Genomic DNA, 57,671 nt, shown 5'->3' on the forward strand with positions numbered 1-57,671 from the left:
CACGAAGTCACGAGCGAGGCGCCGCTTTTTTGCGGAGGAGCGAAGCGGGGGAGCAAAAAAGCGGCGCCTCGCGAGCCGGCGACGAAGTCGCCCAAAAAGCAGCACCCCGGACCGATCCCGGCCCGGGGCACTTCACACCGCCGAAGCGGCAGGCAACACGTCGAGTCGAGGATCAGCCCTCGTTCGTCACCCAGCTCATCATCTTGCGGAGCTCCTTGCCGGTGGTCTCCAGCTTGTGCTCGGAGTCCGCCTTCACGTACTCCTTGTACTTCGGCAGACCCGCCTCGTACTCCGCCATCCACGCGGTCGCGAACGAACCGTCCTGGATCTCGGCGAGCACCTTCTTCATCTCGGCCTTGGTGTCGGCCGTGATGATCCGGGGGCCGGTGATGTAGTCGCCCCACTCGGCGGTCTCCGAGATGGACCAGCGCATCTTCTCCAGGCCGCCCTCGTACATGAGGTCGACGATGAGCTTCAGCTCGTGCATGCACTCGAAGTAGGCGATCTCCGGCTGGTAGCCGGCCTCGACCAGGGTCTCGAAGCCCGCCTTGACCAGCGCCGAGGCGCCGCCGCAGAGCACCGCCTGCTCACCGAACAGGTCGGTCTCGGTCTCCTCGGTGAAGGTGGTCTTGATGACGCCGGCACGGGTGCCGCCGATGCCCTTCGCGTAGGAGAGGGCGAGCGCCAGGCCCTGGCCCGACGCGTCCTGCTCGACCGCGACGATGCACGGCACGCCGCGACCCTCTTCGTACTGCCGACGGACCAGGTGGCCGGGGCCCTTGGGGGCGACCATGCACACGTCGACGTTGGCCGGCGGCTTGATGAAGCCGAACCGGATGTTGAAGCCGTGCCCGAAGAACAGCGCGTCGCCGTCCTGCAGGTTGGGCTCCACGGCTTCGGCGTAGACCTTCGCCTGGACCGGGTCCGGGGTCAGGATCATGATGACGCTCGCCTCGGCGGCGGCCTCGGCGGGAGTGACGACCCGCAGGCCCGCCTCCTCGGCCTTGGCGCGGCTCTTCGAGCCCTCCAGCAGACCGACCCGCACGTCGACACCGGAGTCCCGCAGCGACAGCGCGTGGGCGTGACCCTGGCTGCCGTAGCCGAGCACCGCGACCTTGCGGTTCTGAATGATGGACAGGTCGGCGTCGTCGTCGTAGAACAGCTCGGCCACTTCGGGGTTCTCCTTCAAGACTGGGTTTTCGGGGCCACGCCCCGCTCGTCATCTTCGCAAATCACGAACGAACCGCGTGCCGCCGGTTTGAAATGTGGACCATGACGGTCCGTCAGAACCGAGGTCCGGACATATCCGTCAGGCCGAGCGCTCCACCGACCGCAGCGAACGGTCGGTGATCGAGCGGCCGCCGCGGCCGATCGCCACGACGCCGGACTGGACGAGTTCCTTGATGCCGAACGGCTCCAGCATGCGCAACATCGCGGCCAGCTTGTCGGGGCCGCCGGTGGCCTCGACGGTGACCGCCTCGGGCGAGACGTCGACCGTCTTGGCGCGGAAGAGCTGGACGATCTCCACCACTTGCGAACGCGTCTCGTGGTCCGCGCGCACCTTGACCAGCAGGAGCTGGCGCTGCACCGACGCGGGCGGATCCAGCTCGACGATCTTGAGCACGTTGACCAGCTTGTTGAGCTGCTTCGTGACCTGCTCCAGCGGCAGTTCCTCGACCACGCTGACCACGATGGTGATCCGCGAGATGTCCGGATGCTCGGTGGTGCCGACCGCGAGCGAGTCGATGTTGAAGCCCCGACGCGAGAACAGCGCGGTGATCCGGGCGAGGACACCGGGCTTGTTCTCGACAAGGACCGAGAGGGTGTGCTTGGACATGATCGCTGGACTCCTATGCCTTCCTGATGCCCTGTCGGCCTGTCAGTCGTCCGAGTCGCCGAAGTCGGGACGCACGTCGCGCGCGGCCATCACCTCGTCGTTGGAGGAACCCGCCGCGACCATCGGCCACACCATCGCGTCCTGGTGGACGACGAAATCGATGACCACGGGAGCGTCGTTGATCGACATCGCCTTGTGGATGATCTCGTCCAACTGGTCCGGGCTCTCGCAGCGCAGCGCGACGCAGCCCATCGCCTCGGCGAGCTTGACGAAGTCCGGCAGCCGGCGGCTCTGCAGGTCGGTGTTGGAGTAGCGCTCGTTGTAGAAGAGCGTCTGCCACTGGCGGACCATGCCCAGGGTGCCGTTGTTGATGATGGCGACCTTGATCGGGATGTCGTTGACCGCGCAGGTGACCAGTTCCTGATTGGTCATCTGGAAACAGCCGTCGCCGTCGATCGCCCACACCGTGGTGTCCGGCATGCCGGCCTTGGCGCCCATCGCGGCGGGCACCGAGTAGCCCATGGTCCCGGCGCCGCCGGAGTTGAGCCAGGTGTACGGCTTCTCGTAGCGGATGAACTGCGAGGCCCACATCTGGTGCTGGCCGACGCCGGAGGCGAAGATCGTGTCCGGGCCCGAGATCGCGCCGAGCCGCTCGATCACCAGTTGCGGCGACAGCGAGCCGTCCGCGGGCACGTCGTAGCCCAGCGGGTAGGTCTCGCGCCAGCGGTTCAGCGCGGTCCACCACTCCTGGTAGTCGCCGAACCGGCCCGCCTCGTGCTCGGCCTGGACCGCGACCACCAGGTCGGCGATCACCTCGCGGGCGTCGCCGACGATCGGCACGTCCGCGGTGCGGTTCTTGGAGATCTCGGCCGGGTCGATGTCCGCGTGCACGATGGTGGCGTACGGCGCGAAGGTGTCCAGCTTGCCGGTGACCCGGTCGTCGAAGCGGGCGCCGAGCGCGAAGATCAGGTCCGACTTCTGCAGCGCGGTGACCGCGGCCACCGTGCCGTGCATGCCCGGCATGCCCAGGTGCTGCGGGTGGCTGTCCGGGAACGCGCCCAGCGCCATCAGCGTGGTGACCACCGGCGCGCCGGTCAGCTCGGCGAGGATCTTCAGTTCGGCCGACGCGTGCGCCTTGAGCACCCCGCCGCCGACGTACAGGACCGGGCGCTTGGCCTCGCTGAGCAGCCGCGCGGCCTCGCGGATCTGCTTCGCGTGCGGCCGGGTGACCGGGCGGTAGCCGGGCAGTTCGGGGGTGCCGTTCCAGACGAAGTCGGTGGTCGCCTGGAGCGCGTCCTTGGAGATGTCGACCAGGACCGGGCCGGGCCGGCCGGTGGAGGCGATGTGGAACGCCGCGGCGATCGTCGGCGCGATCTCGGCCGGGTCGGTGACCAGGAAGTTGTGCTTGGTGATCGGCATCGTGATGCCGCAGATGTCCGCCTCCTGGAAGGCGTCCGTACCGATCGCGGCGCTGGCCACCTGACCGGTGATCGCGACGATCGGCACCGAGTCCATGTGCGCGTCGGCGATCGGCGTCACCAGGTTGGTCGCGCCGGGGCCCGACGTGGCCATGCACACCCCGACCTTGCCGGTGGCCTGCGCGTATCCCTCCGCGGCGTGACCCGCGCCCTGCTCGTGCCGGACGAGGATGTGGCGCACCTTCGTCGAGTCCATCATCGGATCGTAGGCGGGAAGAATCGCGCCCCCGGGGATGCCGAAGACCGTGTCCACCCCTGCGGCTTCCAGGGAGCGGATCAGCGCTTGGGCTCCTGTCACCTGATCGGTCATGCTTTCGTCTCTTCTCGATCTGAAGTCGGCATATCGAGTGGGGCGCGAGGCCCGGACCCGTCGGACTGCAACAAAAAACCCCCCGTGCCGTTAGGCAAGCGAGGGGGGCGCGCGAACCGACTCGGTGGTCAGTGCACGCGCTTCTCAAGTACGAGGATGCGGGTCTGCATGCCCGCGACTCTCCCTCCGCGCCCGTGTACGTGTCAAGCCGGCTCTTCACGCGTCTCATTATTCGAGACTCTTTGTCCAGGACTGACGGGACGTCATGGTTTCGGCCGGCCCCGGTGCCGCCGCGGACACCCCTGCGGTCACCACCTCGGACACCGACCCGGACGCCGGCGCCGCTCGGGGCCCGCCGCGGCCACACTCACAGCTGCGACCTGGGCACCTGGACCGGCAGCGGCGCGCGCGCCTCCGGGAGCGGCTCCGGACGCGGGCCGCGCACCGCGCTGTTGCCCAGCGGCGTCTGGCCGAGCACATCGAAGATCGTGTCCCCGGACACCGCCGGGTGGAACCAGTTGCCCTGCCCCCGCTGACAGCCCATCTCGCGAAGTATGTCGACCTGCGCGTGGCTGTCGATGCCGGCCGCCACCAGGGTCAGTCCGGATTCCAACCCGAGGCGCACGATGGTCGAGGTGAGCACGGTCAGGTGTGGACACGTGCCGACCTCGGCGACGAACGAGCGGTCGATCTTGAGTACGTCCACCGGCAGTCGGCGCAGGTAGGTGAGCGAGGAGTGGCCGGTGCCGAAGTCGTCCAGGGACAACCGCACACCCAACCGGCGCAGCACCGCGATCCGGCTCAGCAGCAGTTCGTCGCCGTCCGGCAGCACGTTGTCGGTGATCTCCAGGGTCAACGCGCCGGCCGGCAGATCGGCACCGCGCAGGGTCTCCTCCAGCACGTCCAGGAAGCCGGGGCCGGTGAGTTGGCGGGCCGCCAGGCCGACCGTGACGCCGATCTCGTGCCCGGCGGCCCGCCAGGTGGTCGCGGCCAGCGCGCTCTCCTCCAGCAGCCTGCGGCCCACCGCCGAGAGTCGGCCGTCCACGCCCGCGGTCAGCCGGACGTGGTCGGCCCGGCCGGGCACCACGCCGTCCTCGACCCGACACAGCGCCGCCTCCACGTCGCGCACCCGACCGGTGTCCAGGTCCACCACCGGTTGGTACGACACGGCCAGCCGGCCGTCCCGGTCCACCCGCCGGCGCCCGGCGGCGCGGGCCGCGCGGCGCTCCACGTCGGCGTCCATGTCGGGGGTGTAGACCTCGACCCGGCCCTTGCCGCCGTCCTTGGCCCGGTACATCGCGGCGTCCGCGTGCCGCATCAGGTCGGCCGGTGCGATGCCGGGCGCGGAGAAGGCGATCCCGATGCTCGCCGCGACGCGTACCTCGCCGTCGGCGATCCGGTACGGCGCGGACAGCGTGGAGAGCAGCCGTTCGGCGATCTCCCGGATCGCCCGCGGGGTGGGGTCGCCGACCAGGAGCGCGGCGAACTCGTCGCCGCCGAACCGGGCCACGGTGTCACCGATCCGAACCGCGTGTTCGAGCCGGCGCGCGGCCTGCACGAGCAGTTCGTCGCCCGCGGTGTGCCCGTAGTTGTCGTTGACGGCCTTGAACCCGTCCAGGTCGACGAACAACACCGCGATGGTGGGGGTGATCCCGCGCCGCTGGGCCAGCGCGTGCTGGATCCGGTCCTCGAACAGGGCCCGGTTGGGCAGGTCGGTGAGCCGGTCGTGGAAGGCGTCGTGCTCCAGTTGGGTCTGCAACTTGATCCGGTCGGTGACGTCGCGGCTGTTGAAGATCAGCCCGTCGCCGTAGCGGTTCACCGCCGATTCGGTGTGCAGCCAGGTGCCGCCGGCCGAGCGGATCCGACATTCCACCCGCACCATCGCGGTGTCCGCCTCGCCCACCGGCACCGCGCCGTCCAAGAACGCGCGTAGTTCGCGCTGTACCCGCGCGCTCTCCTCGGGATGGATGAGCAACTCCAGCCGGGTACCGACCAACTCCTCGGGCTCGAACCCGTACACCCGGCGCACCGCGTGGCTGACGTACTGGAGCACGCCGTCGCTCGCCGCGATCATGATCACATCGCTGGAGCCCTGCACCAGGGACCGGAAGTGGCTCTCCTTCGCCGACAGTTCCTGGGCCATGAACACGTTGTCGACGAGTGTGATGCCCTGCCGCAGGACCAGGGTGACCAGTACGGTCGCGCCGACGCCGAGCACCACCTTGTCCGGCGCGTGGCCGGCCACCGCGCCGCCGAGCACGCCGGCGGTGCACACCGCGGCGGCGATGTAGGGGGTGAGCGCGGACAACATCGAGATGGTGCGGTGTCGGGGACGCTCGTGCGCCTCGACCCGGTCGCCGGTCCACGGCGCGATCGCGAGCAGCAGGCTGCCCGCGAACCAGCCCGCGTCCAGCAGTCCGCCCGAGCGGTAGCCGCTGTTGAGTCCGGGTGTGGTCCACAGCGCGTCGCTCATCACGGTGACCGCGAGGCCCACCAGCGCCAGGTTCAGTGCCGCGCGATCTCCCGAACCGGCCCGAAAACGCAATCCGAGGACCATGCTGATCATCAGGATGTCGAGCACCGGATAGGCGAGGGTGAGCACGATCTTGAGGATGTCCGAGCGATCCCCGTTGGTACTGCGGGCCAGCGCGAGACTCCAGCCGAGCGTGAACAGCGAGCCCGCGATCAGCCACCCGTCCAGCGCCATGCAGGTCCACGCCGCGATGCCGCGCGGGCGCTGCGCCACCAGGAGCAGGCCCACGATGGTGGGCGGCGCGAACAGCAGGAAGATCACGTCGGTGGGACCGGGCGTGGGCACCGGGACGTCCAGGACGACCTCGTACCAGCCCCAGATCCCGTTGCCGAGCGAGACCATCGTGGCGGAGAAGGCGAACAGCGCCCACGACAACCGGGCCCGACCGGATTCGCGCACGGCCTTGAGCGCGCAGGAGATCGCCGCCACGGCCGCCGCGGCCGCCAGGCCGAAGTCGCCCATCGCCAGCGACAAGGTCGGATTGCCCCAGCCCTGGAGCGCACCGATCGCGTACACGAGACACAGCGGCACGATCAGATACTTCAACTGCCGCTGCGTAGGGGTGTCGGCCAAGATCAGCAGCCGCACCGGGTCGTCGTGGCTCGGCCACTCCGGCAGTGGTCCCCCGGCATTCCGCACTCCCCTCTGCCCGAAGTCGCCGCCACGGCGCTTCATGGCACTGCACCGGCCCTCACACCCCAGCCGTGAGGCGGGGCGGTCGGCGCCGGCGCGACGGGGGTGCGACACCCGACCGTGCGCGTCTCTCAACGCCCCACGACTCGGACGATACACCAACCCGTCACTGTGAGCTTGTCTTACTCAACACAGAGTAACTAATGATGGCCGGCATGGGAGTCCCTTCCCGTGCATTTGTGACAAAGTCCCGACACTGGACGGAAAAAGGGGCTCTGATCAGGGCAAACCTGGGAGTTTCAACGATCGCCCGGCGGCCTTCGCGGGGTCCGGAAGGCGGGCCGAGGCCCCGCCGGGGGCTCGGCGGGGCCTCAGTGCGGCCTCGGTGGGGCCGGATCGGTGGGCACTCGGGGTCGGCAACGCGGTGCGGTCCGGCGACACGCGCCGGCGACGGAGAACTCGGACGGCCGAGCGTGTGACCGGCGCGGAGGGCGCGGGCGGGTCGCTCGGCCGTGGGCACGGGTGGGCGCTCGACCGCCCTCGGATTTCGTGGCGCCCCCGGTCGGGTGCCCGGTTCAGTCGCGCTTGAGCAGGACCGCGCCCGGTTCGCGCGCCACCTCGGTGAAACCCTGCCCGATCAGGTGCGCGATCCAGTAGCGGGCCCAGTCCTTGTTGTTGCCCCACACCTCGATCGCCGCGTACCCGCGCCCGGGCAGCAGGGTCGGGAAGTCGGTCACCCGCCCCGCCCGCGAGACCAGTTGCGGCGAGAAGCTCATCGTGGCCGACACCGTCGCGCCGTCCGGAACCCGGTCGAGCACCTTGTGCGCCGAGCGCACCCGGTCCGGCACCATATAGGTGCGCTTGTGCAGCAGGTCCATCAGCGGGAAGTCGCGCGCGAACGCCAACGACACCGCGAGCGGGACGATCGCGGCGTGGACCGCGTACCGGCGCAGCCAATCCACCCGCGACGCGCGCAACCGGACCACACCGTCCACGAACGCCGCGAACACGATCGGCATCAGGACCGCGCTGTAGTGGAAATACGTGCCCCAGTAGTACTCGTTGCTGGAGGTGAACCGCCACAACATCGTCGGCACGATCATCGCCAGGATCGGCGAACGCAGCGCGATGAACCCGGTGGGCAGCAACAGCGTGAACAGCGTCATCCACTTCACGCTGGGCAGCACCATCGACATGGGCAGTTCGATGACCAGCTCGGAGATCGGCACCCGGCCCAACGGCGTGGTGGGATCCGCGTTGCCGGAGCGCTGGCTGGAGTCGAGGTTGCCCCAGAACGCGTACGTGTCATTGGGGTTGATCGCCGGCAGCAGCACGAAGATCGCCAGCACGAACGCCGACGCGCCGATCAGCACGTGCGCCGCGGCCATCTTCCAGCGGCGCAGCAGCAACAGCGGTACGGCCGCGGCGGCGAAGGTGAGCCCGAGGTCCTCCTTGACCAGGATCAGCGGCAACCACCAGGCCATCGCCGTGAGGTACCGGCCGAGCAGGAAGCGGTCCAGGCCGAAGGCCAGCAGCGGTACCGCGAACGCGATCTCGTGGAAGTCGAACGAGACGGCCGACTGGATGCCCCAGGACAGGCCGTACGCGATGCCGAGCGCGGCCGTGCCCCACGGGCCGAACGCGCGCGCGGCGATCCGGGTGATCGGCACGACCGAGATCGCCACCAGGAACGCCTGGGCGACCAACAGCGTGCTCGGACCGGGAAAGACCCGGTAGATCGGACCGAGCAGCGCCAGGATCGGGTGGAAGTGCTCGCCGAGCACATTGAAGTCCGGCGTCCGGATGTCCGACACGGGCGCCTCGAAGTTCGAATACGCCCGGACCACCTGCTCGAACAGACCCAGGTCGTAGGCGTGCGTCTCCATCCGGCGATGCCGCAGCAGCGAGTGCGTCGTGTAGATCACGAAGAACAGCGCGGCAAGCAGGTACGGCAGGGCGCCCGAGCCGATCCGTCGCCTGGCCCGCTCGACGACCGTGCGCAATCCGTGGTCGTGTTCACCCGTTCGGGGAGCGATCACCGCCGGTTCGACGACCGCCGGGGCGGCGGGCGCGGCGGCCGCCTCGGCGGTGTCGAGGGCCTCGAACCGCCTGTGAACAGCGCCGGGCGCCGTCCCCCTGTCTTTCATGTCTCTCCGTCCGGGTCGGCGTGCGCGGGCACACCGTACCGGTGTCGGCCCTTACTCAAAGCAGAGCGCGACCGGACGGTTTTTGTTGCTCAATCGCGCACGACGTTCGCCGGAGTCACCCCTTCGGACCAGCGTTCGAGCTGCTCGCGGATCAGCCGCAGGGCACGTGGGAGGAAGGCGGACGAGCTGCCGCCGACGTGCGGGCTGATCAACGTGCCGGGGGCGAAGCGCAGCGGGTGGTCGGCGGGCAGCGGCTCGGGATCGGTGACGTCCAGCGCCGCGCGCAGGCGGCCGGCGTCCAGTTCGGCGAGCAGCGCTTCGGTGTCCACGACCGGGCCGCGCGCGACGTTGACCACGAGCGCGCCGGCCGGGAGCCGGGCCAGGAAGTCGGCGTCGACGAGGCCGCGGGTGTCCTCGGTGAGCGGAACCGTCACGATCACCACGTCGGCCCGCGGGAGCAGTTCGGGCAGCTCGGCCATCGCCCGGACCGGTCCGTGCGCGCCGGCCCGGGCGCTGCGGGCGACCCGGACCACGTCCACCTCGAAGCCCTGGAGCCGGCGGTCCACCGCTTCGCCGATCGCCCCGTACCCGAGGATCAGCACGCTCTTGTCGGCCAGCGCCGGATAGAACCCCGACCGCCACTCGCCCGCGTCCTGGCCGCGCACGAAGGTCGGGATGTCGCGCAGCGCGGCGAGGGTGAGGGTGATCGCGAGTTCGGCGGTGCTGGTCTCGTGGATGCCTCTGCCGTTGCACAGCAGCACACCGGGCGGCAGGTACGGCAGCACGTGTTCGTAGCCCGCGGTCAGCGTCTGGATCATCCTGAGCCGGGGCATGTCCGCGATCCGGGCGAGCGGTTCGCGGTCGAAGGTGTACGGCAGGACGTACAGCTCGACGTCGGCGGCGGTGTCCGGCACCGGGCCGTCGAAGCCGTCGTAGACGTCGACGATCGAGGAGCCGCCGCCGAGTTTGCCGGGGAGCGGGGCGAGTTGTTCGAGGGTGTACGGAACCCAGATCCTGCCTTCGGTGACCATGGCAGGAACTCTAAATGTCGTGTCGGGCCCCTCCCTCGCGGGCCCGGGCCGCTTAGGGTCGAGGTAACCCGAGAAGGTGGTGTTTCCGGTGCGCACACGCCGTCCCAAGGCTCGTTGGCCCGCCCTGGCGCTCGCCGTCGCGATGGCGGCCGGACTCACCGCGTGTGGTGGTGACGGCGGCTCGTCGGACAGCAAGGCCACACCGGGTGGCTCCTCCGCGCCGGTGGCCGGGACGCAGCCGCCGAACGTGCCGGCCGGGCCGACCGCGGCCAAGGTCGCCGAGCCGGTCGTGGCCGGCGAGTTGGCCCGGGATCTGAACACGCCGTGGGGCGTGGCGGTGCTGCCGGACAAGGACGCGCTGGTGTCCTCGCGCGACACGGGCACGATCACCCGCTTCGGTCCGGGCACACCGACGCCGGTGGTGGTGGGCACGGTGCCGGGTTCGGTGCATCGCGGGGAGGGGGGTCTGCTCGGGATCGCGGTGTCGCCGAGCTTCGCGACCGACCACTTCCTGTACGCGTACCTGACCACGGAACAGGACAACCGGATCGTCCGGATGACGTACGTGCCGGGGCAGCCGTTGGGCGGCCCCGAGGTGCTGGTCTCCGGGATCCCGGCGGGCTCGAACCACAACGGCGGCCGGATCGCGTTCGGCCCCGACGGCATGTTGTACGCGGGCACCGGCGAGGCCGGCCGCAAGGCCCTGGCGCAGGACGTCTCCTCGCTCGGCGGCAAGATCCTGCGACTCACCCCGGACGGCAAGCCGGCGCCCGGCAACCCGTTCCCTGGCTCCCCGGTGTGGAGCCTGGGTCACCGCAACGTCCAGGGCCTGGCCTGGGATTCGACCGGGCGGCTGTGGGCGGGCGAGTTCGGCCAGGACACCTGGGACGAGCTGAACCTGATCCGCTCCGGCGCCAACTACGGCTGGCCGGAGGTCGAGGGCACCGGCGACGACCCGCGGTACATGAACCCGGTCGCCCAGTGGGCCACCGACGACGCCTCCCCGAGCGGCATCGCGATCCTGGGCGACGTCGTCTACCTGGCCGGCCTCAAGGGCGAACGGCTGTGGCAGGCCCCGATCCTGGGCTCCACGGTCGGCACGCCGAAGGCGTACTTCCAGGGCAAGTACGGTCGGCTGCGCACGGTGCTGGTCGTCTCGGGCGAACTGTGGTTGACCACCAGCATGACGGACGGCCGGGGCAGTCCGCGCAAGGGCGACGACCGCGTCCTGCGCCTCGTGTTGAACTGACCGCCGGGGTCAACCGGCGGCGGCCGCGCACAGGTCGGCGAGTTCGGTCAGGGTGCCCTCGAAGTCGGCGGTCAGGCCGGCCAGGATCACCCAGGCCTCCGGGTTGGGGCCGATCCGCTTGCCGAGTCGGGCCAGTGCCGGGCGGGCGCTGCCCGGGGCCCAGTGGTAGGCGTCGATCGCGACCAGGGCCTCGAACGCGTGCCGGGCCGGGCGGGCGTACCGGACGACCTCCTCGGCATCCAGCTCGCCGGAGGTGACCGCGGCGACGAGCCAGGAGTGCCACGGATCGAGCGGGGTGTCGCGAAGCCGGTCGGCGGGTGGCCGGCGGTGCTCGGGTATGGGCGGTTCGGCACGCGGTCCCCGGTCCCAGCGGGCGCGCAACTCCCGTAGCGGGGTCGGGTCCTCGGCGGCCAACGCGGCCTGCGCGGTGACCCTGATCCGCTCCGGGAACAGCTCGCCGTGGCGGCCCAGGATGTCGGCGGTCACGCTCGGGTCGGCGCGCTCCCACAGGCTCAGCACGATGTCGATCCAGTCGATCCGGCGCAGCTTGCGGGCCTCGCAACCCGGCAGCGCGTGGTCCACCAGCGCGGGATCGCCGGACAGCGCGTACGCCTCGGGCTCGCCGCCGAAGGGCGGCTCGTTGAGCAATTGGGCGCGCAGCTCCGGGTGCATCGGGACGCGGGGGCGGTCGGCCCGGCGGCCGGCGTAGATCTCGCGGCGCAGTTCGGCGGTGACGCCGGAGCGGTTGTCCACCAGGAGTCGGTCGAGCCGGTCGTCGCCGAGGTCCTTGAGCAGGCCGGCGTAGTGTCGGCCGATGCTCTGGTGCTCGGCGAGCGCCGCGAGCAGCGCGTGGTGTTCGCAGCGCAGCGCCGCGTCGGCGACGTTCGGCAGCGGCGGGACGTTGCCCGGGAGCAGCGCGACCGCCGCCGCGTCGTCGAGGTGCGGTATCAGGGTGGTGAGTTCCTCGGCGGTGAGCCGGCGGAGCAGGAAGGCCATGGACGGCCGTACGGCCGCGGGCACCCGGATGGCGGCCTCGCCCGTGTGCGTCCTCGCGTCCGCGAACAGTTCGGGCAGGGTGCCGGCGTGGCGGCCGAGGGTGCGGGCCACGTGCGCCCAGGCGGCGGGGTTGGTGCCGAGCGTGTCGACCACCTCGGGCCGGAGCAGTTCGTGGATGGTGGTCTCGCCGGTGACGTAGGCGTGTTCGCGGGAGACCACGGCGAGCACCTGGGCGGCGACGCGCGCGGGTCGCATGCGGTCCAGGATCTCGCGCGGCGCCAGCACACCGGCACGCAGCGCGGGTCCCACCTGGTCGAGCGCCTCGGTCCGGGTGACGGGCACATCCGGCCGGTGCAACACGCTCACGGACCCGGCGCGGCGAGCGGTGTACGCGAGCAGCGGATGCGCGCGCAACAGGGCGAGCTTGCGCTCCACCGCCACCCCCGCGCGCCGCAACTCCCGGCGCCCCAGGTCGAGTACCTCGTTCGGACCGCCCGGCGGATCGAGGACCTCGTCCTCACCCTCCGGCGGAAACACCCAGGCCACCACCGGATACCCACCGGCCTCGATCAACCGACACAACTGCGCCGCGGTCAGCCGCGGATTACCCGCGGCCCGCACCACCTCTTCGGCACTCCCACACGCGGCGATCGCCTCCACCAACGCATCCGACAAACACACCTCACCCCCCACCCAGGCATCCGCCCCCCGCACCCCCACCAACCGCGCGAACACCCCACCCACCTCGTCCGCGCCCAACTCCCGCAACACCAGCCCCAACCCCTGCCCCATGACTCCCCTTCCCTCCGCCCCCACGCTAACCCCCACCACCCCCACCCCCTCCGCCCACCACCACCCCGCCCGCACCGGCGACAGACGCGTGCGCGGGGGACGCGGCGCAGCAGCAGCGGAGGCGGAGGCGGGCCCGGACGCGCCCGCAGACGCCACGGCATCGACAGAGCGAGCGGTAGCGGTCGTCACGAGCGCAACGACGTCGGCGACACACGCGGCAACACCCGGCACGAGAGGTAGCGAACACGAACACAGCACCGGCGGGCGGAGCGGCGACGGTTGGCGCCGTCGCAGCGGACGCGGCCGTCGCGGACGCCACGGCATCGACGGCGCGAGCGATAGCGGTCGTCACGGCCGCAACAACGTTGGCGACACACGCGGCAACACCGGACACGAGAGGCAGCGGACGCGGCCACAGCACCGGCGGGCGGGCGCGACAGGTTTTCAAGGCGGAGTCGTAAATCGGCCCGGCCCCGAGAATCAGTCCAACGCGGCGGGAAGCGCACTGACGCGGCCGTCGCGCGCAATGGTCAAGGTGACCCGCGGCCTACCCCCGAAGCCCAACCCCCCGGCGCGTCAGCGCCCCCGACCCCCGCCCACCCAAGTGATCGACGCGCGAAGCGCGGAGAGCGGCGGAGCCGCAAGTTTTGACTTCGTGGCCCGGAGCGAAGCGGAGGGACACGAAGTCACGAGCGAGGCGCCGCTTTTTTGCGGAGGAGCGAAGCGGGGGAGCAAAAAAGCGGCGCCTCGCGAGCCGGCGACGAAGTCGCCCAACAAACAGCAACGCCGCGGAACACGACTCTGCCCAGCCCACCACGCCCGCCCCCGCGACCCCCGCAACCTGGCCCGGCCTCACCCACGACCCCCACACACCCACCGACCCGCCCCCGCGACCCCCGCACCCCGACCCGGCCTCACCCACGACCCCCACACACCCACCAACCCACCCCACGACCCCCGCACCCCAGCCGTGCCGAGCCCGCCCCGTGTGCCGTGCCGAGCCCACCCCGTCTCCCCCGCCGAGCCCACCCCGTCTCCCCCGCCGACGGCAACGCCGCCCCACCCCACCCCCACGAATTCACCCGTCCACCAAATGCAGCCGATGTGCCACCGCTGCCGCTTCCCCCCGGCCGGTGACCTCGAGCTTGGCGAGGATGTTGGAGACGTGGACGCTGGCTGTCTTGACGCTGATGTAGAGCTCTTCGGCGATCTGGCGGTTGCTGCGGCCGTCGGCGACCAGTCGCAGGACGTCGATCTCGCGTGGGGTGAGGGTCGGCAGCGGGGTGCCGGGGTCGCCCTGGGGGCTCGGGGCCATCCGGGCGCGGCGAGTGAGCAGGTCGATGACCTCGCGCAGGGCCTTGGCGTCCAGGCGGACGGCCACCTCGGCGGCGGTGGCCAGCGGCGTCGCCGCGGCGTCGCGGTCGCCGGCGGCGAGCAGCGCCTCGGCGTGCCGGAATTGCGCCCAGGCCGTGCGATAGGGCTGCTCGGTCAGCTCCCAGGAGCACACCACCCGGCCCCACTGCTCGGCGTCGTCGGTGCCCGCCGCGCGGGCCAGTTCGGCCTTGACCAGCCCCGCGTACGCCGCGTCGAGCACGCAGTCGACCGCGAGCGAATCCGCCATCGCCGCGATCCGGTCGGCGATGTCCTGGCGGGTCCTGAGCTCGGATTCGCGAGGGCGCACGGTCGAGGTGCGCGCGTCCGCCTCGTTCCCGGCCGCGTCGGCGAGCAGTTGCCACATGTACCGCTGGTGGCCCGGCGGACAGCCAACCCCCTCCAGTGCCGCCACCAGCGCCTCGCGGGACTCGTCCAGTCGCCCCTGGGCCTCGGCCACCCGGATCTCGGCCCGCGCCAGCGGGATCCCGTACTGCGCCTCGACGTAGCGCGATCCCGCGGCCAGTCGGGACCGCTTCAGGTGCGCGGTCGCACCCCGTACGTCACCCCGGGCCAGACACAGGTCGACCAGTTGCAGTTCGAGGTGGCGGGTGGTCTGCGGCCCGGGGTCGAGGTCGAGGGTCTTCTCCACCAGCGTCTCCAGGTCGGCCCAGTCGCCGGCCGAGAGCAGCGACTCGGCGAGGTTGCCCAGCGCGAACGAGCCGGAGGTGCGGGTGAGCCCGCGCTCGGCGGCGAGTTCCATCGCGCGCCGCGCGGCCACCGCGCTCTCCCGGTGCCGGCCCAACCCCTCCAGCAGCGATGCCTTGTTGCTCAGGATGTGCACCAGGCTGTCCGGCTCGCGGCTGCTGATCGCGCCCTGCTCGGCCAGCTCGAGCTGTGCCATGCCCTCCTCGATCCGGCCGATCTGCACCAGACCGCACGCGAGGGTCTTGCGTGCCTCGGCCTCGATGTCGGGGCTGGCCACGGTGCGCGCACGCTCCAGCGCCACCATCGCCTCGGCGATCGCCTCGTCGCCCTCGCCGTCGAGCATCCGGTCCCGCGCGATGTGCGCGAGCACCCGGGCCTGCTCCATCGACGGCGGCAGGCCCTCCAGGATCTCCTTGGCCCGGCGCAGCTCCGGCATGCCCGACGAGCGACACAGGTTGCGCAGGCCCTGGGCCTTCTCCCGCCACAGGAACGCGGCCAACTCCGGCTCGGCGACCGGGTCCACCAACTCGATCGCGCGCTTGCAGAAGTGGATGGTCAACTCGCGCTCGCTGCCCAGCCGGGCCGCGGTGACCGCCTCCATGTAGATGTCGAGCAGCCGTCGACCGCTCAGCTCCTCCGGGTCGGGCACCTGTTCCCACAACAGCAGCGCGCGCTCCAGGAGCCGGGTGCGCTCGTCGAAGGCGTACCTCTCCCGCGCCGCCTCGGCCGCCGCGAGCACCGCCGGCAGCGCCTTGACCGCGTTGCCGGCGTGGAACCAGTACGTGGCGATCCGACCGCGCAACTCGTCGGCGGCCACCAGGTCCGGACAGCGCTCCAGCGCCTCGGCGAAGGTCGCGTACAGCCGGACCCGCTCCCCCGGCATCAGGTCCTCGCGAATCGCGGTGCGCACCAGCGCGTGCCGGAACTGGAACTCGTCCCCGATGGGCACCAGTACGTGTGCGGAAACCGCCGTGCGCAGCGCCTCCTCCAGGCGGTCCGGGTCGAGCCAGGACACCTCGGTGAGCAGCCGGTGGCCGACGGTGACCCCCCCGATCGCCGCCAGTCGGATCACCTTCTGGGTGTCCTCGGACAACTCCTCGATCCGGATCAGCAACAAATCCCGCAAAGTATCCGAAATACCCGTGAGTTGCCCATCCCGAATGGAACAGGCGAGCTCCTCGACGAAGAACGCGTTCCCCTCGGACTTCTGAAAGATCTGGCGAATCAGGCGGCGCGGCGGATCCTCGCGCAGGATGCCGCGCAACTGGTCGCCGACCTGGGCGCGGGTGAGCCGGGCCAGGTCTATTCGGGCCACGTTGTGCACCCGGTCCAACTCGGCCAGGAAGGACCGCAGCGGATGCCGCCGCCCGACCGCGTCGGCCCGATACGTCCCGACGATCAGGATCCGGCCGGTACGCAGCAGCCGGAACAGGAAGCCGAGCAGTTCGCGCGTGGACGAGTCGGCCCAGTGCAGGTCCTCGATCGCGATCACGAGGGTGCGGTCGCCGCCGAGCCGCTCCAGCAGACCGAGCATCAGCTCGAACAGCCGGACCCGGTCGAACTCGCCGTCGCGCGCGATCGTGCCCGGCGCGAGGTCGGGCAGCAGCCACGCGAGATCGCGCTCGCGGCCGGCCACGGCCTCGGCCAACTCGGGGCCGATCCGGCGGGAGAGCGTGCGCAGCGCGGCGGAGATGGGCGCGAACGGCAGACTCTCCGCGCCCAACTCCAGACAACCACCGACGGTGGTCACCGCGCCCTGCGCCTCCGCACGCTCCAGGAACTCCTGGAGCAGGCGCGTCTTGCCGACGCCGGCCTCGCCCCCGACGAGCACCACGCCCGGCGTGCCCTCGTCGGCTTCGCGCAAAGCCGTGAGGAACCGCGCCATTTCCACTGACCGGCCTACGAACACGGGAGAAACAGAAGTACTCGCCACAGTGCCGAGCATGTCATGTCCCGCCGGTGCGCAGCCGGGGATTTCTCGCCCGGCGAAACCCGTTTGCGCAGGTCAACCAAGGGGTTTCAGTGGGCGTGTCCGGCGTCACGTACTCACCGGGCGTGCAGGTGGAGGCTTCCGATGCTCCACCCGAATACGCCGCGATCGGAACTGAGACCGCCGGCACCTTGGCCGCTTCGCCGCTCTTCGCGCCGGGCCACCCGCGCGGCCTTGGCCGCACGCCGACCCGCCTTCAGCGCCTCACGGACCATCCGGTCGTGGTCGGCGGTCGCCCGCAGCTCGCGCTCACGGGCCTGGAACAGTTCGTACTCCAACATGGTGTCGACCTCCTGGTCACCGAACCGGTCGCTCCGGCTCGTGGTACGAGCCTCGCGTCCCAGGGGGCCTTCGGGCATCGGTCGGATGCCGCATCCGAGTCGCTCACCTCGTCCACAGCCGATCTAAGGCGTCCGAGAAGAACCCGATAAGGGGGTCGAACAGACCTAGGGAGAACCCCGGCCGAACATCGCCCGGTACCTACGGACACCCCGGCACGCCCCCACGTCCGACGACACACACGCCAAAGGGCCCCCGATCGCAACGCGACCGAAGGCCCTCCTCGACGAACCACGAACCACGAACCACGAACAACAAACGGAGAACGGAGAACGGCGAACGACGAACACGTCGAACACAACGAACCCGCCGAACCCGCCGAACCGCCGAACCGCCGAACACGACGGGTCAGGACACGCCCAGGCGCTCCAGGATCAGCTCCCGTACCCGAGCCGCGTCGGCCTGCCCGCGCGTGGTCTTCATGACCGCGCCGACCAGGGCCCCGACCGCCTGCACCTTGCCCCCGCGGATCTTGTCGGCGATGCCCGCGTTGGCCGCGATCGCCTCGTCCACGGCCGCGCCGAGCGCCGAGTCGTCGGAGACGACCTTGAGCCCGCGCGCCTCGACCACCGCGTCCGGCTCGCCCTCGCCGGCCAGCACGCCGTCGATCACCTGGCGGGCCAGCTTGTCGTTCAGCTCGCCGCCCTTGACCAGCGCGGCCACCCGCGCGACCTGGGCCGCCGTGATCGGCAGCGTGGCCACCTCGACCCCGCGCTCGTTGGCCCGCCGGGACAGCTCGCCCAGCCACCACTTGCGCGCCGCGTCCGAGTCGGCCCCGGCGTCGATCGTGGCCAGGATCACGTCCAGGACACCCGCGTTGACCATCGACTGCATCTCGAAGTCGTTGACGCCCCACTCGGCCTGGAGCCGGGCGCGGCGCAGCGACGGCAGCTCGGGCAGCGTGCAGCGCAGTTCCTCGACCCACTCGCGCGAGGGCGCCACCGGCACCAGGTCGGGCTCCGGGAAGTACCGGTAGTCCTCGGCCTCTTCCTTGATCCGACCGGCGGTGGTGCTGCCGTCGTCCTCGTGGAAGTGCCGGGTCTCCTGCACGATGGTGCCGCCGTCGGTGAGCACCGTGGCGTGCCGCTGGATCTCGAACCGGATGGCCCGCTCGACCGAACGCAGCGAGTTGACGTTCTTGGTCTCGCTGCGGGTGCCGAACTTCTCCCGGCCCTTCGGGCGCAGCGACAGGTTCGCGTCGCAGCGCATCTGGCCGAGTTCCATCCGGGCCTCGGACACCCCGAGCGCGCGGATCAGCTCGCGCAGCTCGGCCACGTACGCCTTGGCCACCAGCGGGGCCAGCTCGCCCGCGCCCTCGATCGGCTTGGTGACGATCTCGATCAGCGGGATGCCGCACCGGTTGTAGTCGAGCAGCGAGTAGTCCGCGCCGTGGATGCGACCGGTCGCGCCGCCCATGTGCAGCGACTTGCCGGTGTCCTCCTCCATGTGCGCGCGCTCGATCTCCACCCGCCAGGTCTTGCCCTCGACCTGGACGTCGAGGTACCCGTCGAACGCGATCGGCTCGTCGTACTGCGAGGTCTGGAAGTTCTTCGGCATGTCCGGATAGAAGTAGTTCTTCCGGGCGAAGCGGCACCACTCGGCGATGTTGCAGTTGAGCGCGAGGCCGATCCGGATCGCCGACTCGACCGCGACCGCGTTGACCACGGGCAGCGCGCCGGGCATGCCCAGACAGGTCGGACAGACCTGGCTGTTGGGCTCCGCGCCGAACTCGGTCGAGCAGCCGCAGAACATCTTGGTCGCGGTGCCCAGCTCGACGTGGACCTCCAGGCCCATCACCGGGTCGTAGGTCTCCAGCGCGTCCTCGTAGGACATCAGGCTGGTGGTACTCACAGGGCGTCGGCCTCCGTCAGCTCTTCCTCGACCTCGCGCATCGCGCGGATCAGCAGCGCGAAGCCGGTGACCACGGCGGCGGCGCTGATCACCGCGTCGGCCAGCTCCAGCTTGTCGTTCTTGCCGCGGGCCTCCTTGATCTGCTTGAGCACGCCGATGGCGCCGAAGAGCTGCATGCCGACGCTGAAGACCTTGGCGACGTTGCTCTTGGGGGCTTTCTTCTTCTTGGCCATATCGACTCCTCGGAAAGTCAGAGCGCGGGTGCGCGGTCGAGCAGCGGGGCACCCCAGCGGGACAGGTAGGCGGCCTCCACGGCGGCGCCCACCCGGTACAGCCGATCGTCGGCCATGGCCGGCGCGATGATCTGGAGGCCGACCGGCAGGCCGTCCTCGTCCGCGAGGCCGCACGGCAGCGACATCGCGGCGTTGCCCGCGAGGTTGGACGGAATGGTGCACAGGTCCGCGAGGTACATCGCCATCGGGTCGTCCGCACGCTCGCCGATCGGGAACGCGGTGGTCGGCGTGGTCGGCGAGATCAGCACGTCCACCTGCCCGAACGCGGCCTCGAAGTCACGCGTGATGAGCGTGCGGACCTTTTGTGCCTGGCCGTAGTAGGCGTCGTAGTAACCGGACGACAGCGCGTACGTACCGAGCATGATCCGGCGCTTGACCTCGGCGCCGAAGCCGGCCTCGCGAGTGAGCGACATGACCTCCTCGGCCGAGTGTTCGCCGTCGTCGCCGACCCGCAGCCCGTAGCGCATCGCGTCGAAGCGGGCCAGGTTGGACGACGCCTCGGAGGGCGCGATCAGGTAGTACGCGGGCATCGCGTAGGTGAAGTTCGGGCAGGAGATCTCGACGATCTCCGCGCCGAGTTCGCGCAGCAGCTCGACCGCGTCGGCGAAGCGCGCCAGCACGCCCGCCTGATAGCCCTCGCCGCCGAACTCCTTGACCACGCCGATCCGCAGGCCGCGGACGCTGCCGCTGCGCGCGGCCTCGACCACGTTCGGCACCGGCGCGTCGATCGAGGTCGAGTCGAGCGGGTCGTGCCCGGCGATCGCCTCGTGCAGCAGCGCGGCGTCGAGCACCGTGCGCGCGCACGGGCCGCCCTGGTCGAGCGAGGACGAGAAGGCCACCAGGCCGTAGCGGGAGACGCCGCCGTAGGTGGGCTTGACGCCGACCGTGCCGGTGAGCGCGGCGGGCTGGCGGATCGAGCCGCCGGTGTCCGTGCCGATCGCCAGCGGCGCCTGGAAGGACGCGATGGCGGCGGCCGAGCCACCGCCGGAGCCGCCCGGGACCCGGGTCGGATCCCACGGGTTGCCGGTCGGGCCGTACGCGGAGTTCTCGGTGGAGGAGCCCATCGCGAACTCGTCCATGTTGGTCTTGCCGAGGATGACCACGCCCGCGTCCTTGAGCCGGCGGGTCAACGTCGCGTCGTACGGCGGCTTCCAGCCCTCGAGCATCTTCGACCCGCAGGTGGTCGGCACGCCCTTGGTGGTGAACACGTCCTTGAGCGCGAGCGGCACACCGGCCAGCGGGCCGAGCTTGTCGCCGCGCGCGCGGGCGTCGTCGACGGCCTTGGCGGCGGCGAGCGCGCCGTCCGCGTCCACGTGCAGGAACGCGTGCACCTTGGCGTCGACGGCCTCGATGCGGTCCAGGTGGGCCTGGGCGACCTCGACGGCGGTGACCTTGCCGTCGGCGATGGCGGAGGCGGTCTCGGCCGCGGTCCAGCGAATGGTCTCGGTCATGGCCGTCACTCCTCTCCCAGGATGCGGGGCACCCGGAAACGCTGCTCTTCGGCGGCCGGCGCACCGGACAGCGCCTCCTCGGCGGTGAGCCCGGGGCGGATGACGTCCGGCCGCATGACGTTGGTCAGCGGCAGCGGGTGCGAGGTCGGCGGGATGTCGTCGGCTGCGACCTCGGCGACGCGGGCGACCGCGCCGATGATGTCGTCGAGCTGCGCGGCGAGGTGATCAAGCTCCTCGGCCCCGAGCTCCAGCCGCGACAGCCGGGCGAGGTGGGCGACCTCCTCGCGCGTGATGCCAGGCATGCAGCGGGTTCCTTCGGTTTGACGGGTGTGATGCAGGCCAGTCTATTGGCCCGATGGCCGACATCGGCGCGGCCCGCCGGCGCCTCGCGACCCGCCCGCCGGCCCCGAGCCGGCGGTACCCCGGGTGCGAATAATTCCGGCCGGATGGCACATCTCGTCGAACAACCCGGAAGTAACTTCACTCAAATGCCAACTTCCGTTACCGACTGGGTAAGAGAACCTTGCGAAGCCACTCTCCGGTCTGCGTCCCCCCGCGTCGATCGGCCCTTCGCACAACTCTTGGGCCCGGCGTCCGAGAGCGCGCTCGTCAAGGACTCGGGGCTTGGGAGGGGACACGATGGCCGCCATCGTGCTGGTACACGGGATCGCGCAGGAATACAGGTCGGCCCACACACTCGAGGAGGAGTGGGTCCCACGTCTGGCCCGGGGAGTGAAGGCAGCGGGGTTTCCCGAGGTCGCGGACCGGCTGTGGAAGTACCGCCACACCCGTCGCGGAATCGACGCGCGGATGGCGTTCTATGGTGACCTGCTCCGCCGGCACCCGTCGCAGGGCGAGATGATCGACGAGGACATCCAGCACGAGGTGACCGCGCGCATAGGTCGCGAATGGCTGGATCGCGCCGCGGTTCGCGGCTCGGTCCCGCCGGAACGACAGCGTGCGGCACGGGAGATCGCCCGCCTGGAGGGCGGGCCGGGGGAGACGGGGCGCACCGTCGTGCTCTCCCCCACTTGCGGACTGGCCGGGCTGCGCTGGTTCGCCGCCGACGGCCCGGGCTCGGCCGGCGGCTTCGTGAACAAGGCGCTGACCCAGCTCACCCGCTACCTGACGGATGATCAGACCCGCAATCGGGTGCTGGATCGGGTCGGCGCCGAGATCGGCTTCGACACCAAGGTGGTGATCGGGCACTCGCTCGGTGCGGTGGTCGCCTACGAACTCGCGCACCGGCTGCGCAGACCACTGCCGCTGTTGATCACGCTCGGGTCGCCGCTGGGCCCGGACACCGTCGTCGACTCGTGGGTGCGACCGCAGCCCGCGCAGCCGCCGGCGTTCGTGGAGAACTGGGTGAACCTGGCCGACCGCGACGACCTCGTGGCGGCCGATCCCACCCTGTCACGGATGTTCCCGGTTCCCGCGGAGGGCGGGCCGGTGCTGCGTGGTGGATACACGGGCGAACACGGCGCGGAGCCGCACAAGGCCTGTTTCTACCTCCAGCGGCGCGAGATAGGTCGAAGTGTGGGGTTGGCCTTCGGAACCTGACGTCGGCGCAGGACGCGGGGCCCGGTCGCACGACGCAGGGCTCGTTCGGGACGGATCCGAGCGGGCCCCGCGTTGTGTCGGCCGAAGCGGCTCGGCGTCGGATCGGCGCCGCCCACCGGTCGGGTCGGTACCGCCCTCGGGCGCGAGTCGCCCGCCCGCTCCGGGATCGTGATCGGGCCGGGAGCGATAGTCGGACGGCTATCATCGCCGGCCATGGACCTGCTCCGACATCTCCGGTACTTCCGGACCGTCGCGGAGGAAGGACATGTCGGCCGGGCCGCCGAGCGCCTGCGCATGGCTCAGCCGTCGTTGTCCCAGCGGATCCAGCGGCTGGAGCGCGAACTCGGCGTGCGCCTGTTCGACCGGAACAGCCGAGGCGTCGTGCTGACCCCGGCGGGCCGGGTCGTGCTGGCCGAGGCGGGCGAGCTGCTCGGCGCCGCCGACCGGCTCGGTGCCGCGGTGGCCGGGCTGCGCGGTGGGACCACCGGTGCGATCCGCGCGGCGGTCCCGCCCGATCTCGGTGGTGCGGCGGTCGCGGCGATCCTGACCGGCTTCCGAGAGCGTTCGCCGGGCGGCGCTTTGGAGTTGCGCGAGCTGACCACCACCCGGCAGTTGCGCGAGTTGGCGGCCGGCACCCTGGACGTCGGCGTGGTCCGGCATCCGTGCGCGGTGGCCGACCTGGAGGTGGGCCCGATGCTGCGTCAACCGCTCGGCGTGCTGTTGGCCGCCGACGATCCGCTCGCGACCCCGACCGAGGTCGCGCTCGCCGACCTGACGGGGTGTGAGTTGGTGCTGTTCCCGCGAGAGTTCGCCCCGGCGCTGTACGACGAGACGCTGACCGCGTGTGCCCGACACGGGTGTACGCCGGCGGTCGTGCACGACGTGCCCGGCGGCGACTTCGCCCGGGCCCTGGTGTTGTCCGGCGCGGCGGTGGCGCTGGTCCCGCAGACCGCGCCCGAGCCGGGCACGGTGTGGCGCCCGTTGGCGGGCGGGCCGCTCGCGTGGCGGACCTCGACGGCGTGGCCGCGGGGCACCGACGGGCCGGCCGTACGCGCGTTCGCCGAGACCGCGCACGCGGCGCTGCGGCGGCATGCCGGTGTCCTGGCCGATCATCCCGGGCGGCCGCTCTTTCCGCGTCCGGCCTCGGAGTTCCCGCTGTGACCCGGCCCGGATCCGCGCCTGGCTCGCACGGCTCGCACGGCGGCCGACGGCGTGCCGCGCGGGCTCGGATCGCCGACGCGTTCGCCGACGCGGGGGTGAGCGGTGTGCTGCACGCGGTCGACATCGACACCGGCGCCGAAGTCGATCTGGGCGCGGACACGCTGTACAGCACGGCGAGCCTGCACAAGCTGTGTCTGGTCACCACGCTGTTCCGGGAGGCGGCGGCCGGTCGGGTCGAGCTGACCGAGCGGATCGAGCTGCCCGCGGGCGCGGCGCGCAGTCCGGGCGGTACCGGCGTGGCCGCGATGCTGGACCCGGTCACCATGTCGCTGCGCGACCTCGCGTCGCTCGCGGTCGCGGTGAGCGACAACGCGGCGGCCGACGCGTTGTGGGACACCCTGGGCCTGGACACGGTCAACGCGACGATGCTCGAACTGGGCCTGACCCGCACGGTGGCGATCGAGCCCCTGCGCGAGATGTACGCCGGTCTGCGGGCGGACGCGGGGCCGGGCGGCCCGGCCGCGCTGGTCGACCCGACCGTGGTGGCCCGGCTGCGGGCGCTGGACCCGAGCCGGTCCAACCGGGGTACGCCGCGTGACCTGACCCGGTTGCTGGGCGCGATCTGGCGGGACGAGGCGTGTACCGGCGAATACGGGGTGGGGCTGCGGCGGGTGCTCGGCCTTCAGGCGTGGTCGCATCGGATGGCGTCCGGCTTCCCGTTCGACGACGTGCGGGTGTCCGGGAAGACCGGGACGTTGCCCACGCTGCGGCACGAGGCGGGGGTGGTCGAGTATCCGGACGGCGGCCGGTACGCGATCGCGATCTGCACCCGGTCCGCCGACACGTCCGCGGCACTCCCGGCCGCCGACGCGGTGATCGGAACGGCCGCCAGGATGGCGGTGGACGCACTCCGGCTGGCGCCTCGCGAGGTCGCCTGAGCCGGTTGTCGCCACCACGGGCCGTGACGCGGCTTCGGGCCGCCCTACCGGCCGCGGTAGACGTCGCGGCGATTGCCGACGACCATTACCCATACGATCAGTTGGCCATGTTCGACGGTGTACACGACCCGGTAGTCCCCGACGCGGAGACGCCATCGCGAACTGTGCCCCTGTAGGGCTTTGATGTCGAAGGCCGCGGTGTCCCCCTCGTCCATCGCCCTCTGCAGTTCCGTCAGGCGATGGAGGATCCGCACGGCGTCGGGACGGGGAATCTTGAGCAGATCCCGCTGGGCATGCGGGGTGAACCGCGTGACGTAACCCATGCGGAATCAGCCCTGTTGGGCCCGGAGCAGGGCGGCCATCTCCTCGAGGGAAACCGACCCTTCGACGCCCTCGGATTCCGACTCGTCCGCCAGCGTGTTGAGCCAGGAGTCCTCGACTCGGTCCGCGAGCTGCCGCAGGCGTTGGTACTCGTGGATATCGATCACGATGGCCTCCTCCCTCCCCCGTCGCGTGATGATCGTCGGCGTCTCGTCCCGCCGAGCGCGATCGAGGACGTCCGCGAGGTGGCTGCGGACCTCGGCCATGGAGGCAATCACGGGCTCACTCATGTCACAAATGTATCAGATGTACATGCAGTACATGACGAACCCGTCTCGCGAGGTCAGATGCCCAGGCGGGTGGCGAGGCCGTCGAGGATGCAGTCGAGGGCGGTTTCGAATTGCCAGCGCGGATCGTCCTTGCGCCGGGCGGCCCCGAGGTACGCGTGGAAGGTGGGGTAGCGGCCCGTCTTCATCAGGTAGGTCATCTCCGGGGCGAGCTGCGTTCGCAGTGCGTGGCCGTCGGCCGCGCCCCGCACCTCCATCAGCCGCCGGGTGGCCACCTCGGAGGCGGTGCGGCCCTGAACGAACGCACCGACCGTGTCCACCGCGACCATCAACTCGTCCGGCGGAAGGTCGAGTTCGGCCAGTGCGGCCATCCCCCACTCGACCACCGCCAGCCGGTTCGGGGTGAGCGAGATCGCCGCGCGCGCCGACGGCAACAGCACCAGCCACGGATGCCGCAGGACGATGTCGCGGGTGTTCGTCGCGAGCGTCCGCAGCGTCGCCCGCCAGCCCGCGCCGGTCTCGGGCGCGGGCAGTTCGCCGTAGACCCGGTCGACCATCAGCTCCAACAGGTCGTCCTTGCCCGACACGTACCGATAGGCCGCCATCGGCGCGACGCCCAGTTCGGTCGCCAGTCGCCGCATCGTCACCGCGTCGATGCCCTCGGCGTCGGCGATCCCGACCGCGACCTCGGCGATCCGCGCCGGGGTGAGCACGGTGCGCGGCGCGGGACTCGGGTTCTCCAGCCGTTCCCACAGCGAGACCCGGGGTTCGCCGCCCGCGTCCGACGCCGTGTCCGACCCTGCCTCCGGCCCCGCTTCGGCCGGTGCCGCCTTCTTCTTCTGCCCGGCCATGAGCGCGGTCCTCCCGAAGTGCGTGGACGCGGCGATACGGCGGATGCCGCGGATGCACTGCCGCTGTGCGTACAACGTATCAAGAGTGGACGTCGTACACCCTCATGTGTACGTTGTATTTCAACAGATACGTTGTACACACAACATCAAGGAGCCGGCATGCCCGCCACCACCCCCCTGCGCCTCGCGGTCATCGTCGGCAGCACCCGGGACGGCCGTTTCGCGCCCATCGTGGCCGAGTGGACCCGCGCCCACGCCGCCGGTCGCGACGATCTGACCGTGGACGTCGTCGACCTGATCGAGACCCCGCTGCCCACCGTGTTCCCGGCCTTCGGGCAGCCGCCGGCACCCGGCACCGCCGAGTTGCTCGCCGAGGTTTCGCCCCGGCTGGCCGCCGCCGACGCGTTCGTGATCGTCACGCCGGAGTACAACCACAGCTTCCCGGCCGCGCTGAAGAACGCGATCGACTGGCACAACCGGGAGTGGCACGCCAAGCCGGTCGGCTTCGTGTCCTACGGCGGGGTCTCCGGCGGCCTGCGCGCGGTCGAGCAGCTTCGGGTCGTGCTGGCCGAGTTGCACGCGGTCACCGTGCGGGACACGGTCAGCTTCCACGGCCACTGGGACAAGTTCGACGCCGACGGCAAGGCCGTCGACCCGGCCTCGGACGCCGCCGCGAAGACCATGCTCGACCAACTCGTGTGGTGGGCGCACACCCTGCGCGACGCCAAGGCCGTCCGCCCGTACGCGGCCTGACTCCTCCACGGCCTTCGAGCCCGACGACCCTCCCCGAACCCGACGACGCCTACGAACCCGACCACCCGCCACGAGGGAAGCGCCATGTCACACGAATCCGAGACCCCACCCGGCAAAATCCCGTTCGGCGTCGTCGGCCTGGTCCTCGGCATGTTCCTGGGCATGCTCGACGGCACCATCGTGGGCACCGCGCTGCCCACCATCGTCGGCGACCTCGGCGGCTTGGACCGGCTGTCCTGGGTGGTGACCGCCTACCTGCTCGCCGCCGCCGCGACCACACCGATCTGGGGCAAGCTCGGCGACCTCTACGGTCGCAAGGGCGTGTTCACGGCCTCGATCGGCGTGTTCCTGGTCGGCTCGATGCTCTCCGGGATGGCCCGGGACATGAACGAGTTGATCGCCTTCCGCGCCGTCCAGGGACTGGGCGCGGGCGGACTGATGGTCGGCGCGTTCGCGCTGATCGGCGTGCTCGTACCGCCGCGCGACAGCGGCCGGGTGCAGGCGCTGTTCGGCGCGATCATGCCGATCGCGCTGATCGGCGGGCCGCTGCTGGGCGGTTTCCTCACCGATCACCTGGATTGGCGCTGGGCGTTCTACGTCAACGTGCCGATCGGACTGCTCGCGCTCGCCATCGTCGGCTTCGGCATCCGGCTCGACACCGTGCGGATCAGGGCCCGGATCGACTACGCCGGCGCCGCGCTGCTGACCATCGGGATCGTCGCGCTGACCCTGCTGGCCGGCTGGGCGGGCACCACGTACGCGTGGACCTCGCCGCAGATCCTCGGCCTGGCCGCGCTCACCGTCGTCACGCTGGCCGCCTTCGTCCCGGTCGAGCGCCGCGCGGCCGAACCGATCATCCCGCCCCGGCTGTTCGCCGATCGCAACTTCGCCGTCGCACAGGTGCTCGGCTTCCTGGTCGGGGCGGTGATGATGGCCGCGAGCAACTACCTCCCGCAGTACATGCAGTTCGTCCGAGGCGCCTCGCCCACGGCGGGCGGGCTGCTGCTCCTGCCGCTGATGTTCGGCATGCTCGGCGTACAGATCGCCTGCGGCCGACTGATCAGCCGCACCGGTCGCTACCGCCTCTACCCGATCCTGGGCGGCGCGGTGATGATCGTCGGCGCGCTCGTGCTGCTCGGCCTGGGCGTGCGCACACCCACGGCCGTGGCCTCGGCGCTGACCCTGGTGATCGGGGTGGGCGTGGGCTTCGTGATGCAGAGCACGATCCTGATCACCATGAACAGCGCCGACCCGCGCGACCTGGGCGCGGCGAGCGGTACCGCGACGCTCGCCCGGACGATCGGCGGCTCGCTCGGCGTCGCGCTGCTCGGCGCGGTGTACGCGCACCGCTTCGAGGCCGGCCTGGGACCGGAGCACGCCGGCGGAGACGACCCGACCCCCGCCGCGTTGCGCGAGTTGCCCGCCGCCACGCGGGACGCCTTCCACACGGCGGTCACCGGCGGTCTGCACGGCGTGGCGATCGGACTGGCGATCCTGTCCGCGCTCGCGTTCGCCTTGTCCTGGTTCGTCCGCGAGGTCCCGCTGCGCTCGGCCGCCGACGCACCGGCCCGACCCGGCGCGCCGGACACCACACCGGACACCGCCGCGCCGGCCGGCGGCACACGAGCCGCCTCGAACTAAGCTTCCGGGCGTGGACACCCCAGAACGTACTTCTCCCCGGCCACCCGGCAGCGCCACCGGGGTCGGTTCCATGCCCGGCGAGGACATCCGCGAGACCGTCAAGATGGTGCTCGGTCTGCTGACCGACCTGCCGCACCTGCCCGAGCTGCCCGCTCGCGGTCCGGGCGCCGACCTGACCGGCCGCTCGGCCGGGATGCTCGTCGACCTCTACACCGACGTACAGCCCTCCGGGTGGCGCTTCGTGGACCGCCCCGGGCGCGACCACCGCCGGGCCCGCTCGTACCTGGGCCAGGACTTGGACGCCCTGGAGGAGTTCACCCAGGGCTGGACCGGTCCGCTCAAGCTCCAGGTCGCGGGCCCGTGGACGCTCGCCGCCACGATCGAACTGACCTACGGCGACAAGGCGTTGGCCGATCCGGGGGCGTGCCGGGACCTGGCCGTGTCACTCACCGAGGGCATCCGGCTGCACGTGTCGGAGGTGGCCCGGCGGATCCCCGGCGCCGACCTGGTGCTGCAACTGGACGAGCCCGCGCTGCCCGGCGTGATCGCCGGCGACGTGCCGACCGCGAGCGGCTTCGGCCGGCTGCGCGCCGTGGACAAGGCGGTGGTCCGCGACACCCTGCGGGACGTGATCGCGGGCGCGGGTGTGCCGACGATCGTGCACTGCTGCGCGCCCGGCACGCCGATCACGCTGCTGCGCCAGGCCGGCGCGGCGGGCGTCTCGCTCGACGTCTCGCTGCTTCAGCGGTCCCAGGACGAATCGATCGGCGAGGCGGTCGAGGCCGGCTTCCGGCTCTTCGCCGGCGTGGTGCCGAGTCTGCCTCCGGAGAGCGACGCGTCCGAGGTCAAGCCCGGTGTGGGAGCGCGTCCACTGTCCGACCCGCCCGGTACCGTCAGGTCTGTCGGAACGTTGTGGAACAGGCTCGGTTTCCCGCCGGAGTCCCTGGCCGAAGCCGTCGTGGTGACCCCCACGTGTGGCCTCGCCGGTGCCTCTCCGGCGTACGCCCGGGCCGCTCTGTCCCACAGCGTGGCTGCCGGCCGGGTGCTTCGGGACGACCCCGAAGGCGCCATGTAGCGAAACGCGGCGGCGCGCCTCGGCGACCGCCCGCGGGACGCCACGAACCTCATTCGAACTGGTGGCGCTGGAGGGCGACGACGTGGCTGGTGCGACGACCGGAGTGGACGAGATCCCGGCCGAGGTGCGCGAACGCGCCGCGACCCTCGCCCGTGAGCTGGAGGAGCACCGCTTCCGCTACTACGTGAAGGACGCGCCGGTGGTCAGCGACGGCGAGTTCGACGCGCTGATGCGGGAGCTGGAGGCGATCGAGGAGGAGTATCCGGCGCTGCGCACGCCGGATTCGCCGACCCAGAAGGTGGGCGGCACGTACTCGACCGACTTCACCTCGGTGGACCACCTGGAACGCCTGCTCAGCCTCGACAACGCGATGAACGAGGACGAGCTCGACGAGTGGGACGACCGGCTCACCCGCGAGTTGGGGACGGGGTCGTTCCACTATCTGTGCGAGCTGAAGATCGACGGGTTGGCGATCAACCTCCTGTATGAGAACGGTCGGCTGGTGCGCGCGCTGACGCGCGGCGACGGCCGCACCGGTGAGGACGTCACACCGAACATCCGCACGATCGCCGAGATCCCGACGAGGTTGCGCGACGACGGCGGCCACGACGTACCCGAGTTGGTCGAGATCCGGGGCGAGGTGTTCTTCCCGATCGAGAAGTTCGACGAGCTGAACGCGCGCCTGGTCGAGGCCGGCGAGAAGCCGTTCGCCAACCCGCGCAACGCCGCTGCCGGATCGTTGCGGCAGAAGGACCCCCGGGTGACCGCGTCCCGCCCGCTGCACATGATCGTGCACGGCATCGGCGCCCGTCGGGGCTTCGACATCGACTGTCAGTCGCACGCGTACGAGCGCCTGCACGCGTGGGGGCTGCCGACCGCGCAGCACAACAAGGTGGTCGACACGATCGAGGAAGTGAAGGAGTTCGTCCGCTACTTCGGCGAGCACCGCAACTCGGTCGAGCACGAGATCGACGGCATCGTGATCAAGGTCGACGAGATCCCGATCCAGGGCCGGCTCGGCGCGACGTCGAAGGCTCCCCGGTGGGCGATCGCGTTCAAGTACCCGCCCCAGGAGGTCAACACCAAGCTGCTCGACATCGAGGTGGGCGTCGGCCGCACGGGCCGGGTGACGCCGTACGCGGTGATGGAGCCGGTGGCGGTGGCGGGATCGGTGGTGGCCCGCGCGACGCTGCACAACCAGCAGGTGGTCAAGGCCAAGGGCGTGCTGATCGGCGACACGATCGTGCTGCGCAAGGCCGGCGATGTGATCCCGGAGATCCTGGGCCCGGTCGCCGACCTACGCGACGGCAGCGAGCGCGAGTTCGAGATGCCGGCCACGTGCCCGGAGTGCGGATCCGAACTGCGCGCGATGAAGGAGGGTGACATTGATCTGCGTTGCCCGAACGCGCGCTCCTGTCCGGCCCAGTTGCGCGAGCGGATCTTCTACCTCGCCGGCCGCAAGGCGTTCGACATCGAGGCGCTCGGCTACGAGACCGCGGTCGCGCTGACCCACCCGCACGCGGGCCCGTCCGTGCTCGACACCGAAGCCGACCTGTTCCACCTGACGGCCGATCAGCTGCGTGACGTGCAGATGCTGCGCAAGGTCAACCGCAAGGGCGCGGCCGAGGACGAGAAGGAACTCGTCCCCTACTTCTGGTCGAAGGCCACCTACGACAAGGAGGGCAATGTCAAGAAGCCCTCCGAGCCGAAGGCCAACACGCTCAAGCTGATCGAGCAGTTGGAGAAGGCAAAGACGCAGCCACTGTGGCGCGTGCTCACCGCACTGTGCATCCGACACGTCAGCGACACCACCGCCCGGGCCATCACCAGCGGCTTCCACGACCTCGATCGGCTCGCGGCGGCCTCCGAGGAGGAGATCGCGGCGGTCGACGGTGTCGGCCCGATCATCGCCAAGGCGGTCACCGAGTGGTTCGCCGAGGAGTGGCACCGCGAGATCATCGAGAAGTGGCGCGCGGCCGGCGTACGGCTCGCCGAGGAGGGTTCGGACGAGGAGAAGGCTCCCGGCCCGCTTGACGGAATTGTGACGGTCGTCACCGGAACGCTTGTCGGATTCACCCGGGACAGCTCCAAGGAGGCCCTGGAGCAGCTCGGCGCCAAGGTGACGGGTTCGGTCTCGAAGAAGACCGACTTCGTGGTTGTCGGCGACAATCCCGGCTCCAAATACGACAAGGCCGTGCAACTGGGGCTGCCGATCCTCGACGACGAGGGCTTCGCGGTGCTCTTGGCCGACGGGCCCGAAGCGGCCCGTGCGTGGGTGGCCGAGCGTGCCGGCTGATAACCCTCCCTAGCGATGCCGGAACGACCTACCCTGGGCGGGAGCTTGCCCACCCGGCGGGCTCGGTGCCCCACAGGCGTACCCGTCCCGGCGCCCGGGATGCCGCCCGACGAGGCCGCAGGGAGCAGGCGCATGGGTCGGATCGGCAGGACGGACCTGTCGCGACTGGCGCGACCACGCGCGTTCTTCATCCACACCGGGTTGGTCGCACTGGTCGGCGTGTTCGCACTCGTCGTACCACCCACGATCGCCCTGGCAGACGGTCACTGTCCGGTCCCGCTGACACCCGGCGTGTGGATCATGCTCGCGTTGGTGTCGATCGACGGCGTGTACACGGCGCTCACGCGCCGGGGGTTGTACATCCCCGGCGCCATGCCGTCGATCGCCATCACGTTCGGCCTGCTGCTCGTGCACGGGTGGCAGGTCGCCGCGCTGTGGCAGGCCGTTCCGGTCCTGGTCTCCGGCCTGCTCAGAGGCGATTCGTGGTGGCGGGTGGGCTACACGATGGGCCACTACGTACTCGCCTTCATCGCCGCCGACGTGGTGCTCGGGCTGTTCGGCATCGAACCCGGTCCGGACGAGGCACGCGGGCTGAGCGTGGTGGACTTTCCCGTGGTCGCGCTGGCCGGACTCGCGATGGCGGCCGTGTCGCAGACGTCCGGGTGGCTGGCCCGGGCGAGTTGGCGCGGGACGAGTGTGTTCACGCTCGTGCGCGCCGAGTTGCGGCAACGGGTGGTCTCGCACGGAGCGCTGATCGGCCTGTCCCCGCTGATCGCCGTCGTGGCCGCAGAACAGCCTTGGCTGCTCCCGCTGTTCGTGGTCCCGCTGCACACCCTCTACCGCAGCACGATGGTGCGTTTCGACCGTGAGCAGGAGTCGCGGCACGACGCGCTCACCGGCCTGCCGAATCGGCGGTTGTTGCTGGAGCGCGGCGAGGAGGCGCTGGGCCGGGCCGGCGGCCGAGGTGGCCGGGTCGCCCTGCTGCTGCTCGACCTGCACCGCTTCCACGAGGTCAACGACACGCTCGGACACGTCGCCGGCGACCGGCTGTTGCAGCAGGTCGGCGCGCGCCTGGAGACGCTGGTCCGCCCCGGGGACACGGTGGCCCGCCTCGGCGGTGACGAATTCGCCCTGCTCCTCCCGGGGTTGGACATGGGCGCGGATCGGCAGACCGCGCAGGAGGTGGTCCTCGGGCTCGCCCATCGCATCGTCGATCGCCTCGGCGAGCCGTTCGACCTGGACGAGTTGACGCTGGACGTCGAGGCCAGCGTCGGCGTCGCGATCTTCCCGGATCACGCCTCCGACGTGCTGGGACTGCTGCAATTCGCCGACGTGGCGATGTACTTGGCCAAGCGCTCGCGCAGCGGAGTGGAGTTGTACGACGACTCGCGCGACGTGAACACCCGGGACAAACTGCTGCTACTCGGTGATCTGCGGCGGGCCCTGGACAACCACGAGGTCGAGTTGCATTACCAGCCGAAGATTCGGCTGGCCGACGGTCGGGTGGACGGCTGCGAGGCGCTGGTGCGCTGGCGGCATCCGACCCGGGGTCAGGTCTCGCCCGAGGAGTTCGTACTACTGGCCGAACAGACCGGGCTGATGCCCCGACTCACCCGCTACGTGGTGGACGTCGCGCTGGACCAGGTGGCGCGTTGGCACGCGGAGGGCATCGACGTCCCGGTCGCGGTGAACATCTCCGCGCGCGACATCCATGTGCCCTCGTTCGCCGACTCGGTGGCGGCCGGGTTGCACGAACACGGGGTGGCGGCGGGCGCGTTGCAGTTGGAGATCACTGAACGGGTGCTCCTGGAGGAACCGCAGCGGGCCGCCGAATCACTCGACGCGCTGCGCCGGTTGGGCGTGCGGCTGTCTCTGGACGACTTCGGCACCGGCTACTCCTCACTCGTGCACCTGAGGCACATCCCGGTGAGCGAGATCAAGATCGACCGGTCGTTCGTGGCCCGCCTGACCATGAACGAGGAGGACGCCGCGATCGTCTGCTCGATCGTGCAACTCGCCCACTCGCTGGGTTTGCGCGTGGTCGCCGAGGGCGTCGAGGACGAGGCCACCTACCAGCGTCTGCGCGAACTGGGCTGCGACGCGGCCCAGGGCTGGCTGATGTCCAAGGCGCTGCCGAGCGACGAGGCCACCGCCTGGCTGCTGCGCCACGGCGCGGGCGCGCACGCCACGCCCGCGGTGCCGACCGAGATCCACCACCACCGCCGGGCGGATGTGAGCTGAGTCCTCGGCGCGGGCGGAGGTCCGGTCTCGCCGGTCCTAGGGATGGCGCGCGTCGGTGCGGCGGTGCGGCGGTGCGGCACCACGACTGGGGGCGCGAAAAGATCCGTCCTCGGCCGAGCAACGATTTCCGGGATCGGTCCCGTCAGGAGGGGTGGCCGGGTCGACGATCCGGCCCAAGTCACCTGCTCGGCACGACAATCGGAGCCTTCTGATGACGATGACCTCGACCACGCGGCGAAGCCGCACCCGCATGCTCGTCGCCGCTCTCGGCGCGGCGGCCGTGGTCGCCTTGGGCGGCGTGGCGTTCGCGTCCGGCGACGACACCCCGGCCGATCCGGCCGATCCGCAGCCGAACCGAGTCGCCGCCGCGCCCGCCGCTCCCGCCGCTCCCCTCGTGTCCTCGCCGGCGCGCGTGGTCGAGCCCGAGGAGCGGATCGACGTCGGCGGCGGCAACTCCACGTGGCTCACCACGGAGGGCTATCACTTCGTCCAGAACGCGGCCCAGCATGGCGCACAGTTCGGCAAGGCCGTCCTCTTCAGGGGCTTCCCGGTCGGCACCGTCGACATCCGCGCGTACGAGGGTCGGGGATCCAACCTGTACACCGGTGCATACCGAGGCAACGGCGTGGTCGCCCGCGTGACCGTGGAGGTGGCGGGCCGGACGCTGGAGGCGAAGCTGCTGACCCTCGCGGGCTCCCCGGGCTGGTCCGCGTTCTATGTCGACGGCCCCGTGGTGCCCCTCCCGCAGTCGAAGTGGGACCCCCCGTTCACCGCTCCCGTCAAGGTCTACGCGGCGGACGGCACCGTGCTCGCGAGTCTGTAGAGACGCTCGACCGGACCCCTCGACCGAACGCGCGGGGGTTCGCGCGATGACGTGCCGGTATGCGAGGCGAGCGCTCGCCTCGCATACCGGCACGCCGTCCGATCTCCGGCGCGGCCGGGCCATCCAGTTGAGGGAATCGCTTGAACACCACGAAGGACGCGGAGTTCCGGGACTTCATGACCAGCCGCTGGTCGCACCTGCTGCGCACCGCGTTTCTCCTCACCGGCGGCCATCACCACGATGCGGAGGACCTCGCCCAGAGCACGTTGGCCAGGGTCTACGCGAAGTGGGAGCGTGTCCGGCGCACCGAGAACATGGACGGCTACGTCCGGCAGATCATGGTCAACGTGCACACCGATCGGCATCGGCGACACCGCGTCCGGGAGTGGATCACCGCCCGGGTACCGGACGTTGCCGCCTCGGACCGAACCGGCCGGCTCGCCGACCGCGACGTATTGCTGACGGCTCTCGCCCGCCTGCCCGCCCGACAACGCGCCGCGGTGGTGCTGAGCTATTTCGAGGACATGTCGCAGGCGGAGGTCGCCGCGGCTCTCGGGGTCGGACTGGGCACCGCAAAAAGCCAGGTCTCCCGGGGACTGGCGAAGCTGCGCCAGGACGGCGCGTTGCACGGTCTCCGGAACACGGACGCGCTGACGAAGGAAGAAGCCCGGTGAACGAGGACCACGACGTACTGCGCGCGATGCTCGGCGAATCCGCCGCCCGGGCCCCGGTGGTCGTCGCACCGATCGAGGCGACGATGCGCCGCGGCCGAGCGCTGCGCACCCGGCGTCGGGCCGCCGGCCTGGCTGCGACGGTGGCCGCGCTCGGCGTGCTGGGCCTGGGCCTGGGCCTGGGCGGCGTGCTTGGCTCCTCGCCGTCCGCACACCGGTCGGCCGTCGCGCCGGAGCAGACCCGCCGACCGCTCCCGCCACCCACCGTGCAGCCATTCGTGCTGGCCGCCGACCAGCGCGTCGACACCGGCTTCCGGCACAGCACGTGGCTCACCGCGGATGGCTACCACTTCGTGTCGAACGCCGCGCTCACCGGCAGCCAGTACGGAGAGGCGGTCCTGGATCCGAGGTCGCACCCCGGTGACGTCGATCTGCGGGTCTTCCAAGGCCCCGACTCGACTCTGTACACCGGTGCCTATCGCGGCGCTGCCCCGGTGGGCCGAGTGTTCGTCACCGTGAACGGTCGGACCCTCGAAGCCCAAACCCTCACCCTCGACGGAAAGCCTGGTTGGTTCGCGTACTACCTCGAAGTACCCACGGCCGAGACCCGCTTCCCGACGAGCACACGCGAAACGCCCGACGGTGCCGACGTCTACACCGCCGACGGTACATTCCTCACCCACACGTCCTTGACCGACCCGACCGTCAACCTGTGACGGGGCTGCGTCGCCCGGAAACGGGCGACGCAGCCGGGTGGTTCGTCAGGCCGGTGGTCGGCGGGGGTCGACCCGAAGGAGCATCGGGGGCCGCCTCACTGGGCTTCGGCCGCCGCCCGCTCTCGTTCCAGCACCGCGACGCGATCCGCCTCGCTCGCCTCGATGCAGAACTCGTTGCCGGCCGGGTCCTCGAAGACCACCCAGCCCCGGCCGTTCGGCTTGCGCCGGTCGTCGACGATCACGCCGCCGAGCGCGAGCACCCGCTCGACCTCCTCCTCGCGCGAACGCCCGGGCTCCAGGTCGAGGTGCACCCGGTTCTTCAGCGTCTTCGCCTCGGGCACCCGCACGAACAGCAGCGTCATCTGTCCGGCGGGCGTGTCCAGAGCGACCTCGTCGTCACCGGGCGAGTCGTCCGCGTGCACCGGAAGATCGAGCACCTGCCCCCAGAACCGCGCGAGTTCATAGGGCTCGTGCGGCGGAGCGCAATCGAAGGTGATGTGCCGGATGGTGGAACCCACGCGATCTCCCAAGGCTGGAGAAGGAACCGAACGCCCCTACCGAACACCAAAGCGAGCAACTCGGCTCGGGAATTTCGCGAGCAACTCGGCTCGACAAATTCGCGGCACCGGCGCCAAGCGGTGGTGACGAGACCGACCGAGAGACGCAGGATCGCGGGTGGGGTGGCCGGGTAGTGACGACCGCACGGCGGGTCACTCCGCCCGAACGCGGCGCGGGCCGGCCGTGCCCGGAGACCGGCCGTGCCCGGAGGCCGGCTGGTTGCCCGGAGGCCGGCTGGTTGCCCGGCGCTCCGCGCCGGGTTGCCTGTCCGCTCCGCAGCCACGGTCGAGTCGCCGCTCCGCGACGCGACGCACGTCCCCTACGGGGCCGGACGACGTCCGTGCGTTCGACCCTCTGGTCACCGTTGTCCTGGAGTATCCGGGAAGCCGGATCCGCCGACTGACCGCTGCTCGGGGCCGCAACCACAGCAGCGCGCCGAACGCGACAACGCAACCGAACCCCAGGCCGGCCACGCCTGAAGACGCCCCGGGCCTGGGGCTCGCCGGTTGCGTTGATTCGTCAGGACTTGCGTACACGGTCCAGCAGGGCCGACCACGAGGCGGGCGCGATGGTGAGGTGACCGAGGGCGGGCGCCTTGCTGTCGCGGACGGGAACGGCCGCGAAGCCATCGGCAACCTCGACGCAGTCGCCGCCGTTGTTGCTGCTGTAGCTGCTCTTGCGCCAACAGTTGGGCGTGCTGCCGGACAGAGGCTCACGGTTCCTTTCGCGGGCGATCCGGGCTTCGCCGCCTCGAAGTAGGCGGCAAAGCGCGGTGATTCGTCACGCCGGGTACAGAGAAACCAGCAGAGCCGTCCAAGAGGCGGGCGCGATGATGAGGTGACCGAGGGCGGGCGCCTTGCTGTCGCGGACGGGGACGGCCGCGAAGCCGTCGGCGACCTCGACGCAGTTGCCGCCGTTGTCACTGCTGTAGCTGCTCTTCCGCCAACGCCTGGCCAGGTCTGTGTTCGTGATCATGGGCTCACAGTTTCTTCAGCGTGGAAACGATCAGGTCGGCTGACTGCGTGGGCGAAAGAGCATCGGCAACGAGCAGATCGTAAGCTCGCTGAGCTGCCTTCACGTGCGCCGGCGCGGCCAGGATCTGCCCTTGCAAGAATCCGTCCACATAGACCACGTCTGGTCCTTCATCCAGCGTAAGCGCAGCGAATGGTCCGCCAACCCCTGCGTGGCCTCCGGATTCATATGCGAGTACCTGAATCACAAAGCGCGGTAGGCGCGCGAGCTCTACCAAACGTTCGAGCTGTTCGCGCATGACCTCCCTGTTGCCCCACACACGTCGAAGCACCGTCTCATCGAGCACTGCACGGAACTCGGGCGGATCCTCACGGTGGAAGATGCGCTGTCGTTGAATCCGCGCCGTGACTTGCTCCTCAAGCTCGTTCGGGTCCGGACGCCGCGCGGCATAGATCGCCCGCGCGTACCGCTCCGTCTGAAGCAATCCCGGAACAACCTGCACCTCGAACGACCGAATGATCGAAGCCGCCTCCTCCAGTTCGACGAACGGCCTGAACCACGCCGGGTACGCGTACCGGATCACCAGCGGCCACAGCCGCTGGAACCGGTCGCCCGTACCGAAGAGTTCGTCGGCCAGCTTCGAGAGGTCCTCCGTCGGCAACCGTTTGGCCGACTCGATCTTGTTGAGCAGCGATGGTGCCATCCAGGCTCGTTTGGCCATCGCGCGCTGAGTCATCCCGATCTTCTCGCGCTCGCGCCTGAACTCGGTCGCATAGAACGTGAGTACGGACGCCGAGGGGTCCAGTTCGGTGGCGGCGGACACATTGCCCCCATAAAGCGTTGAAAGCGAACGAAGTCAATCCCCGGCCCCTGCCGATCGTAAATGCCCACCGTCACGCTTGGCGTACAAACAGCAGCAATGAGTCCGCATGCCAACGAAAGGCGCATCGACATGAGCCACCCCCGCCGGGCGTCCGCCGCACCCCAACTCGCCTCCACCGAGGGCGATCCGTTCCCGGAACCGCCCGGCAGCGGCATCGTGATCGCCGTGTACTGGGTGGGGCCGGACGGCACGCGGGTCGTCGTACCGCCCCAACTCCACAAGCGTTCCTCGCGTGACCCGTGGCCGAGCACGAACCCGCCGTGTACGTGCTCGCCGGACTGCCCGATGCGGTGAACGACCCGTCGCCGCAGGGCGCACGACCCGCCGACCGGGCATGGGACCGGTGCGGCGGCCACCGCGCAGACCGGCCGCCGACGGGCGTCCGGTGCGCGGCAGGGGGTCGGGCCGCAGACGTCGGGCCCGGCCCCCGTTCGCCATCGATGGTCCGGGCCTTCCGGGTATTTCGCGACTAGGGTGCTGTCCCAGGGACCGACCCGAAGGGACGGGAACGACATGTTGGTGATCCGAGCCGCACGCGCCTTCGACGGCGAACGAGCGCTTCCAGGACCGGTGTCCGTCTTCGTGAAGGACGGTCGCATCGTCGGGCTGGAGTCCGGCGCATCCCCGATCCCGGACGGCTGGCGCCTGGTCGAACACCCCGCGGCGACCGTGCTCCCCGGCCTGTTCGACCTGCACAGCCACCTAGGCGGGGACAGTCGCGACGGCGCGCTCGACCGGCTGCCGGACTACTCCCCCGAGGAACTCGACGCCGTGATCACCGACTCGCTACGGCGCGAACTGGCCGTCGGGGTGACCGTGGTGCGCGATCTGGGCGACCGCGACTGGTCGGTGCTGCACCGGCGCGATCGGGCGGCGGACGGTCTGCCCACGCCGAGCATCCTGGCCGCCGGGCCGCCGATCACCAGTGCCAAGGGGCACTGTTGGCGCTTCGGCAGCGAGGTCGTCGGGCTCGATCAACTGCGCGCGGCCGTTCGGGAGCGGGCCGAGCGCGGTGTGGACGTGGTCAAGGTCATGGGCAGTGGCGGCACGATGACCCCGGGTACCGACGTGATGCACTGCCAATTCACCTTGCCGGAACTGCGTCTGGTCGTGGACGAGGCGCACGCCGCCGGGCTGCCGGTGACCGTGCACGCACACAACCTGCCCGCTGTCGAACAGGCCCTCGCCGCGCACGCCGACGGCATCGAGCACTGCACGTGCCTGACCGATCGGGGTGTGGAGATCTCCGACGACCTGCTGCACCGACTCGCGGCGCGGCGGATCGCCGTGTGTCCCACGCTCGGTACCGATCCGGACGCGCTCCCGCCGCCGGCGGTGCGGGAGTTGCTGGAGCGCATCGGAGCGACCCGCGAGGTCCGACTCGCCCACGTGGCCCGCGCACACCGGGCCGGGGTCCGCATCGTCTCCGGAGCCGACTCGGGGATCACCGCCGCCAAGCCGCACGGGAGCCTGCCGCAGGCGATCGCCGATCTGGTCGTCGGCGGCGTCTCGGCAGCCGAGGCCCTCGCCTCGGCCACCTCCGTCGCCGCCGACGCGGTCGGTCTCGGCGAACGCAAGGGCCGACTCCGCGCCGGCCACGACGCCGACCTCCTGCTGTGCGACGGCGACCCCCTCGACCGCATCGACGCGCTCACCGCCGTCACGGCGGTCATGGTCGGCGGCACCTGGGCGAACCTCGCCTAGGCCGTTCCGCTTTCGACTCGATGATCGGGAACCGCCGCCGGAGCGCCGACCTTCGCCGGATCACCTGCCCGCGACCGATTCCCGGACGCCTCCTGGCGCATCCTCGTCGCCAGGGCCACGAAGACCGACAGATTCAGGACCGCCTCCGCAGGGAGCGTGGCCCACGGCTTCCGGTCGCCGCGCCGATGGATTTCCAGCCAACCCTGTTTCACCGTGACCCGGTCGACCTCGCGCCATTCGAGCCGCTGATCGAGGCACCCGACGCCGGCGGGATCGAGGTGGGCCCCGAAGAAGTCGACCCGTTCGCCCACCTTGAGCCGGTCCCTGTCCTGCGGCAGCCGTACCCGCGTGAATGCCTTGTCCAACTCGTCGGCGAACCGGGCGGCCCCCTTGTACACGTCGTTCACTTCGATCTCGTCGCCCTCACGCGGAGACACCCAGAGTTCGTGGATGGTGGCGCTGGTGATCCCGGTCGTCACTTTCGCGCTGCGCCGCCGGATGCCGTCGATCTCGTCCCAGGTGTACGGCTCCGGTACCCGCCCGGCGACCTCCCGGACGATGCCGTGCTCGTAGTGGCCCACCCAGACCTGCGCCTGCCGTCTGGTGAGTGCGAGGAAAAGGAAGTACCCGGCCGCACCGAATATGGCGGCGCCCAGAATGAGCAGCGGCAGCGAGTAGTACCAGGCGCCTTCGGTTCGCTGATCCTCCACGGCGAACGAGATGCCCAGCCAGAGCACCGCCAGCCCGACCAGCGCCGGCAGCAGGACCACGATCCACGGGAAGCGCTTTGGTTCGGTCCACACCAGCCCCCGGCGCGGTCCGAGTTCGAAGTCCAGCGCGACTCCGCGCATGGCGGGCGGAACAGGGGTGGGACCACGATCCGACACGAGCCCCCCAAGGCCAGACAGCGAAGTGCCACCCTAGGGGCAGCGGAACTCGCCCAGGAAGAGCGAACCGACGCGTCGCTGACGGGGACAGCCCGACGCCCTGGGCCAGTTCGGAGCGCGGCGGGATCGGCCCAGGTGCGACCCCCGGCCCGGGGGCCGGCTTCGACGCATGGCGTGGCGGTTGCGATTGAGGCGGCTCGGGATGTGTACCCACCCGCTCCACCCGTTGCCTCCGGTGCGAAGGTTGGGGTTTCACAGGCACCGAGAAAGCCTGCTCCGGCCCCGCGGCCCCCGGTGTGCTGCCCGCAGCTTGGTGCACCGGCTGCGAGAACCAGTCGGGCGCTCCCTGGGTCGCCGAACCCGGTCGCGCCCCGCGGCCCCCAGCTGCCCGCAGCTTGGTGGATCGGCTGCGGGAACGAATCGGGCCTTCCCTGAGTCGCCGAACCAGGTCGCGCCCCGGCGCGTCAGCGCCCACGACCCCGGCGAGACCTCGTGATCGACGCGCGAAGCGCGGAGAGCGGCGGAGCCGCAAGTTTGGGCTTCGTGGCCCGGAGCGAAGCGGAGGGACACGAAGCCCCGAGCGAGGGGCCGCTTTTTTCTCGGAGGAGCGAAGCGGGGGAGAGAAAAAAGCGGTCCCTCGCGAGCCGGCGACGAAGTCGCCCAACAAGCAGCAACGCCGCCGAACACGACTCCGGCCACCCCGCCCCGCACCCCCCGCGACCCAGCCCCGGCGACCCAGCCCCCGCGACCCACCCCCACCCCGCCACCCCCGCGACCCAGCCTCTAAGCCGTCCCGTCGATCGTCGCCGACCCGATCACCCGCGTGCCGTCGTACAGCACCACGGCCTGGCCCGGGGCGATGCCGCGGATCGGCTCGGCCAACCGCACGCGGATCTCGTCGCCGACCGCTTCCGCGATCGCCGGCGTCTCCTCGCCGTGCGCTCGCACCTGGGCCGTGCAGGCCACCTCGCCGACCGGGACCGGACCGCACCACCTCGGGCGGATGCCCACCAGGCGGTCCACGTCCAGCGCCTCGATCGGGCCGACCGTGACGGTGTTGTTCACCGGTGAGATGTCCAGCACATACCGCGGCTTGCCGTCCGCCGCCGGGTGCCCGATCCGCAGGCCCTTGCGCTGGCCGATGGTGTATCCGTACGCGCCGTCGTGCTCGCCGAGCTTGGTGCCGCTCGCGTCCACGATGTCGCCGCGCTCGGTGCCCAGATGCTTGGCCAGGAAGCCCTGCGTGTCGCCGTCGGCGATGAAGCAGATGTCGTGGCTGTCCGGCTTCTGCGCGACCGCGAGGTCCCGCCGCTCGGCCTCCAGACGTACGTCGCCCTTCGTGTCGCCACCGAGCGGGAACATCGCGTGGGCGAGCTGCTCGGTGTCCAGCACACCCAGCACGTACGACTGGTCCTTGCCCATGTCCACCGAGCGGTGCAGCTCGCGCGAGCCGTCCGGGTGCTCGACGATCTGCGCGTAGTGCCCGGTGCAGACCGCGTCGAAGCCGAGCCCGAGCGCCTTGTCCAGCAGCGCCGCGAACTTGATCTTCTCGTTGCAGCGCAGGCACGGGTTGGGCGTACGGCCCGCCTTGTACTCGGCCACGAAGTCGTCCATGACGTCCTCGCGGAAGCGCTCGGCCATGTCCCACACATAGAACGGGATGCCGATCACGTCCGCGGCCCGCCGCGCGTCCCGCGAGTCCTCGATCGTGCAACAGCCTCGGGCGCCCTCGCGCAGCGTCGCGGGTTTCGCCGAGAGCGCGAGGTGGACACCGACCACGTCGTGTCCGGCCTCGACCGCTCGCGCGGCGGCAACGGCGGAGTCGACCCCGCCGGACATGGCGGCGAGCACCCGAAGGCGGCGGCCGTTGGCAGGGGGAAGCGTGTGATCAGACATAGCGCCTCAAGAGTACGTGGTCACTCCGCCGACCCCCGAGGGGATTACCCGAAGCCGAACCCCCGCCGAACCCGAACCCCAGCCCGAAGCCAACCCGAACCCGAACCCCAGCCCGAAGCCAACCCCCAGCCGAACCCGAACCCCAGCCCGAAGCCAACCCGATGACACCCCGAACCCGAGCCGACCCCGACCCGACCCGACCCCCGACCCGACCCCTGACCCGACCCTGACCCGACCCCCGACCCGCTCGCGGCCTTAACGCCGCGACGTCACCGACCCCGCAGAGCGGGCTCGGGTGACCACCGGCAGGATCGCCTCGGCCAGCTCCGCGACCTCGGCCTCGGTGGTGGTGTGCCCCAGGCTGAAGCGCAGCGACCCGCGCGCCCGGGCGCTGTCCGCGCCCATCGCGAGCAGCACGTGGCTCGGCTGCGCGACGCCCGCCGAACAGGCCGAACCGGTCGAGCACTCGATCCCGCGCGCGTCGAGCAGCAGCAACAACGAGTCGCCCTCGCAGCCCGGGAAGGAGAAGTGCGCGTTGCCGGGCAACCGATGCGCCGGGTCCAGTCGCCGATCGCCGTTGAGCTGCGCGTCCGGCACGGCCGCGACGATCCGGCGCACCAGTTCGTCCCGCAGCGCACCCACCCGCCGTGCGTATTGGGCCTGTTCGCGCACCGACTCCTCGGCCGCCACCGCGAGCGCGGCGATCGACGCGGTGTCCAGCGTGCCCGAGCGCACATCGCGCTCCTGGCCGCCGCCGTGCAGTACCGGTACCGGGGTGATGCCGCGCCCGAGCACGAGCGCGCCGCAGTTGCCCGGGCCGCCGAGCTTGTGTCCGGTGACCGTCATCGCGTCCAGCCCGGTCTTCGCGAAGTCGACCGGGATCTGGCCGACCGCCTGGACCGCGTCCGAGTGGAACGGGATGCCGAACTCGTGCGCGATCTCGACCAGCTCGGCGATCGGCTCGACCGTGCCGACCTCGTTGTTGGCCCACATCACCGACACCAGGGCCACCGACGCGGGATCGCGCTCTATGGCCGCCCGCAGCGTCTCCGGCTGCACCCGCCCGTCGCCGTCCACGTCCAGCCACTCGACCACCGCACCCCCGGCCGACTCCAGCCACAGCACCGGGTCGAGCACGGCGTGGTGCTCCACCGGGCTGACCAGTATCCGCCGCCGCGCCGGGTCCGCCGCGATCCGGGACCAGTAGATCCCCTTGATCGCGAGGTTGTCGGCCTCGGTGCCGCCCGCCGTGAAGACGATCTCGCTCGGTCGCGCGCCCAGCGCATGGGCCAGCGACTCGCGGGATTCCTCCACCGTGCGGCGCGCGCGCCGCCCGGACGCGTGCAACGAGGACGGATTCCCGAGGTGGGCAAGCTGTACGGTCATCGCCCGGATTGCCGAAAGGCGCATCGGGGTGGTCGCCGCGTGATCGAAGTAGGCCATCGCACTGCGCAGCTTAGTCGGGTACGCGTGGGCGCCGGCGCGGGCGGCCGTACACCCGTCCGTAGCGCGGCCCTCCGGGCAGGAATCGGCCGAGCCACAGGCGCCAGGTCGGCCGCGCGGCGCGCAGGTACGCGACGAGTCGCCGACGCCGGCTCCCCTCCTTCGGGTCTGGTTGTCTCGGCCGGTGGTCGTAGGTCAACGGCTGCTGGATCTCCCACACATCCTGGTGCAACGCGTGCCGGGGCCGGTTGGGCACGGTCCACTCTTATGAGTGGTGGCTTTCCGCCTGCCTGCCTACCGAGCCGCCGGGCCCCGGTCGGCGAAGCCGTCCCGGTCCCGGAGACGGGGACACGACCGGGTGTAGACAGACCGGCGGGACAGCCCGGCATTACGCAGCCCGGCTTACGCGGCCCGGCGGGACAGCCCGGCATTACGCAGCCCGGCTTACGCGGCCCGGCAGGCACAGCCCGGCGTTACGCGGCTCGGCGGCCACAACCGGGCGGACCCCGCCGCGCGGACCGCCGTGGGATCAACTCTCGTCGGCGCTGGTGCCCGAGTTCCGGCGCCACGCGCGCGGCGCCCGCCAGCCGCGCCGGAGCGCGAGTACCCGGAGCAGGAACGCGAAGGTCACCGCCGCCGTGGCGGTGACCGGCCCGAACAGGTCGAACTCGATCAGCGCGGCGGTGATCCCCGCGCCGAGCAGCGCCGGGAAGGTGTAGATCTCCTTGTCCCAGCGCAGCAGCGTGGGTACTTCACGGGCCAGCACGTCGCGCATCGCGCCGCCGCCGACGGCGGTGGTCACTCCGAGCGCCGCCGCCGGGATCGGATTCAGACCGTACGCGTACGCCTTCGCGGTGCCGGTGACGCAGAACAGGCCGAGCCCGGCCGCGTCCAGCACGTCGATCGCGGACATGATCCGCTCGACCTGCGGATGCAGGAAGAAGACCAGTCCGGCGGCGAGCAGCGGCGTGGAGAAGTACCCCAGATCCGTGAACGCCGCCGGGGGCACCGCGCCGATGATCACGTCCCGGATCACCCCGCCGCCGAGGGCGGTCACCTCGGCGAGCAGGACGATCCCGATGACATCGAAATTCTTCCGAACGGCCATCAGCGCGCCGGCCGCCGCGAACACGAAGATGCCGATCAGGTCCAGGACCTGTTGGAGCGTGTGATGGAAGATCTCTGGCGGCACCTCGGGCGACATACCGGATGTTCTACACCGCCCGGGACGAGCCGATACTCATGGGGCCGGTGTGGGCGGTGTGTCCTTCCCATCGGGCTCATCCGCCGCCTCGGAAGCCGCCTTCGGAGCCGCGTCGGAACCCTCGCCCGGACCCGCCTCCGAACCCGCCTCCGCCCCAGCCTCCGAAGAAGCCGCCTCCGCCGCCTCGGGCGCCGCGCCCTCCCCCTCCGGAGCGGCCTCCGAAGAGGCGGCCTCCACCGGCTCGCGCGCCGCGGGCACCGGCACCACGGGCTCGGTCGCCGCCGGCTTCACCAGCTCCACCGCCTCGCCCGCGCCCTCCCCCGTCGGCGTGTTCTCCGGGAAGTGGCAGGCCACCTGGTGCCGCCCGGCCACCTCGGCCAACGGTGGCTCCCGGGTCTTGCAGATGTCTTGCACCTTCCAGCACCGGGTGTGGAACCGGCAGGCCGGCGGCGGGTCCATCGGGCTGGGCACGTCGCCCTTGAGCAGAATGCGCTCGCGGGTCTCCCGCCGGGCCGGATCCGGAACCGGTACGGCCGACATCAGCGCGACCGTGTACGGGTGCTTGGGCGAGCTGTACAGGTCCTCGCGGTCGGCGATCTCGACGATCTTGCCGAGGTACATCACCGCGACCCGGTCGCTGGTGTGTCGCACCACCGACAGGTCATGCGCGATGATCAGATAGGTCAGGCCGAACTCGTTCTGCAGGTCGTCCAGCAGGTTGACCACCTGCGCCTGGATCGACACGTCCAGCGCGGAGACCGGTTCGTCGGCGACCACCAGCTTGGGCCGCAGCGCCAGCGCGCGGGCGATGCCGATGCGTTGCCGCTGGCCGCCGGAGAACTCGTGCGGATAGCGGTTGTAGTGCTCGGGGCTGAGCCCGACCAGCTCCAACAACTCCTGCACGGCCTTCTTGATCCCACCCTCGGGGGTGACCTTTTGCAACCGGAACGGCAGTCCGACGATGGTGCCGACGGTGTGCCGGGGGTTCAGCGAGGACTGCGGATCCTGGAAGATCATCTGGAAGTCGCGTCGCAGCGGGCGCAGTTGCCCGCGGGAGAGTCCGGTGAGGTCGCGTCCGCCGAACTCGATGGTGCCCTCGGAGGGTTCGAGCAGCCGCATCACCATCCGCCCGGTGGTCGACTTCCCGCAGCCCGACTCGCCGACCAGGCCGAGGGTCTCGCCCTCGCGGATGTCGAAGTCGAGCCCGTCCACCGCCTTGACCGTGCCGGCCCGGCGTCGGGTCATCCCGGATCGGATCGGGAAGTGCTTGCGCAGCCCGCGCACGCGCACCAGCACATCCCGCTCCCGCGCGTCCGGGGACGCGGCTCCCGCCTCGACGGCCTGCGCAGCTTTCACGTCGTCTCCCGCTCGGGCGCCCTCGGTCACTTCAGCGTTCCCGTTCCCTGTCCCACCCATGTGGCCGGCCACGTGCCCATCCGGTTTCGCGTTCGCCGTCCCGCTCACAGGCGCGGCCTGATGTCCTCGGTCCAGATCCGCTCGCGCTCCCCGAGGTCCAGGTGACACGCGGTGCGGTGGCCCGGCTCGATCTCCACGAGCTGCGGGACCTCGGTCTTCTCCCGCCCGTCGTTGTGGTCCGCGTACGGGCAGCGGGTGCGGAACGCACAGCCCGAGGGCAGCGAGATCAGGCTCGGCGGGCTGCCCTTGATCGGCATCAGCCGTGCCTGGCGCTCCCGGTCGAGCCGGGTCAGCGATCCCAACAGGCCCCAGGTATAAGGGTGTCGGGGCTGCTCGAACAGGGTCCGCGAGGGTCCGTGCTCGACCGCCCGACCGGCGTACATCACCAACACGTCGTCGGCGAGTTCGGCGACCACGCCCAGGTCGTGCGTGATCATCACCACGGCGGAGTCGAACTCCCGCTGCAGGTCCCGGATCAGGTCCAGGATCTGGGCCTGCACGGTGACGTCCAGCGCGGTGGTCGGCTCGTCCGCGATCAACAGCTCCGGGTCGCAGCTCAGCGCCATCGCGATCATCGCGCGCTGGCGCATGCCGCCGGAGAACTGGTGCGGATAGTCGTCCACCCGCCGGTCCGGACGCGGGATGCCCACCCGGCCCAGCAGTTCCACCGCGTGCGCGCGGGCCTGCTTGCCCGTCACCTCGTTGTGCACCTGGTATGCCTCGATGATCTGGTGGCCCACCGTGTAGTACGGGTGCATCGAGGACATCGGATCCTGGAAGATCATCGCCATCCGGCGACCGCGCATCAGTCGCACCTGCTCGGCGGTGGAGCGCACCAACTCCTGCCCGTCCAGCCAGATCTCGCCGCCGATCCGGGCACTGGTGTTGCCGTGCAGGCCCATGATCGCCAGCGACGTGACGCTCTTGCCGGAGCCGGATTCGCCGACGATGCCCAGCGTGCGCCCGCGCTGGAGCGCGAAGTCGACGCCGTCGACGCTGCGTACCAGGCCGTCGTCGGTGGGGAAGTGCACGGTCAGGCCGCGCACTTCGAGGAAGTTCTCGGGGGCCGGCGGTGGTCCGGCCGGGGCGAGCTTGGCTGTTTCGGCCGCGGAGTTCCGCTTGCGGCGCGGTAGCAGACGGGGCATCAGGTCCTCACCCGGGGATCGACGACCGCGTAGAGCAGGTCCACGACAAGATTGGCCAGGATCACGAAGATGGCGGCGATCATCGTCACGCCGAGCACTTCGGGCAGATCCTGTTGCGTGATCGCCTCGACGGCGAACTTGCCGATGCCGTCCAGCGAATAGACCTGTTCGGTCAGGATCGCACCACCGAGCAGCAGACCGACGTCCATGCCGAAGATGGTCAGGATCGGCGTGAGCGCCGCGCGCAGCCCGTGTTTGACGATGACGTCCCGCTCCCGCAGGCCCTTGGCTCTCGCGGTGCGGATGTAGTCCTCGCTCATCGTTTCGAGCATGCCGGCCCGGGTGAGCCGGGCGTACAGGGCCGCGTACAGGAACGCCAGGGTCAGCCAGGGCAGGACCAGGTTCCAGGCCCAGCTTCCCGGATTGTCGAAGAACGGCACGTAGTGCACGCCCTTGAAGATGGGCCATTGATAACTGAACAACGCCAGGGCCACCAGGCCGGTGAAGAACGGTGGCAGCGACACGCCCGCGAGCGCGAAGCCCATCGAGAAGCGGTCCCACAGGGTTCCGCGTTTGAGCGCCGAGACCACGCCGATGGACACGCCGACGACCAACCAGATCACCGCGGCGCCGGCGGCCAGCGACAGGGTGACCGGGATCCGGTCCTGTAGGCGTGGCCACACCTCGAGGTTGTTGCGGAAGGAGAAGCCCAGGCACGGCGGCGCGCAGTGCACCTTGCGGACACCGGTGTCGTAGTCCTTGCCGGCGATCATGCCCTTGACGAACCTGCCGTATTGCTCGGGCACCGACTTATCCAGCCCGAGGCTGTGCTTGACCTGCGAAATCGCTTCCGGGCTGGGCGACTTGCCGACATACCGCGCGGCGAGTTGGTCGCTTGTGGCGCCTCCCAGACGCGGTATCAGGAAGAAGATGGCGAAGACCGCCATGGTGACGATCAACAGGAGCACCACCGCTCCCGCCAGCCGCCTGAGCAGATAGAAAATCATGAGCCGGCGACCCGGTCCGGTGCGGGGAGCGGGATCACCACTCCCCGCACCGGAACTGACGGGCCTTCACCTCTCCTTCGGGCTACTGACCTCGTCGCAGGCTTACTGGATACCGATGTTGAGGTAGTCGTACATCCCGGAGTACGCGGGGGTGACGACCAGGTTGGTCACGTTCGGCGGGCGGTAGAGCAGCGACTTGGTCCAGGCGAACGGGACCATCACCGCCGACTCCATGACCTTCTGGTCCAGTTGCTGCCAGATGGCCGCGCTCGCGTTCGGGTCGATCGTCCGCGTGGCCTGGTCGATCAGACCGTTGACCGCCGGGTCGTTCAGCTCGGACAGGTTCGTGCCACCGGCGGGCTTGATCGCCCGGCCGTCCACGATCTGCTGGAAGAAGCCGAACTGGGTGGGGAAGTCGGGACCCCACTGCATGAACATGATGCCGACCTTGTTGTCCGCCACCCACTTGGGCACACCGGCGAACTGGGTGAAGTAGTCACCCGAGGGGTACTGGCGGATCTCGATCTTGATGCCGACCTTGGCGAGCGCGTTCTGCACCGACGTGGCGCCCGCGACCTCCTTGGGCCGGTTGCTGCGCGCGGTGAGCACGGTGCTGAAGCCGTCCGGCTTGCCGCACTGCTTGAGCTCGTCCTTGGCCTTGGCCACGTCACCGGTGTGCTTGGCGCCGTTGGGGTACATGTCGGCGACCTTGGAGCCGGCCAGCGTCGGCGGCATCAGGTTGGTCGCGATGTCCGCGCCGACCTCACCGCCGACCGCGCGCTGCATCTGCGACTTGTTCACCGCGTACTGCACGGCGCGCCGGCAGTGCACGTTGTCGAACGGCGGGGTCTTCGAGCTGATCGCCAGGTAGGCGAGCGCGCCGGATACCGCGTCGTCCGAGTTCTGGGCCAGCTTCTGGTCGGTGAGGATCTTGTTCTGCGCGGCGGCCTGGACACCGGTGCCGACCACGTCCAGTTGCGCCGTGTTGGCGAACAGGCGGTTGTCGACGTCGTTCGCGTCCTGCTTCTCCAGGAGCTCGATCCGGTCCGGCAGCGCCTTGCGCAGCGGGTCGGTGCTCGGGTCCCAGTTCGGGTTGCGGACCAGGTTGACCGCCTTGCCGGGCTCGTACTGGCCGTCGACCATGTACGCGCCGGACGCGAGCGGGTGCTTGACGTACTCCTTGCCGGTGTCCTTGGCGCGCGGCACCGGCGCGGTCTGCGGGAGCGCGGCGAGGTAGTTGAAGTCCGCGAACGGCTCCTTCATCTTGAAGATGATGGTGTAGTCGTCCGGCGTCTCGATCGCGCTCAGACCCTGCTTGTCCGCGGAGTCCTTGTACGGGCCCTTGTAGGTGCCGTCCGGGTCCAGGTACTGGGTGAAGTACGCCGGGCCGTTGGGCAGGATCTCCTTGTCGAAGGTCCGCTCCACCGCGTACTTGACGTCCGCGGCCTTGACCTCGGTGCCGTCCTCGTACTTGACGCCCTTGCGCAGGTGGTACGTCCAGGTCTTGCCGCCGTCGTCGGTCTTGCCCACCTCGGTGGCCAGGTCCGGCGCGAACTCGTAGCTCGCGTTGCCCGGGGCGGGCCTGAAGGTCAGCAGCGGACGGGCCATCAGCCGGGAGAAGTTCCAGGCCGAGGCGTAGTACATGTCGCCCGGGTCGAGCGAGTCGAACTTGTCCGAGCTGACCAGCTTGAGCGTGCCGCCCTTCTTGGTCGACTGGTTGACGACCTCGGTGATGGCCTTGTTGCTCGGCGAGTACTTCTTCTTCGAGCCGCCGCCACCACCGCCACACGCGGTTGCGGCCAACGCGGTGACCGCAACGATGCCGATCAGCGCCTGGGCCCTGCGCCTGCGAGTTACCGGGTGTTTCATCGCTGGTCGTGCCTCCTCGTGGGGACTTGCCGGATATTCAGCGGCTGCGTGGGTCCAGGGCGTCTCGAAGCCCGTCGCCGAGCAGGTTGAACGCGAGCACGGTGATGAAGATCGTGACTCCGGGGACGACCATGAACATCGGGGCGTCCTCGTACCGCGGGACGGCGCGCGCGAGCATGCCGCCCCACGAGGCGGTGGGTTCCTGTACGCCGACCCCGAGGAAAGAAAGGGCGGCCTCGAACAGGATGTTCGTGGGAATGAGCAGCGTGGCGTACACCAGGATCGGGCCGACCAGGTTCGGCATCAGTTCCTTGAAGATGATGTGCCGGTCGGTGGCCCCGAGGCTGCGCGCCGCCTCGACGAACTCGCGTTCGCGCAGCGACAACGTCTGGCCGCGCACGATGCGGGCGATGTAGGGCCAGCTGAAGAACCCGATCACGAAGATCAGGACGGTGACCCGGAGTGTGTCGCCCTTGAGGCCGAACGCCTCGCCTTGGAGGCTGCTGCCGATCGCGATCGCGAACAGGAGCAGCGGGAAGGCCAGGAAGACGTCCATGGCGCGGCTGATCAGCGCGTCGACCCAGCCGCCGAAGTAGCCCGCGGCGGTGCCCAGTACGACGCCGATCACCACGGACAGGAGCGTGGCCAGGAAGGCCACCAGCATCGAGATCCGGGCGCCGTAGACGATGCGCGAGAAGATGTCCCGGCCGTTGACCGGTTCCAGTCCCAGGGGGTGGTCCCAACTGGCGCCGCCGAAGCTGCCGTTGGGGATGTTCAGCACCGGGTCGAGCAGGTCGTCGTGGTACTCGGTGGGGTCCCCGCCGATGACCGAGGTGATCAAGGGTGCGAAGATCGCTACGAGTACCATGAAGACGATCACCACGCCACCGGCCATCGCGACCTTGTCGCGACGGAATCGGGCCCACGCGATCTGACCCAGGGAACGACCCTCGATGCGTACGCCGGAGGATTCGGCGATCGCTTCGGGGTGCGCCTCTCGGGCCACACCGGTGGTCTCGATCGGTGCCGTCATGGATCGACCCTCCCCGCTCACGGATGCGACGGCGGCTCGGGATCGCCGATCCCGTCGCCGTACCCGGCATTGCGATCCCGATGATCTTCGGGATCTGTCGTCCGGGTGAGACTCCTCCGTGACGCGGGTCACCAACAGGGGTCGCGGAATACCTTTACTGAACCGTGATTACGTCGACACGATTCACTGGTTGATCCGCGTAGATCGGTCACGAAATCACAACAAGGCAGCGGTTGATGACGTGACGTCAGTTTTTTGGGGGCATCAGTGCCTGTTGCCCGCGATCGCCACTGTGTGCCGATCGTCGATCACCGCGTGTCGCGGGCGGCCTCGTCGAGCATGTCGATGCCGATGAAGGGGCGCGTGTGGTCGCGCATCCACGCGGCCACCGGATCGAACGGGTCGTCCAACGCGACCGAGGACAAAGTGAGTCCGGCCGGCGCCGCGGCCGAGGCGCGGGCCATCGCGTCCCGCATCCGCTGCATCGTGGCGGGCTGATTGTCCGTCAGGCGCAGCCCGATCACGAGGCGTTCGGGTCCGACCGCGGGTCGCACCCAGGCCCGGTGGGCGGCGCGCACGACCTGGGTCTGGAACAGTTGGCCGCCGAGCAGCGCGTAGAACGCCGGGTCCCACAACGTGGGTTCGCCGACCTCCAGCGGTCCGGCCATCAACCGGTCCAGGCCGCCGACGATGCGCCGCAGGTCGAGATAGGGCACGCCGACGCCGCCGCCCTGGGCGTGCGGATTCAGCCACAGGCCCCAGCGGTCGGTGTACAGCGAGGACGCGATCTCGGTGACCGGACAGACCTCGAACGAGCGGTCCCAGCCACTGAGACGCAGCTGTTCCTCGGACGTGAACGCCGGGGCGTAGCGCCACCCGGCCACGTCCATGTTCCCGTACTGCGCGTCCGGACTGCCCGGTTGCCCCTGCCACAACAACATCCACACGTGGGCGCCGGTGAGCGCTTCGAGCAACCGCTCGTAGGCGTCGTAACGCCCGGGTGCCACCTGGCTCAAGGCCTGCTCGACCTGGTTCACGACGTCCTCCCCGAATCCGAACCGATGTACCGATGCACCGATGTGCCGATGTCGCGCTGTCCGACGCGGGCTCAGCGCTGGTCGACGCGCAGGTAGAACGGCTGGGTCCGCTCCAGCATCCAGTCCCCCACAGGATCCTGTGCCACGTCCAGGAGCACCACGTTCACCGGCCAGGGACACGGGGCCCGGCCGAGCGCGCGCTCCAGGGCGCCGACCGCGGCCAGTCGGTCCTCCTCCTGCCAGCGGTCCAACTCGACGCCGATGAACAGGCACGGCGGGTCGTTCTCGATCACGCCCAGGCCGCGGCGGGCACTGAGCACGACCGGTACGTGGGTGAACTCGGCGGCGGCCGCGATCAGGAAGTCCATCGGCTCCTGCTCCGGCTCGTACAGCCGCACGCGCGCGCCGCGCGGGCCCGAGCCGGGCGGTCGGGCCAGCTCCAGCACGCCGGGCGGCGGGATCGGGATGCCCACCTCGCCGCCGGGGTTGACCGCGATGCCCACGTGCGGCGGCATGCCGCGGGCGAACTCGCGCATCGGCGCGACGGTGCACGCCATCGGTCCGGCGATCCGCCGGAACTCCTCCTCCGAGGAGAACACCGGGACGTACGGCCGGCCGTCGATCTCGGTGGTGGGCAGGGTCAGTTCGCTGTCGGCCGGGTTGCCGCCCTCGGGCAGCGGCACCCATACGTCCGCCTCGGCCAAAGCCTCGAAGAGGGCCTCGGCCCGGGACGGATCGCGCATCGCCGCGACGAGCGCGCTCTCCACGGGATTGGCCGGGAACGGCATGGTGGTGCTCCTCTGGTGTCCGCCGCAGTTTACTTCTCGCCCGATTGCCGTCGCCGGGACTGTCCCGGTACGGGGTCTGCGAAAACGATCCGGCCCAGGTGCCCGGCGGCCGATCGGTCGAGCAGCACGCACGAGGTGAAGCCGCCCGGAGCCGACGCCAGGGTGGGTCCCGCGTCCAGCCACGGCGACAGCCGGCCGAGCAACTCGCGCCATTCGCGGTGGTGCCGGGCGAACACCGGTGTGGACACCCCGCGCCCGCGTTCGCGCTGGCCGGAAAGCGCCTGTCGGGCGGTCACGTCCAGGAGCAGCGCGTGCGCGGAGCTGCCGCGCCGACGGGCCGCGAGCACCAGCATCCGGCGCAGGATCGGGTTGCGGCCGCTGTCGTGCACGACCACCGCACCGGGGCCGCGCAGTGCCCGGGCCACCTCGCCGTAGTGGGAGAGCCGCACCAGCGGCCGGTAGATCCGGTAGGGGATCCGCCCCGCCCGTACCGCCCAGCGGGCCCGGACCAGATCGGCGTCCAGGACGGCGACCCCGGCCCCGGGCGTGACCACGCGCGCGAGCAGCGTGCTCTTGCCGGCTCCCGGCAGGCCGGTGACCACGAGCACGCACGACGCCGGATAGGCCAGGACGTCCACGATCCGGTCGCCGATCCCCTCCCCCGCCCGATCACGCTCCTCCCGGAGGTCGTGCACGGACCGGGGGGTCAACACGCCGCCCGTCGCGGCGCCGGTATGCGCCCCCGCCGAGTCCGTCTCCACGAGTCCTCCCCTTGTCACAACCGTCATGCCCTGCGCATGGTGTCGCACCCATGGGTGCGCGCGCGTCCCGGTGATCCCTCGGACTCCGCGGGGCCCGGTCCCGGCGAGGTCCCGGTACCGGCGGGGGATTGACGTCACGCGCTAGCATGCCGGGCACAACCTCATAACGGCCGTCGACCCCACGCGGAAGAGTCCTCGCCCACGAGCGGGGCGCCGAAGGAGCAACTCCTCCCCGGAATCTCTCAGGCACCGATACCGCATGGGTCAGGCACTTCTGGAAAGCAACCACACCGCAGGTGTGGTTCACCCACGGTGCAAATCGCGAGTTCGACGCGATGAAGCTCTCAGGTTCCGATGACAGAAGGGGAGGGCACCCCACTTTTCGACCGACTCTGGTCGAAAAGGGCTGAAAGCCGTGGCAGGGAGCCCCCTTTGTTGTCGTATTCGCCGCAGTACCCGTCACCTTCCGCGCCGGCCGAGCGCGCGGCCGTTCGCCATGCCCGCGACCGGCCCGCGCCCTTGGCGTGTTCCCGCCGGCGCCCCCTCGAAGGAGCCTTCGCATGACCACCGACCGCCGGACCCCGCTCGACGCCGTGCACGACGCGCTCGGGGCCACGATGACCGACTTCGCCGGTTGGCGAATGCCGCTCCGGTACGGGAGCGAGCGCGACGAGCACACCGCGGTGCGCACCACGGCCGGTCTGTTCGACCTCACCCACATGGGCGAGATCGAGGTCACCGGCCCGGACGCCGCCCGCGCGCTCGACCACGCCCTGGTCGGTTTCGTGTCGAAGATCGGGATCGACCGCGCCCGGTACACGATGATCTGCACCGAAGAGGGCGGCATCGTCGACGACCTGATCGTCTACCGGCTGGGCGACGAGCACTTCGTGGTGGTGGCCAACGCGTCCAACGCCGACGTGGTCGCGGGCAGCCTGGCGTACCGCTCGGAGAAGTTCGACGCCACCGTGCGCGACGCGTCCGAGGAGTACACGCTGCTCGCCGTGCAGGGCCCCGCGTCGACCGCGATCGTCGGCTCGCTCACCGACGCCGACCTGCCCGCGCTCAAGTACTACGCGATCCTGCGCACCGAGGTCGCCGGCGTGCCCGTACTGCTCGCGCGCACCGGCTACACCGGCGAGGACGGCTTCGAGCTGTTCGCCGCGCCCGGCGACGCGGTCGCGCTGTGGGAGGCCCTGCTGACCGCCGGCAAGCCGCACGGCCTGGTGCCGGCCGGCCTGTCCTGCCGCGACACGCTGCGCCTGGAGGCGGGCATGCCGCTGTACGGCCACGAGTTGACCCGGGACACCACCCCGTACGAGGCCAACCTGGGCCGGGTGGTCCGGCTGGACAAGCCCGAGGACTTCGTCGGGCGCGACGCGCTGGCCGCCGCGCAGGAGGAGGTGCGCCGCACGCTGGTCGGTCTCACCTCGCCGGGCAAGCGGGTCCCGCGTGCGGGCTACCCGGTGGTGGACGCGGAGACCGGCGAGAAGGTCGGCGAGGTCACCTCCGGCGCACCCTCGCCCACGCTCGGCGTGCCGATCGCGATGGCGTACGTGAGCACGGACCGGGCCGAACCGGGCACACGCCTGGCCGTGGACATCCGCGGCAAGGCCGAGCCGGTCGAGGTGGTCGCACTGCCGTTCTACAAGCGGGGCTGAGGTCGGCCGACCCGCCGACCGGAACAAACCATCACAAAAACACCTGAGGGACAGACCCTCCGCATTCGAATGGAGAATGGACCCGTGCACGCACCCCAGCACCTGCGCTACAGCAAGGAACACGAGTGGCTCGACGAGGCGGCCTCCCCCGCCCTCGTCGGCATCACCCAGCACGCGGCCGACGCGCTCGGCGACGTGGTGTTCGTCCAGCTTCCCGAGGTCGGCCAAGCGGTCGTCGCCGGTGAGCCGTGTGGCGAGTTGGAGTCCACGAAGTCGGTCAGCGACATGTACGCGCCGGTCTCCGGCGAGGTCGTCGAGATCAACGACGCGGTCGCCGAGGACCCCGCCCTCGTGAACTCCGACCCCTTCGGGACGGGCTGGTTGTTCAAGGTGCGCATCGACGGCGAGGCCGAGGGCCTGCTGTCGGCCGACGAATACGCCGCGTTCTGCGGCGAATGATCGAGATCGACCCGATCGAGGAGCTGACAACCGTGACGATCCTGGACCGTCCGCTGAGCGAGGTGGACCCGCAGGTCGCCGCCGCCGTCACCGACGAGCTGCACCGCCAGCAGAACACCCTGGAGATGATCGCCTCCGAGAACTTCGCCCCCGTGGCGGTGCTGGAGGCGCAGGGTTCCGTCCTGACCAACAAGTACGCCGAGGGCTACCCCGGCCGGCGCTACTACGGCGGCTGCGAGCACGTCGACGTCGTCGAGCAGCTCGCCATCGACCGGGTCAAGGAGCTCTTCGGCGCCGAGGCCGCCAACGTGCAGCCGCACTCGGGCGCGTCCGCGAACGCCGCCGCGATGTTCGCGCTGCTCACCCCCGGCGACACGATCCTGGGCCTGGACCTGGCCCACGGCGGCCACCTCACCCACGGCATGCGGATCAACTTCTCCGGCAAGCTCTACAACGTGGTCGCCTACCACGTCGACGAGAAGGCCCACCGGGTCGACATGGAGGAGGTCGAGCGCCTGGCCAAGGAGCACCGGCCGAAGATGATCATCGCGGGCTGGTCGGCCTACCCGCGGCAGCTCGACTTCGCCGAGTTCCGCCGGATCGCC

49 protein-coding genes, 1 pseudogene and 1 riboswitch (1 of these 51 running past the window's edge) are annotated in these 57,671 nt (G+C 70.6%); of the genes and pseudogenes, 17 read left to right on the top strand and 33 right to left on the bottom strand.

The window, feature by feature from the left end; genetic code table 11:
* Positions 1-172: 172 nt before the first annotated feature.
* From ilvC to ACIBSV_RS45405, 6 genes and pseudogenes are all read right to left on the bottom strand, one after another.
* Positions 173-1,171: a ketol-acid reductoisomerase gene (ilvC, locus tag ACIBSV_RS45380; protein WP_395873462.1), complete on the bottom strand. Its 999-nt coding sequence runs from the start codon at positions 1,169-1,171 to the stop codon at positions 173-175.
* 138 nt (positions 1,172-1,309) lie between these two features.
* Positions 1,310-1,837: an acetolactate synthase small subunit gene (gene ilvN / locus ACIBSV_RS45385; protein WP_020556335.1), complete on the bottom strand. Its 528-nt coding sequence runs from the start codon at positions 1,835-1,837 to the stop codon at positions 1,310-1,312.
* Positions 1,838-1,879: 42 nt separating this feature from the next.
* Positions 1,880-3,652: pseudogene (locus ACIBSV_RS45390) on the bottom strand (acetolactate synthase large subunit); the annotation flags it as partial.
* Between the two features lie 340 nt (positions 3,653-3,992).
* Positions 3,993-6,746: a putative bifunctional diguanylate cyclase/phosphodiesterase gene (locus ACIBSV_RS45395; protein ID WP_395873389.1), complete on the bottom strand. Its 2,754-nt coding sequence runs from the start codon at positions 6,744-6,746 to the stop codon at positions 3,993-3,995.
* A gap of 620 nt (positions 6,747-7,366) precedes the next feature.
* Entirely contained in the window at positions 7,367-8,938 is a 1,572-nt protein-coding gene (locus tag ACIBSV_RS45400) for a DUF2079 domain-containing protein (RefSeq protein WP_395873390.1), read from the bottom strand.
* Positions 8,939-9,027: 89 nt separating this feature from the next.
* Complete coding sequence (locus ACIBSV_RS45405; RefSeq protein WP_395873391.1) at positions 9,028-9,969, bottom strand: 2-hydroxyacid dehydrogenase; 942 nt, start codon at positions 9,967-9,969, stop codon at positions 9,028-9,030.
* A gap of 142 nt (positions 9,970-10,111) precedes the next feature.
* Here ACIBSV_RS45405 and ACIBSV_RS45410 point away from each other — a divergent pair, with 142 nt between their 5' ends.
* Positions 10,112-11,218: a PQQ-dependent sugar dehydrogenase gene (locus tag ACIBSV_RS45410; RefSeq protein WP_395873463.1), complete on the top strand. Its 1,107-nt coding sequence runs from the start codon at positions 10,112-10,114 to the stop codon at positions 11,216-11,218.
* Between the two features lie 9 nt (positions 11,219-11,227).
* Here ACIBSV_RS45410 and ACIBSV_RS45415 read toward each other — a convergent pair whose 3' ends face one another.
* The 7 genes from ACIBSV_RS45415 to gatC all read right to left on the bottom strand — a co-directional run bounded on the left by ACIBSV_RS45415 (position 11,228) and on the right by gatC (position 21,311).
* Entirely contained in the window at positions 11,228-13,006 is a 1,779-nt protein-coding gene (locus ACIBSV_RS45415; RefSeq protein WP_395873392.1) for a hypothetical protein, read from the bottom strand.
* Positions 13,007-14,084: 1,078 nt separating this feature from the next.
* Positions 14,085-17,030, bottom strand: coding sequence for a helix-turn-helix transcriptional regulator (locus tag ACIBSV_RS45420; protein WP_395873393.1), 2,946 nt, complete (start codon positions 17,028-17,030; stop codon positions 14,085-14,087).
* Positions 17,031-17,131: 101 nt separating this feature from the next.
* Positions 17,132-17,434: a hypothetical protein gene (locus tag ACIBSV_RS45425; protein WP_395873394.1), complete on the bottom strand. Its 303-nt coding sequence runs from the start codon at positions 17,432-17,434 to the stop codon at positions 17,132-17,134.
* 328 nt (positions 17,435-17,762) lie between these two features.
* The gene (gene gatB, locus ACIBSV_RS45430) at positions 17,763-19,247 is read right to left on the bottom strand and encodes an Asp-tRNA(Asn)/Glu-tRNA(Gln) amidotransferase subunit GatB (RefSeq protein ID WP_395873464.1); all 1,485 of its coding nucleotides are present in this window, start codon (positions 19,245-19,247) and stop codon (positions 17,763-17,765) included.
* 14 nt (positions 19,248-19,261) lie between these two features.
* Positions 19,262-19,498: a hypothetical protein gene (locus tag ACIBSV_RS45435; RefSeq protein ID WP_395873396.1), complete on the bottom strand. Its 237-nt coding sequence runs from the start codon at positions 19,496-19,498 to the stop codon at positions 19,262-19,264.
* A gap of 17 nt (positions 19,499-19,515) precedes the next feature.
* A complete protein-coding gene (gene gatA, locus ACIBSV_RS45440) occupies positions 19,516-21,009 on the bottom strand; it encodes an Asp-tRNA(Asn)/Glu-tRNA(Gln) amidotransferase subunit GatA (RefSeq protein ID WP_395873397.1) in 1,494 nt (497 codons plus the stop codon).
* Positions 21,010-21,014: 5 nt separating this feature from the next.
* The gene (gene gatC, locus ACIBSV_RS45445) at positions 21,015-21,311 is read right to left on the bottom strand and encodes an Asp-tRNA(Asn)/Glu-tRNA(Gln) amidotransferase subunit GatC (protein WP_395873398.1); all 297 of its coding nucleotides are present in this window, start codon (positions 21,309-21,311) and stop codon (positions 21,015-21,017) included.
* 337 nt (positions 21,312-21,648) lie between these two features.
* On the opposite strand from gatC, the gene ACIBSV_RS45450 reads away from it, so the two are divergent.
* The 3 genes from ACIBSV_RS45450 (at position 21,649) to ACIBSV_RS45460 (ending at position 24,668) form a co-directional block, all read left to right on the top strand.
* Positions 21,649-22,569: an alpha/beta fold hydrolase gene (locus ACIBSV_RS45450; protein ID WP_395873399.1), complete on the top strand. Its 921-nt coding sequence runs from the start codon at positions 21,649-21,651 to the stop codon at positions 22,567-22,569.
* A gap of 213 nt (positions 22,570-22,782) precedes the next feature.
* On the top strand, positions 22,783-23,730 hold the full coding sequence (locus ACIBSV_RS45455) for a LysR family transcriptional regulator (protein WP_395873400.1): 948 nt from the start codon (positions 22,783-22,785) through the stop codon (positions 23,728-23,730).
* A gap of 68 nt (positions 23,731-23,798) precedes the next feature.
* On the top strand, positions 23,799-24,668 hold the full coding sequence (locus tag ACIBSV_RS45460; protein WP_395873465.1) for a serine hydrolase: 870 nt from the start codon (positions 23,799-23,801) through the stop codon (positions 24,666-24,668).
* Between the two features lie 44 nt (positions 24,669-24,712).
* On the opposite strand, the gene ACIBSV_RS45465 is transcribed toward ACIBSV_RS45460, so the two are convergent.
* Genes ACIBSV_RS45465 through ACIBSV_RS45475 form a run of 3 tightly spaced genes read right to left on the bottom strand, consistent with a single transcriptional unit; the run spans position 24,713 to position 26,202 of the window.
* The gene (locus ACIBSV_RS45465) at positions 24,713-24,991 is read right to left on the bottom strand and encodes a type II toxin-antitoxin system RelE/ParE family toxin (RefSeq protein WP_395873401.1); all 279 of its coding nucleotides are present in this window, start codon (positions 24,989-24,991) and stop codon (positions 24,713-24,715) included.
* Between the two features lie 6 nt (positions 24,992-24,997).
* Complete coding sequence (locus ACIBSV_RS45470) at positions 24,998-25,279, bottom strand: type II toxin-antitoxin system Phd/YefM family antitoxin (RefSeq protein ID WP_395873402.1); 282 nt, start codon at positions 25,277-25,279, stop codon at positions 24,998-25,000.
* 53 nt (positions 25,280-25,332) lie between these two features.
* Complete coding sequence (locus ACIBSV_RS45475) at positions 25,333-26,202, bottom strand: TetR/AcrR family transcriptional regulator (RefSeq protein WP_395873403.1); 870 nt, start codon at positions 26,200-26,202, stop codon at positions 25,333-25,335.
* Positions 26,203-26,286: 84 nt separating this feature from the next.
* Here ACIBSV_RS45475 and ACIBSV_RS45480 point away from each other — a divergent pair, with 84 nt between their 5' ends.
* The 8 genes from ACIBSV_RS45480 to ACIBSV_RS45515 all read left to right on the top strand — a co-directional run bounded on the left by ACIBSV_RS45480 (position 26,287) and on the right by ACIBSV_RS45515 (position 36,343).
* The gene (locus ACIBSV_RS45480; protein WP_395873404.1) at positions 26,287-26,880 is read left to right on the top strand and encodes an NADPH-dependent FMN reductase; all 594 of its coding nucleotides are present in this window, start codon (positions 26,287-26,289) and stop codon (positions 26,878-26,880) included.
* A gap of 84 nt (positions 26,881-26,964) precedes the next feature.
* A complete protein-coding gene (locus tag ACIBSV_RS45485) occupies positions 26,965-28,521 on the top strand; it encodes an MDR family MFS transporter (RefSeq protein WP_395873405.1) in 1,557 nt (518 codons plus the stop codon).
* A gap of 70 nt (positions 28,522-28,591) precedes the next feature.
* Entirely contained in the window at positions 28,592-29,596 is a 1,005-nt protein-coding gene (locus ACIBSV_RS45490) for a methionine synthase (RefSeq protein ID WP_395873466.1), read from the top strand.
* Positions 29,597-29,678: 82 nt separating this feature from the next.
* Positions 29,679-31,892, top strand: coding sequence for an NAD-dependent DNA ligase LigA (gene ligA, locus ACIBSV_RS45495; protein ID WP_395873406.1), 2,214 nt, complete (start codon positions 29,679-29,681; stop codon positions 31,890-31,892).
* A gap of 132 nt (positions 31,893-32,024) precedes the next feature.
* Complete coding sequence (locus tag ACIBSV_RS45500) at positions 32,025-34,133, top strand: putative bifunctional diguanylate cyclase/phosphodiesterase (protein WP_395873407.1); 2,109 nt, start codon at positions 32,025-32,027, stop codon at positions 34,131-34,133.
* A 211-nt stretch (positions 34,134-34,344) separates the two neighbouring features.
* Positions 34,345-34,956 carry a hypothetical protein gene (locus tag ACIBSV_RS45505; RefSeq protein WP_395873408.1) on the top strand — a complete coding sequence of 204 codons (612 nt, stop codon included), beginning with the start codon at positions 34,345-34,347 and terminating at the stop codon, positions 34,954-34,956.
* A 140-nt stretch (positions 34,957-35,096) separates the two neighbouring features.
* A complete protein-coding gene (locus ACIBSV_RS45510; RefSeq protein ID WP_395873409.1) occupies positions 35,097-35,630 on the top strand; it encodes a SigE family RNA polymerase sigma factor in 534 nt (177 codons plus the stop codon).
* A complete protein-coding gene (locus ACIBSV_RS45515) occupies positions 35,627-36,343 on the top strand; it encodes a hypothetical protein (RefSeq protein WP_395873410.1) in 717 nt (238 codons plus the stop codon). The genes ACIBSV_RS45510 and ACIBSV_RS45515 overlap by 4 nt, the downstream gene beginning before the upstream one ends.
* A 95-nt stretch (positions 36,344-36,438) precedes the next feature.
* Here the strand turns inward: ACIBSV_RS45515 and ACIBSV_RS45520 are convergent, their stop codons facing one another.
* From ACIBSV_RS45520 to ACIBSV_RS45535, 4 genes are all read right to left on the bottom strand, one after another.
* Entirely contained in the window at positions 36,439-36,861 is a 423-nt protein-coding gene (locus ACIBSV_RS45520) for a VOC family protein (protein ID WP_395873411.1), read from the bottom strand.
* A gap of 559 nt (positions 36,862-37,420) precedes the next feature.
* Complete coding sequence (locus ACIBSV_RS45525) at positions 37,421-37,678, bottom strand: DUF397 domain-containing protein (protein ID WP_395873467.1); 258 nt, start codon at positions 37,676-37,678, stop codon at positions 37,421-37,423.
* 3 nt (positions 37,679-37,681) lie between these two features.
* Positions 37,682-37,876, bottom strand: coding sequence for a DUF397 domain-containing protein (locus ACIBSV_RS45530; protein ID WP_395873412.1), 195 nt, complete (start codon positions 37,874-37,876; stop codon positions 37,682-37,684).
* Positions 37,877-37,880: 4 nt separating this feature from the next.
* Entirely contained in the window at positions 37,881-38,696 is an 816-nt protein-coding gene (locus ACIBSV_RS45535; protein WP_395873413.1) for a Scr1 family TA system antitoxin-like transcriptional regulator, read from the bottom strand.
* A gap of 129 nt (positions 38,697-38,825) precedes the next feature.
* On the opposite strand from ACIBSV_RS45535, the gene ACIBSV_RS45540 reads away from it, so the two are divergent.
* A complete protein-coding gene (locus ACIBSV_RS45540) occupies positions 38,826-39,050 on the top strand; it encodes a hypothetical protein (protein WP_395873414.1) in 225 nt (74 codons plus the stop codon).
* Positions 39,051-39,269: 219 nt separating this feature from the next.
* The gene (locus ACIBSV_RS45545; protein ID WP_395873415.1) at positions 39,270-40,460 is read left to right on the top strand and encodes an amidohydrolase family protein; all 1,191 of its coding nucleotides are present in this window, start codon (positions 39,270-39,272) and stop codon (positions 40,458-40,460) included.
* Here the strand turns inward: ACIBSV_RS45545 and ACIBSV_RS45550 are convergent.
* From ACIBSV_RS45550 to ACIBSV_RS45610, 13 genes are all read right to left on the bottom strand, one after another.
* Positions 40,457-41,311 (bottom strand): DUF6585 family protein, encoded by an 855-nt coding sequence (locus ACIBSV_RS45550; protein ID WP_395873416.1) that lies wholly within the window; start codon positions 41,309-41,311, stop codon positions 40,457-40,459. The genes ACIBSV_RS45545 and ACIBSV_RS45550 overlap by 4 nt on opposite strands.
* Before the next feature lie 819 nt (positions 41,312-42,130).
* On the bottom strand, positions 42,131-43,243 hold the full coding sequence (gene mnmA, locus ACIBSV_RS45555) for a tRNA 2-thiouridine(34) synthase MnmA (protein ID WP_395873417.1): 1,113 nt from the start codon (positions 43,241-43,243) through the stop codon (positions 42,131-42,133).
* Between the two features lie 255 nt (positions 43,244-43,498).
* A complete protein-coding gene (locus tag ACIBSV_RS45560; protein WP_395873418.1) occupies positions 43,499-44,686 on the bottom strand; it encodes a cysteine desulfurase family protein in 1,188 nt (395 codons plus the stop codon).
* A 13-nt stretch (positions 44,687-44,699) separates the two neighbouring features.
* Entirely contained in the window at positions 44,700-44,942 is a 243-nt protein-coding gene (locus ACIBSV_RS45565) for a hypothetical protein (protein WP_395873419.1), read from the bottom strand.
* A gap of 273 nt (positions 44,943-45,215) precedes the next feature.
* Positions 45,216-45,890: a trimeric intracellular cation channel family protein gene (locus tag ACIBSV_RS45570; protein ID WP_395873420.1), complete on the bottom strand. Its 675-nt coding sequence runs from the start codon at positions 45,888-45,890 to the stop codon at positions 45,216-45,218.
* A 36-nt stretch (positions 45,891-45,926) separates the two neighbouring features.
* Positions 45,927-47,306 carry an ABC transporter ATP-binding protein gene (locus tag ACIBSV_RS45575; protein WP_395873421.1) on the bottom strand — a complete coding sequence of 460 codons (1,380 nt, stop codon included), beginning with the start codon at positions 47,304-47,306 and terminating at the stop codon, positions 45,927-45,929.
* Positions 47,307-47,350: 44 nt separating this feature from the next.
* Positions 47,351-48,451: an ABC transporter ATP-binding protein gene (locus tag ACIBSV_RS45580; RefSeq protein ID WP_395873422.1), complete on the bottom strand. Its 1,101-nt coding sequence runs from the start codon at positions 48,449-48,451 to the stop codon at positions 47,351-47,353.
* Positions 48,451-49,458, bottom strand: coding sequence for an ABC transporter permease (locus ACIBSV_RS45585; RefSeq protein WP_395873423.1), 1,008 nt, complete (start codon positions 49,456-49,458; stop codon positions 48,451-48,453). Before ACIBSV_RS45585 ends, ACIBSV_RS45580 begins: the two co-directional genes overlap by 1 nt.
* A gap of 102 nt (positions 49,459-49,560) precedes the next feature.
* Positions 49,561-51,327, bottom strand: coding sequence for an ABC transporter substrate-binding protein (locus ACIBSV_RS45590; protein ID WP_395873424.1), 1,767 nt, complete (start codon positions 51,325-51,327; stop codon positions 49,561-49,563).
* Between the two features lie 37 nt (positions 51,328-51,364).
* Positions 51,365-52,360 carry an ABC transporter permease gene (locus ACIBSV_RS45595; protein ID WP_395873425.1) on the bottom strand — a complete coding sequence of 332 codons (996 nt, stop codon included), beginning with the start codon at positions 52,358-52,360 and terminating at the stop codon, positions 51,365-51,367.
* Between the two features lie 308 nt (positions 52,361-52,668).
* Positions 52,669-53,397 (bottom strand): enhanced serine sensitivity protein SseB C-terminal domain-containing protein, encoded by a 729-nt coding sequence (locus tag ACIBSV_RS45600; protein WP_395873426.1) that lies wholly within the window; start codon positions 53,395-53,397, stop codon positions 52,669-52,671.
* A gap of 71 nt (positions 53,398-53,468) precedes the next feature.
* Complete coding sequence (locus tag ACIBSV_RS45605) at positions 53,469-54,185, bottom strand: enhanced serine sensitivity protein SseB (RefSeq protein WP_395873427.1); 717 nt, start codon at positions 54,183-54,185, stop codon at positions 53,469-53,471.
* 29 nt (positions 54,186-54,214) lie between these two features.
* Positions 54,215-54,946, bottom strand: coding sequence for an AAA family ATPase (locus ACIBSV_RS45610; RefSeq protein WP_395873428.1), 732 nt, complete (start codon positions 54,944-54,946; stop codon positions 54,215-54,217).
* A 174-nt stretch (positions 54,947-55,120) separates the two neighbouring features.
* A riboswitch (glycine riboswitch) is annotated at positions 55,121-55,214 on the top strand.
* Positions 55,215-55,506: 292 nt separating this feature from the next.
* Here ACIBSV_RS45610 and gcvT point away from each other — a divergent pair.
* The 3 genes from gcvT to glyA form a co-directional block, all read left to right on the top strand.
* A complete protein-coding gene (gene gcvT / locus ACIBSV_RS45615; protein ID WP_395873429.1) occupies positions 55,507-56,607 on the top strand; it encodes a glycine cleavage system aminomethyltransferase GcvT in 1,101 nt (366 codons plus the stop codon).
* Positions 56,608-56,691: 84 nt separating this feature from the next.
* Positions 56,692-57,066, top strand: coding sequence for a glycine cleavage system protein GcvH (gcvH, locus tag ACIBSV_RS45620; protein WP_395873430.1), 375 nt, complete (start codon positions 56,692-56,694; stop codon positions 57,064-57,066).
* Positions 57,063-57,671, top strand: the start of a protein-coding gene (gene glyA / locus ACIBSV_RS45625; RefSeq protein ID WP_395873431.1) for a serine hydroxymethyltransferase. It continues 696 nt past the right edge of the window; the window shows 609 of its 1,305 coding nt (coding positions 1-609); it begins with the start codon at positions 57,063-57,065; its stop codon lies off the right edge, out of view. The genes gcvH and glyA overlap by 4 nt, the downstream gene beginning before the upstream one ends.

This window comes from Embleya sp. NPDC050154 (genome assembly GCF_044460165.1).
In the GTDB taxonomy this organism is placed as follows: domain Bacteria; phylum Actinomycetota; class Actinomycetes; order Streptomycetales; family Streptomycetaceae; genus Embleya.

Coding starts and splice junctions, on each gene's coding strand:
- ilvN (WP_020556335.1), bottom strand. CDS start 1,837: ATGTCCAAGCACACCCTCTCGGTCCTTGTCGAGAACAAGCCCGGTGTC.
- ACIBSV_RS45400 (WP_395873390.1), bottom strand. CDS start 8,938: ATGAAAGACAGGGGGACGGCGCCCGGCGCTGTTCACAGGCGGTTCGAG.
- ACIBSV_RS45405 (WP_395873391.1), bottom strand. CDS start 9,969: ATGGTCACCGAAGGCAGGATCTGGGTTCCGTACACCCTCGAACAACTC.
- ACIBSV_RS45410 (WP_395873463.1), top strand. CDS start 10,112: ATGGCGGCCGGACTCACCGCGTGTGGTGGTGACGGCGGCTCGTCGGAC.
- ACIBSV_RS45415 (WP_395873392.1), bottom strand. CDS start 13,006: ATGGGGCAGGGGTTGGGGCTGGTGTTGCGGGAGTTGGGCGCGGACGAG.
- ACIBSV_RS45420 (WP_395873393.1), bottom strand. CDS start 17,030: ATGCTCGGCACTGTGGCGAGTACTTCTGTTTCTCCCGTGTTCGTAGGC.
- ACIBSV_RS45425 (WP_395873394.1), bottom strand. CDS start 17,434: ATGCCCGAAGGCCCCCTGGGACGCGAGGCTCGTACCACGAGCCGGAGC.
- gatB (WP_395873464.1), bottom strand. CDS start 19,247: ATGTCCTACGAGGACGCGCTGGAGACCTACGACCCGGTGATGGGCCTG.
- ACIBSV_RS45435 (WP_395873396.1), bottom strand. CDS start 19,498: ATGGCCAAGAAGAAGAAAGCCCCCAAGAGCAACGTCGCCAAGGTCTTC.
- gatA (WP_395873397.1), bottom strand. CDS start 21,009: ATGACCGAGACCATTCGCTGGACCGCGGCCGAGACCGCCTCCGCCATC.
- gatC (WP_395873398.1), bottom strand. CDS start 21,311: ATGCCTGGCATCACGCGCGAGGAGGTCGCCCACCTCGCCCGGCTGTCG.
- ACIBSV_RS45450 (WP_395873399.1), top strand. CDS start 21,649: ATGGCCGCCATCGTGCTGGTACACGGGATCGCGCAGGAATACAGGTCG.
- ACIBSV_RS45455 (WP_395873400.1), top strand. CDS start 22,783: ATGGACCTGCTCCGACATCTCCGGTACTTCCGGACCGTCGCGGAGGAA.
- ACIBSV_RS45465 (WP_395873401.1), bottom strand. CDS start 24,991: ATGGGTTACGTCACGCGGTTCACCCCGCATGCCCAGCGGGATCTGCTC.
- ACIBSV_RS45470 (WP_395873402.1), bottom strand. CDS start 25,279: ATGAGTGAGCCCGTGATTGCCTCCATGGCCGAGGTCCGCAGCCACCTC.
- ACIBSV_RS45480 (WP_395873404.1), top strand. CDS start 26,287: ATGCCCGCCACCACCCCCCTGCGCCTCGCGGTCATCGTCGGCAGCACC.
- ACIBSV_RS45485 (WP_395873405.1), top strand. CDS start 26,965: ATGTCACACGAATCCGAGACCCCACCCGGCAAAATCCCGTTCGGCGTC.
- ACIBSV_RS45490 (WP_395873466.1), top strand. CDS start 28,592: ATGCCCGGCGAGGACATCCGCGAGACCGTCAAGATGGTGCTCGGTCTG.
- ACIBSV_RS45500 (WP_395873407.1), top strand. CDS start 32,025: ATGGGTCGGATCGGCAGGACGGACCTGTCGCGACTGGCGCGACCACGC.
- ACIBSV_RS45505 (WP_395873408.1), top strand. CDS start 34,345: ATGACGATGACCTCGACCACGCGGCGAAGCCGCACCCGCATGCTCGTC.
- ACIBSV_RS45530 (WP_395873412.1), bottom strand. CDS start 37,876: ATGATCACGAACACAGACCTGGCCAGGCGTTGGCGGAAGAGCAGCTAC.
- ACIBSV_RS45540 (WP_395873414.1), top strand. CDS start 38,826: ATGAGCCACCCCCGCCGGGCGTCCGCCGCACCCCAACTCGCCTCCACC.
- ACIBSV_RS45545 (WP_395873415.1), top strand. CDS start 39,270: ATGTTGGTGATCCGAGCCGCACGCGCCTTCGACGGCGAACGAGCGCTT.
- ACIBSV_RS45550 (WP_395873416.1), bottom strand. CDS start 41,311: ATGCGCGGAGTCGCGCTGGACTTCGAACTCGGACCGCGCCGGGGGCTG.
- mnmA (WP_395873417.1), bottom strand. CDS start 43,243: ATGTCTGATCACACGCTTCCCCCTGCCAACGGCCGCCGCCTTCGGGTG.
- ACIBSV_RS45560 (WP_395873418.1), bottom strand. CDS start 44,686: ATGGCCTACTTCGATCACGCGGCGACCACCCCGATGCGCCTTTCGGCA.
- ACIBSV_RS45570 (WP_395873420.1), bottom strand. CDS start 45,890: ATGTCGCCCGAGGTGCCGCCAGAGATCTTCCATCACACGCTCCAACAG.
- ACIBSV_RS45575 (WP_395873421.1), bottom strand. CDS start 47,306: ATGGGTGGGACAGGGAACGGGAACGCTGAAGTGACCGAGGGCGCCCGA.
- ACIBSV_RS45580 (WP_395873422.1), bottom strand. CDS start 48,451: ATGCCCCGTCTGCTACCGCGCCGCAAGCGGAACTCCGCGGCCGAAACA.
- ACIBSV_RS45585 (WP_395873423.1), bottom strand. CDS start 49,458: ATGATTTTCTATCTGCTCAGGCGGCTGGCGGGAGCGGTGGTGCTCCTG.
- ACIBSV_RS45590 (WP_395873424.1), bottom strand. CDS start 51,327: ATGAAACACCCGGTAACTCGCAGGCGCAGGGCCCAGGCGCTGATCGGC.
- ACIBSV_RS45595 (WP_395873425.1), bottom strand. CDS start 52,360: ATGACGGCACCGATCGAGACCACCGGTGTGGCCCGAGAGGCGCACCCC.
- ACIBSV_RS45605 (WP_395873427.1), bottom strand. CDS start 54,185: ATGCCGTTCCCGGCCAATCCCGTGGAGAGCGCGCTCGTCGCGGCGATG.
- gcvT (WP_395873429.1), top strand. CDS start 55,507: ATGACCACCGACCGCCGGACCCCGCTCGACGCCGTGCACGACGCGCTC.